This is a genomic window from Pseudomonas sp. 2hn (assembly GCF_019646095.1).
Taxonomy (GTDB): domain Bacteria; phylum Pseudomonadota; class Gammaproteobacteria; order Pseudomonadales; family Pseudomonadaceae; genus Aquipseudomonas; species Aquipseudomonas peradeniyensis.
The window spans coordinates 4,485,049-4,542,719 of the sequence record NZ_CP081016.1 but is presented as its reverse complement, the minus strand read 5'-3'; the positions used below and the strand labels follow the sequence as shown (position 1 = coordinate 4,542,719).

General features: G+C 62.8%; 44 protein-coding genes, 2 tRNA genes, 3 rRNA genes and 1 pseudogene (1 of these 50 running past the window's edge). 32 read left to right on the top strand and 18 right to left on the bottom strand.

Annotated features, from left to right (window positions below; translation table 11 throughout):
- Positions 1–63: 63 nt before the first annotated feature.
- Positions 64–1,427 (top strand): IS3 family transposase gene (locus K2O50_RS20535; RefSeq protein ID WP_220689933.1). Its coding sequence is split into 2 segments (ribosomal slippage): positions 64–549 and positions 552–1,427, totalling 1,362 coding nucleotides; the frame shifts between segments, so codons are not numbered across the junction.
- A 759-nt stretch (positions 1,428–2,186) separates the two neighbouring features.
- A protein-coding gene (locus K2O50_RS20530) for an IS3 family transposase (protein WP_220689933.1) occupies positions 2,187–3,550 on the top strand; the annotation gives its coding sequence in 2 pieces (ribosomal slippage) (positions 2,187–2,672 and positions 2,675–3,550; 1,362 coding nt in all).
- A gap of 126 nt (positions 3,551–3,676) precedes the next feature.
- Here the strand turns inward: K2O50_RS20530 and K2O50_RS20525 are convergent.
- A complete protein-coding gene (locus tag K2O50_RS20525) occupies positions 3,677–4,141 on the bottom strand; it encodes a CopD family protein (RefSeq protein WP_186716121.1) in 465 nt (154 codons plus the stop codon).
- 98 nt (positions 4,142–4,239) lie between these two features.
- On the opposite strand from K2O50_RS20525, the gene dinG reads away from it, so the two are divergent.
- The 5 genes from dinG (at position 4,240) to pdxH (ending at position 11,755) form a co-directional block, all read left to right on the top strand.
- The gene (dinG, locus tag K2O50_RS20520) at positions 4,240–6,384 is read left to right on the top strand and encodes an ATP-dependent DNA helicase DinG (protein WP_050704221.1); all 2,145 of its coding nucleotides are present in this window, start codon (positions 4,240–4,242) and stop codon (positions 6,382–6,384) included.
- Positions 6,385–6,465: 81 nt separating this feature from the next.
- Positions 6,466–8,694, top strand: a complete 2,229-nt coding sequence (locus tag K2O50_RS20515; protein ID WP_050704222.1) for a beta-galactosidase — start codon at positions 6,466–6,468, stop codon at positions 8,692–8,694.
- 171 nt (positions 8,695–8,865) lie between these two features.
- A complete protein-coding gene (locus K2O50_RS20510) occupies positions 8,866–10,011 on the top strand; it encodes a serine hydrolase domain-containing protein (RefSeq protein ID WP_050704223.1) in 1,146 nt (381 codons plus the stop codon).
- Positions 10,012–10,110: 99 nt separating this feature from the next.
- The gene (locus K2O50_RS20505; protein WP_050704224.1) at positions 10,111–11,088 is read left to right on the top strand and encodes an OmpA family protein; all 978 of its coding nucleotides are present in this window, start codon (positions 10,111–10,113) and stop codon (positions 11,086–11,088) included.
- A gap of 19 nt (positions 11,089–11,107) precedes the next feature.
- Positions 11,108–11,755, top strand: coding sequence for a pyridoxamine 5'-phosphate oxidase (gene pdxH, locus K2O50_RS20500; protein WP_050704225.1), 648 nt, complete (start codon positions 11,108–11,110; stop codon positions 11,753–11,755).
- Between the two features lie 111 nt (positions 11,756–11,866).
- Here pdxH and K2O50_RS20495 read toward each other — a convergent pair whose 3' ends face one another.
- Entirely contained in the window at positions 11,867–12,097 is a 231-nt protein-coding gene (locus K2O50_RS20495) for a hypothetical protein (RefSeq protein ID WP_050704226.1), read from the bottom strand.
- 147 nt (positions 12,098–12,244) lie between these two features.
- Between K2O50_RS20495 and K2O50_RS20490 the strand changes: the two genes are divergently transcribed.
- Positions 12,245–12,709 (top strand): glycine zipper 2TM domain-containing protein, encoded by a 465-nt coding sequence (locus K2O50_RS20490; protein ID WP_050704227.1) that lies wholly within the window; start codon positions 12,245–12,247, stop codon positions 12,707–12,709.
- A gap of 72 nt (positions 12,710–12,781) precedes the next feature.
- On the opposite strand, the gene K2O50_RS20485 is transcribed toward K2O50_RS20490, so the two are convergent.
- The 7 genes from K2O50_RS20485 to K2O50_RS20455 form a co-directional block, all read right to left on the bottom strand.
- Positions 12,782–14,389 (bottom strand): NAD(P)/FAD-dependent oxidoreductase, encoded by a 1,608-nt coding sequence (locus K2O50_RS20485; RefSeq protein ID WP_050704228.1) that lies wholly within the window; start codon positions 14,387–14,389, stop codon positions 12,782–12,784.
- A 103-nt stretch (positions 14,390–14,492) separates the two neighbouring features.
- Entirely contained in the window at positions 14,493–15,170 is a 678-nt protein-coding gene (locus tag K2O50_RS20480; protein ID WP_050704229.1) for a COG3650 family protein, read from the bottom strand.
- A 154-nt stretch (positions 15,171–15,324) separates the two neighbouring features.
- Positions 15,325–16,026, bottom strand: a complete 702-nt coding sequence (locus K2O50_RS20475; protein ID WP_011532591.1) for an ABC transporter ATP-binding protein — start codon at positions 16,024–16,026, stop codon at positions 15,325–15,327.
- A complete protein-coding gene (livG, locus tag K2O50_RS20470; RefSeq protein WP_050704230.1) occupies positions 16,027–16,794 on the bottom strand; it encodes a high-affinity branched-chain amino acid ABC transporter ATP-binding protein LivG in 768 nt (255 codons plus the stop codon).
- Positions 16,791–18,047 carry a high-affinity branched-chain amino acid ABC transporter permease LivM gene (locus K2O50_RS20465; protein ID WP_028692120.1) on the bottom strand — a complete coding sequence of 419 codons (1,257 nt, stop codon included), beginning with the start codon at positions 18,045–18,047 and terminating at the stop codon, positions 16,791–16,793. The genes livG and K2O50_RS20465 overlap by 4 nt, the downstream gene beginning before the upstream one ends.
- Entirely contained in the window at positions 18,044–18,967 is a 924-nt protein-coding gene (livH, locus tag K2O50_RS20460; protein WP_028692119.1) for a high-affinity branched-chain amino acid ABC transporter permease LivH, read from the bottom strand. Before livH ends, K2O50_RS20465 begins: the two co-directional genes overlap by 4 nt.
- 236 nt (positions 18,968–19,203) lie before the next feature.
- On the bottom strand, positions 19,204–20,319 hold the full coding sequence (locus tag K2O50_RS20455; protein WP_050704231.1) for a branched-chain amino acid ABC transporter substrate-binding protein: 1,116 nt from the start codon (positions 20,317–20,319) through the stop codon (positions 19,204–19,206).
- A 358-nt stretch (positions 20,320–20,677) separates the two neighbouring features.
- Here K2O50_RS20455 and K2O50_RS20450 point away from each other — a divergent pair, with 358 nt between their 5' ends.
- The gene (locus K2O50_RS20450) at positions 20,678–20,983 is read left to right on the top strand and encodes a DUF2288 domain-containing protein (protein WP_050704232.1); all 306 of its coding nucleotides are present in this window, start codon (positions 20,678–20,680) and stop codon (positions 20,981–20,983) included.
- 245 nt (positions 20,984–21,228) lie between these two features.
- Here K2O50_RS20450 and K2O50_RS20445 read toward each other — a convergent pair whose 3' ends face one another.
- On the bottom strand, positions 21,229–23,412 hold the full coding sequence (locus K2O50_RS20445; RefSeq protein ID WP_050704233.1) for a hypothetical protein: 2,184 nt from the start codon (positions 23,410–23,412) through the stop codon (positions 21,229–21,231).
- Between the two features lie 193 nt (positions 23,413–23,605).
- On the opposite strand from K2O50_RS20445, the gene K2O50_RS20440 reads away from it, so the two are divergent.
- Positions 23,606–24,493, top strand: coding sequence for an NAD(P)-dependent oxidoreductase (locus tag K2O50_RS20440; RefSeq protein WP_050704234.1), 888 nt, complete (start codon positions 23,606–23,608; stop codon positions 24,491–24,493).
- On the opposite strand, the gene K2O50_RS20435 is transcribed toward K2O50_RS20440, so the two are convergent.
- Both K2O50_RS20435 and rapA read right to left on the bottom strand, forming a co-directional pair.
- A complete protein-coding gene (locus tag K2O50_RS20435) occupies positions 24,393–26,657 on the bottom strand; it encodes a bifunctional diguanylate cyclase/phosphodiesterase (protein ID WP_050704235.1) in 2,265 nt (754 codons plus the stop codon). The two genes, K2O50_RS20440 and K2O50_RS20435, sit on opposite strands and share 101 nt — an antisense overlap.
- A 316-nt stretch (positions 26,658–26,973) precedes the next feature.
- Positions 26,974–29,820: an RNA polymerase-associated protein RapA gene (gene rapA / locus K2O50_RS20430; RefSeq protein WP_050704236.1), complete on the bottom strand. Its 2,847-nt coding sequence runs from the start codon at positions 29,818–29,820 to the stop codon at positions 26,974–26,976.
- Between the two features lie 127 nt (positions 29,821–29,947).
- Here rapA and K2O50_RS20425 point away from each other — a divergent pair, with 127 nt between their 5' ends.
- The 4 genes from K2O50_RS20425 (at position 29,948) to ccoM (ending at position 31,555) form a co-directional block, all read left to right on the top strand.
- Positions 29,948–30,643: a M949_RS01915 family surface polysaccharide biosynthesis protein gene (locus K2O50_RS20425; RefSeq protein WP_050704237.1), complete on the top strand. Its 696-nt coding sequence runs from the start codon at positions 29,948–29,950 to the stop codon at positions 30,641–30,643.
- Positions 30,644–30,755: 112 nt separating this feature from the next.
- The gene (locus tag K2O50_RS20420) at positions 30,756–31,082 is read left to right on the top strand and encodes a hypothetical protein (protein WP_050704238.1); all 327 of its coding nucleotides are present in this window, start codon (positions 30,756–30,758) and stop codon (positions 31,080–31,082) included.
- Between the two features lie 59 nt (positions 31,083–31,141).
- Positions 31,142–31,303 carry a hypothetical protein gene (locus tag K2O50_RS20415; RefSeq protein WP_177330824.1) on the top strand — a complete coding sequence of 54 codons (162 nt, stop codon included), beginning with the start codon at positions 31,142–31,144 and terminating at the stop codon, positions 31,301–31,303.
- Positions 31,304–31,438: 135 nt separating this feature from the next.
- A complete protein-coding gene (gene ccoM, locus K2O50_RS26805) occupies positions 31,439–31,555 on the top strand; it encodes a cytochrome c oxidase subunit CcoM (protein WP_023629476.1) in 117 nt (38 codons plus the stop codon).
- A 114-nt stretch (positions 31,556–31,669) separates the two neighbouring features.
- On the opposite strand, the gene K2O50_RS20410 is transcribed toward ccoM, so the two are convergent.
- Positions 31,670–32,398 (bottom strand): SDR family oxidoreductase, encoded by a 729-nt coding sequence (locus K2O50_RS20410; protein ID WP_050704246.1) that lies wholly within the window; start codon positions 32,396–32,398, stop codon positions 31,670–31,672.
- A 101-nt stretch (positions 32,399–32,499) separates the two neighbouring features.
- Between K2O50_RS20410 and K2O50_RS20405 the strand changes: the two genes are divergently transcribed.
- On the top strand, positions 32,500–33,279 hold the full coding sequence (locus tag K2O50_RS20405) for a LysR family transcriptional regulator (protein WP_050704239.1): 780 nt from the start codon (positions 32,500–32,502) through the stop codon (positions 33,277–33,279).
- Positions 33,280–33,449: 170 nt separating this feature from the next.
- On the opposite strand, the gene K2O50_RS20400 is transcribed toward K2O50_RS20405, so the two are convergent.
- Entirely contained in the window at positions 33,450–34,208 is a 759-nt protein-coding gene (locus tag K2O50_RS20400) for an SDR family NAD(P)-dependent oxidoreductase (RefSeq protein WP_050704240.1), read from the bottom strand.
- 115 nt (positions 34,209–34,323) lie between these two features.
- On the opposite strand from K2O50_RS20400, the gene K2O50_RS20395 reads away from it, so the two are divergent.
- Both K2O50_RS20395 and K2O50_RS20390 read left to right on the top strand, forming a co-directional pair.
- Positions 34,324–35,244, top strand: a complete 921-nt coding sequence (locus K2O50_RS20395) for a LysR family transcriptional regulator (RefSeq protein WP_050704241.1) — start codon at positions 34,324–34,326, stop codon at positions 35,242–35,244.
- A gap of 125 nt (positions 35,245–35,369) precedes the next feature.
- Positions 35,370–35,690 (top strand): DUF2025 family protein, encoded by a 321-nt coding sequence (locus K2O50_RS20390; protein ID WP_050704242.1) that lies wholly within the window; start codon positions 35,370–35,372, stop codon positions 35,688–35,690.
- A 20-nt stretch (positions 35,691–35,710) separates the two neighbouring features.
- Here K2O50_RS20390 and K2O50_RS20385 read toward each other — a convergent pair whose 3' ends face one another.
- Together K2O50_RS20385 and K2O50_RS20380 are read right to left on the bottom strand one after the other, a co-directional pair.
- A complete protein-coding gene (locus tag K2O50_RS20385; RefSeq protein ID WP_050704243.1) occupies positions 35,711–38,296 on the bottom strand; it encodes an EAL domain-containing protein in 2,586 nt (861 codons plus the stop codon).
- A 51-nt stretch (positions 38,297–38,347) separates the two neighbouring features.
- Entirely contained in the window at positions 38,348–39,424 is a 1,077-nt protein-coding gene (locus tag K2O50_RS20380; protein WP_177330825.1) for a diguanylate cyclase, read from the bottom strand.
- A gap of 125 nt (positions 39,425–39,549) precedes the next feature.
- Between K2O50_RS20380 and K2O50_RS20375 the strand changes: the two genes are divergently transcribed.
- Complete coding sequence (locus K2O50_RS20375) at positions 39,550–40,644, top strand: MBL fold metallo-hydrolase (protein WP_050704244.1); 1,095 nt, start codon at positions 39,550–39,552, stop codon at positions 40,642–40,644.
- An 81-nt stretch (positions 40,645–40,725) separates the two neighbouring features.
- Here the strand turns inward: K2O50_RS20375 and K2O50_RS20370 are convergent, their stop codons facing one another.
- Together K2O50_RS20370 and K2O50_RS20365 are read right to left on the bottom strand one after the other, a co-directional pair.
- On the bottom strand, positions 40,726–41,514 hold the full coding sequence (locus tag K2O50_RS20370) for a hypothetical protein (RefSeq protein WP_156329582.1): 789 nt from the start codon (positions 41,512–41,514) through the stop codon (positions 40,726–40,728).
- Between the two features lie 245 nt (positions 41,515–41,759).
- On the bottom strand, positions 41,760–42,635 hold the full coding sequence (locus K2O50_RS20365; protein ID WP_050704245.1) for a formate/nitrite transporter family protein: 876 nt from the start codon (positions 42,633–42,635) through the stop codon (positions 41,760–41,762).
- A gap of 459 nt (positions 42,636–43,094) precedes the next feature.
- On the opposite strand from K2O50_RS20365, the gene K2O50_RS20360 reads away from it, so the two are divergent.
- The 14 genes and pseudogenes from K2O50_RS20360 to K2O50_RS20295 all read left to right on the top strand — a co-directional run.
- Positions 43,095–44,631: ribosomal RNA gene (locus tag K2O50_RS20360) — 16S ribosomal RNA — on the top strand.
- Positions 44,632–44,717: 86 nt separating this feature from the next.
- Positions 44,718–44,794, top strand: a tRNA-Ile gene (locus K2O50_RS20355).
- Between the two features lie 24 nt (positions 44,795–44,818).
- Positions 44,819–44,894 (top strand) — tRNA-Ala (locus tag K2O50_RS20350).
- A 245-nt stretch (positions 44,895–45,139) separates the two neighbouring features.
- A 23S ribosomal RNA gene (locus tag K2O50_RS20345) occupies positions 45,140–48,032 on the top strand.
- A 131-nt stretch (positions 48,033–48,163) separates the two neighbouring features.
- Positions 48,164–48,279 (top strand): 5S ribosomal RNA (rrf, locus tag K2O50_RS20340).
- Together the 16S, 23S and 5S rRNA genes with 2 tRNA genes alongside form the textbook arrangement of a ribosomal RNA operon.
- 430 nt (positions 48,280–48,709) lie before the next feature.
- The gene (locus K2O50_RS20335) at positions 48,710–50,353 is read left to right on the top strand and encodes an acetolactate synthase large subunit (protein ID WP_028692242.1); all 1,644 of its coding nucleotides are present in this window, start codon (positions 48,710–48,712) and stop codon (positions 50,351–50,353) included.
- 276 nt (positions 50,354–50,629) lie between these two features.
- Positions 50,630–50,941, top strand: a pseudogene (locus K2O50_RS20330) (amine oxidase); the annotation flags it as partial.
- Between the two features lie 135 nt (positions 50,942–51,076).
- Entirely contained in the window at positions 51,077–51,973 is an 897-nt protein-coding gene (locus K2O50_RS20325) for a nitrilase family protein (protein ID WP_050704249.1), read from the top strand.
- Positions 51,974–52,066: 93 nt separating this feature from the next.
- On the top strand, positions 52,067–53,134 hold the full coding sequence (locus K2O50_RS20320; protein ID WP_256205963.1) for a hypothetical protein: 1,068 nt from the start codon (positions 52,067–52,069) through the stop codon (positions 53,132–53,134).
- Positions 53,131–54,108, top strand: a complete 978-nt coding sequence (locus K2O50_RS20315) for an asparaginase (RefSeq protein WP_050704251.1) — start codon at positions 53,131–53,133, stop codon at positions 54,106–54,108. The genes K2O50_RS20320 and K2O50_RS20315 overlap by 4 nt, the downstream gene beginning before the upstream one ends.
- 84 nt (positions 54,109–54,192) lie before the next feature.
- Positions 54,193–54,747, top strand: a complete 555-nt coding sequence (locus K2O50_RS20310; RefSeq protein WP_050704252.1) for a UPF0149 family protein — start codon at positions 54,193–54,195, stop codon at positions 54,745–54,747.
- A 177-nt stretch (positions 54,748–54,924) separates the two neighbouring features.
- A complete protein-coding gene (locus K2O50_RS20305; protein WP_028692248.1) occupies positions 54,925–55,554 on the top strand; it encodes a glutathione S-transferase family protein in 630 nt (209 codons plus the stop codon).
- An 18-nt stretch (positions 55,555–55,572) separates the two neighbouring features.
- Positions 55,573–57,588, top strand: a complete 2,016-nt coding sequence (locus K2O50_RS20300; RefSeq protein WP_050704253.1) for a pyridoxamine 5'-phosphate oxidase family protein — start codon at positions 55,573–55,575, stop codon at positions 57,586–57,588.
- A 46-nt stretch (positions 57,589–57,634) separates the two neighbouring features.
- Positions 57,635–57,671 carry the 5' end (the start) of a LysR family transcriptional regulator gene (locus K2O50_RS20295; protein WP_050704254.1) on the top strand. Its footprint extends 863 nt past the window's final position, so 37 of the gene's 900 nt are visible here — the first part of the coding sequence; the start codon lies at positions 57,635–57,637; its stop codon lies beyond the right edge, outside the window.

Here is a 57,671-nt window from a genome sequence, read left to right as displayed (position 1 = left end):
TTCCGCCCTTACGTGAACTGACCCCCGAAAGTTGGACACCTGATTCCAACCGGAGGGTGTTCCATGACGAAATACAATCTAGCGCTCAAGCAAGCACTCATCGAAGAGTGCCTTTCTGCACGGAGTGTTCATGAGGTAGCACTGAAGCATAGCCTGAGTCCATCGTTGCTACGCCGTTGGATAAAGGGCTATGAGCAACACGGCGCAGCAGGTCTGACTACCAAGTACAGCCACTACGACGCCCAGTTCAAGTTGAAGGTTTTGCAGTGCATCGAGCAAGACGGACTGTCAGCCCAGCAAGCCTGCATACAGTTCGATATCCGTGGCCCGAGTAGCATCAGGCAGTGGAAAAGGCTGTACGATGAAGGCGGACTAGAAGCACTTCACCCGCATCGTGCCCGAGAATCCCGAATGCCCCGCAAAGCATCAAAACAACCCAGCATAAGTCCGGCTACCCCTGCAGATACCGAGCTGACACCTGAGCAGATGCTCGAAGAGCTGGAATATCTGCGTGCGGAGAATGCCTATCTAAAAAAGCTCGATGCCTTGATCCAAGCGGATCCCCGCACTGCGCAATCAAGAAAGCGCAGGCCGTCCAAGGATTGAGGCATGAGCATCGACTGGCTTTGCTTTTACGCGCGGCAGGGCTGGCGCGCAGCACCTTCTATTACCAAAGCAAAGCGTTGGTGACCGACAAGCATGCGGCCCTCAAAGAGCGCATCAATAGCCTCTATCACAAGCACAAGGGGCGGTACGGCTATCGCCGCATCACCGCAGTACTTGAGCGCCATGGCGAGGTGATCAATCACAAGAAGGTGCAGCGGTTGATGCAGATGATGGATCTAAAATCGCTGGTAAAAGTGAAGAAATATCGCTCCTACCGAGGTTCCGAAGGGCTTGTTGCATCTGATCTGCTCAAGCGTGAATTCAAGGCGGAAGCCCCTAATCAGAAATGGGTAACCGATGTAACAGAGTTCAAGGTGAAAGGGCAGAAGCTGTATCTTTCACCTGTGATGGACCTGTACAACGGCGAAATTCTTGCCTATCAGATCAATCCGCGCCCTGAGTTCAAGATGGTCTCGACGATGTTGGAGCAAGCTTTCGAGCGGCTGAACCCAGATGACAAACCGATATTGCACTCCGATCAAGGTTGGCAATACCGACAGCCTGCTTATCGACATATGCTGGGCGGAAAGGAAATCCAGCAGAGCATGTCGCGTAAGGGCAACTGCCTGGACAATGCCGCGATGGAAAGCTTTTTCGGTACACTCAAGAGCGAGTTTTTCTATCTGGAATCGTTTGACAGTGTTGAGCAACTGGCATCAGGGCTAGAGGACTACATCGCCTACTACAATCAAGAACGTATAAGTCTAAGACTGAATGGCTTGAGCCCGGTACAATTTCGGACTCAAGCGCTGAACCCATAGCGTACCCCGTCCAACTTTCGGGGGTCAGTTCAACGGCGGGTAACTTTTTGAAGGATCAAAAAGTCACCAAAAAATCCTCGCTCCATTCATACGGCCCTCCGCTTCGCTCCGGGTTCCCTCACTCCGGCCTTGCTCCCGGGAGGACCGCGCTGTAGGGCCCATCCTGGGCCCCAGCGCTTGACGGGCATCCATGCCCGTCACCTCCCTCCGCAAGACCTCCGTTCGGCCTCCTGAAGTCGCGAAGTTACGAGCGGCGCCTGGGCTGGCGCAGCTGTCGCTAGTTTAAATCTAATTAATCTCTCGATTGCATCGCGGGGCAAGCCCGCTCCTACACGACAGTCGTCGTTATATATAACCCTGTAGGAGCGGGCTTGCCCCGCGAACGGGTCGGAACAGCCAATATATAACTAACTGTCAACCAACTAACTTTGCATCTCTTGCTCTTGCTCTTGCTCTTGCTCTTGCTCTTGCTTCTAAGCGCGCAATAGTCCGGGCAACACCAATTGCGACTTCAGGAGGCCGAGCGGAGTTCTTGCGGAGGGAGGTGACGGCCATGGATGGCCGTCAAGCGCTGCGCCCCAGGATGGGGCGTTCAGCGCGGTCCTCCCGGGAGCAAACAAAGGCGTGAGGGAATCCCGCCACGAGCGGGACGGATGAACGGAGCGGAACGGTTTTGCCTACTTTTCCCTAGAGAAAAGTAGGTCGCCGTTGAACTGACCCCCGAAAGTTGGACACCTGATTCCAACCGGAGGGTGTTCCATGACGAAATACAATCTAGCGCTCAAGCAAGCACTCATCGAGGAGTGCCTTTCTGCACGGAGTGTTCATGAGGTGGCACTGAAGCATAGCCTGAGTCCGTCGCTGCTACGCCGTTGGATCAAAGGCTATGAGCAACACGGTGCAGCAGGTCTGACTACCAAGTACAGCCACTACGACGCCCAGTTCAAGTTGAAGGTTTTGCAGTGCATCGAGCAAGACGGACTGTCAGCCCAGCAAGCCTGCATACAGTTCGATATCCGTGGCCCGAGTAGCATCAGGCAGTGGAAAAGGCTGTACGATGAAGGCGGACTAGAAGCACTTCACCCGCATCGTGCCCGAGAATCCCGAATGCCCCGCAAAGCATCAAAACAACCCAGCATAAGTCCGGCTACCCCTGCAGATACCGAGCTGACACCTGAGCAGATGCTCGAAGAGCTGGAATATCTGCGTGCGGAGAATGCCTATCTAAAAAAGCTCGATGCCTTGATCCAAGCGGATCCCCGCACTGCGCAATCAAGAAAGCGCAGGCCGTCCAAGGATTGAGGCATGAGCATCGACTGGCTTTGCTTTTACGCGCGGCAGGGCTGGCGCGCAGCACCTTCTATTACCAAAGCAAAGCGTTGGTGACCGACAAGCATGCGGCCCTCAAAGAGCGCATCAATAGCCTCTATCACAAGCACAAGGGGCGGTACGGCTATCGCCGCATCACCGCAGTACTTGAGCGCCATGGCGAGGTGATCAATCACAAGAAGGTGCAGCGGTTGATGCAGATGATGGATCTAAAATCGCTGGTAAAAGTGAAGAAATATCGCTCCTACCGAGGTTCCGAAGGGCTTGTTGCATCTGATCTGCTCAAGCGTGAATTCAAGGCGGAAGCCCCTAATCAGAAATGGGTAACCGATGTAACAGAGTTCAAGGTGAAAGGGCAGAAGCTGTATCTTTCACCTGTGATGGACCTGTACAACGGCGAAATTCTTGCCTATCAGATCAATCCGCGCCCTGAGTTCAAGATGGTCTCGACGATGTTGGAGCAAGCTTTCGAGCGGCTGAACCCAGATGACAAACCGATATTGCACTCCGATCAAGGTTGGCAATACCGACAGCCTGCTTATCGACATATGCTGGGCGGAAAGGAAATCCAGCAGAGCATGTCGCGTAAGGGCAACTGCCTGGACAATGCCGCGATGGAAAGCTTTTTCGGTACACTCAAGAGCGAGTTTTTCTATCTGGAATCGTTTGACAGTGTTGAGCAACTGGCATCAGGGCTAGAGGACTACATCGCCTACTACAATCAAGAACGTATAAGTCTAAGACTGAATGGCTTGAGCCCGGTACAATTTCGGACTCAAGCGCTGAACCCATAGCGTACCCCGTCCAACTTTCGGGGGTCAGTTCACGTAAAGGCGAAAAGGTGACTAAATGTCGACATCACCTACGAATGCGCATACAAAAACCAAAACAATCACCAAGGAACCAGAACCCGAACCCCCTCAAACCCAAACCCGCGAACTGGCCACCCCCACCACCAACACCCCAATCAACAAATTAACCCCCACCAACCGCCGAATCCGCCCCAGCACCCCAGCCCCCGAAGCCCAATCCCCAGCCTCCACCGCCGTCCGCAGTTCAGGCAGCAACAAAGACTGAACCCGCATGAACAACGCAAACATGACAATCCCCCCGCCAATCATCACCTGCACGTAACGAGGCGCGGTCTCGAACCCGGCAAACCGCAGGTGAATCATCCCGACCCCACTGACAGCCAACACCGCCACCGCCAGCCAGACCCATCTGAAGAATCGCTGGAAAACCTCCACCCACAACCGCAGCCGCGCAGGCCCCTCAAGCGCGGCAACCGTTGCCGGTCGCAGCACCAGCCAGGCGAAGAACATCCCCCCGACCCAGACAAGGGCGGCCAGGACATGCAAGGTGTAGGGCAGGGCAAAGGCAAGCATCCGGATCTCCATGCGGCACAAAGGGCAATAGCGGGGTATGATAGCCGGCCCATGCGAAACACTGAAAATATATCCAGCCCTCCGGGCGCCTGCAGACCATGATCAGCAACGAACTCAAAGCTACCATCCAGGGCGCCTACTCGCGTTTCCTCGAAGCCAAAAGCCTCAAGCCACGCTACGGTCAGCGCCTGATGATCGCCGAAGTGGCCAAGGTGCTCGGCGACATCGCCTGCGACGACGACGGCCGCCGTGCCGGCGAGCCCGCGGTGGTGGCCGTCGAGGCCGGCACCGGTACCGGCAAGACCGTCGCCTACAGCCTGGCCGCGATCCCCGCGGCCAAGGCCGCCGGCAAGCGCCTGGTGATCGCCACCGCGACCGTGGCCCTGCAGGAGCAGATCGTCTTCAAGGACCTGCCCGACCTGATGCGCAACAGCGGGCTGAACTTCAGCTTCGCCCTGGCCAAGGGCCGCGGCCGCTACCTGTGCCTGTCCAAGCTCGATGTCCTACTGCAGGAAGGCCATGCCCAGTCGGCCACTGCCCAGCTGTTCGAGGAAGAAGGCTTTCGCATCGAGGTCGACGAGCGCAGCCAGAAGCTGTTCAACAGCATGATCGAGAAGCTCGCCGGCAACCGCTGGGACGGCGACCGCGACAGCTGGTCCGAAACCATCGAGGACCAGGACTGGGCCCGCCTGACCACCGACCATGGCCAGTGCACCGGCCGGCATTGCCCGAACTTCCAGCAGTGCGTGTTCTACAAGGCCCGTGAAGGCATGGGCAAGGTCGACGTGATCGTCACCAACCACGACATGGTCCTGGCCGACCTGGCCCTGGGCGGTGGCGCCGTGCTGCCCGACCCGCGCGACACCATGTACGTGTTCGACGAAGGCCACCACCTGCCCGACAAGGCCATCGGCCACTTCGCCCACTATTCGCGCCTGCGCTCCACCGCCGACTGGCTGGAGCAGACCGCCAAGAACCTGACCAAGCTGCTGGCCCAGCATCCGTTGCCGGGCGACCTTGGCAAGTACATCGAGCAGGTCCCGGAGCTGGCGCGGGAAGTCCGCACCCAGCAGCAGTTCATGTTCACCCTCTGCGAGCAGGTGGCGGATTTCCGCGCCGGAGAGGACATGGAAGGCCGTGACCGCCCGCGCTACCGTTTCGAAGGCGGGGTGGTGCCTGAGCAGATCCGCGAAGTCGGCATCGAGCTCAAGAAAGGCTTCGCCCGCCTCAACGACCTGTTCACCCGCCTGGCCGACCTGCTCAAGGAAGGCATGGACGGCGAGAACAACATCGGTATCGCCAGCCACCAGGCCGAGGAGTGGTACCCGCTGTTCGGCAGCCTGGTGACCCGCGCCCAGGGCAACTGGGAGCTGTGGACCGCGTTCACTGCCGAAGACCCGGAAGACAACCCGCCCATGGCCCGCTGGCTGACCCTGGCCGAAAGCGGCGCGCTGTTCGACATCGAGGTCAACGCCAGCCCTATCCTGGCCGCCGAGATGCTGCGCAAGAGCCTGTGGAACGTCGCTTATGGTGCCCTGGTGACCTCGGCGACGCTTACCGCCCTGGGCAAGTTCGACCGCTTCCGCATGCGTTCGGGCCTGCCCCGCGACGCAGTGCAGTGCGTGGTGCCCAGCCCGTTCGTGCATGGCGACGCTGGCCTGCTGCGGGTGCCCGACCTCGGCGCCGACCCGCGGGACGCCACGGCGCACACCGCGGCGATCATTCGCGAGTTGCCGGGTATCGTCGAGGACGCGCGTGGCGCACTGGTGCTGTTCTCCTCGCGCAAGCAGATGCAGGACGTGTTCGACGGCCTGGACCGCGACTGGCGCAAGCTGGTGCTGATCCAGGGCAACCTGTCCAAGCAGGAGACCCTGAACAAGCACAAGGCGCGGGTCGATGACGGCCAGCACAGCGTGCTGTTCGGCCTGGCCAGTTTCGCCGAGGGTGTCGACCTGCCGGGCGCCTACTGCGAGCACGTGGTGATCGCCAAGATCCCCTTCGCCGTGCCGGACGATCCGGTCGAGGCCGCGTTGGCCGAATGGATCGAGGCCCGTGGCGGCAACCCGTTCATGGAAATTGCCGTGCCCGATGCCTCGCTGCGCCTGATCCAGGCCTGCGGGCGCCTGCTGCGCACCGAGCAGGACCGTGGCGTCATCACCTTGCTCGACCGCCGTCTGGTCACGCAACGCTACGGCAAGGCTATCCTCAATGCGCTGCCACCTTTCCGACGGGAAATCGGCTGAGCGCCGGAGCAAGACGCACAACCCGTTGTCCATTACTCGATTGCGAGCCCATGACGGGCTCCAAAGGAGAGTCATCGCCCTATGATCCGCCGCACCCTGCCTGTCGTGTTCTCCCTGTTGTTTAGCGCGCCCTTGCTGGCCGGGCAACAGACGTTGTTCAGCTTCGTGCGCCCGGCCTCGGTGGTGAATGTCGTCACCCAGGACGCCAGCCTGCCGCAGTACAACGCGGAACAGACAGCCGAAGGCGAAGTGTTGCGGCGGGTGGTGTTCAACCCAGTGGCGCAGCCGACCCTGCGCCTCGCGCCGCAAGGCGGAGCCTGGGACTGGAGCGCCGGTCAGGCACTGACCCTGCGCCTGCAGAGCGGGATGGACTGGGCGCTGACCGTCGATGTGACGGTGCAAAGCAGCGACGGGCGCACCCTCACCAGCCGCATCGACCTGCCGGCCGGGCCCGCGCAGACCGTGATGATTCCGCTCAAGGCCAGTTCGCCGCTGAGCCAGGGCATGCGCGCCGGGCCACCGATGCCCTGGACCTTCGAGGGGCAACGCCTGCTGCTCACCAGCAGCGAAGGCGCGGTGGACCTGGCGCAGGTCACTTCGATCAGCCTGAGCATTCCCCGCCCCAAGGTGGCCCAGAGCCTGTTGATCGAGAAAGTCGGCCTGCAGGATGACGATCAGGCGCTCAAGGCCGCCTACAGCGAGTTGATCGATGCCTATGGGCAGTCGACTCGGGGCCGCTGGCCGGAGAAGATCGTCGGCGATGAGCAGCTCAAGGCCGCCGACAACCGCGAACAGGCACAGCTCAAGGCCTGGCTGGCCGAGCGCGAAAAACTCAAGCTGGACACCTATGGCGGCCTGCTCGCCGGGCCGGCTTTCGAAGCCAAGGGCTTCTTCCGTACCGAGAAACGCGACGGCCGCTGGTACCTGGTGACGCCGGAGGGGCATCCGTTCTATTCGCTCGGCGTCAATGCCGTTGCCGCCGATGGCGGGCGTACCTATGTCGCTGGCCGCGAAGGCATGTTCAAGGCCCTGCCGGGCGAAGGCGACGCGATGAGCGCCTTCTATGGCGAGGGTAACAACGACGACGGCAATGCCTCGTCCCAAGGCCGGGGATTCAAGCAAGGCCGCTGGTTCGATTTCTATACGGCCAACCTGCAGCGCACCTACGGCAAGCCTTGCCCGCAGGAAGGCGTGGCTTGTCCGACACCGGTCCTGGACGCCCAGCGTTGGCAGGCCCATACCCTGGACCGCTTGCAGGCCTGGGGCTTCAACACCCTCGGCAACTGGAGTGACCCGGCACTCGCTCAAGCCAAGCGCCTGCCGTTCACCTTGCCATTGTCGATTGTCGGTGACTACGCCAGCATCAGTACCGGCATGGACTGGTGGGGCCGCATGCCCGATCCGTTTGACCCGCGCTTCGCCATGGCCACCGAGCGCGCCGTGGCCATCGCCGCCCGGGATCACCGCGACGACCCCTGGCTGATCGGTTATTTCGCCGACAACGAGCTGGCCTGGGCTGCCCCCGGCGACGATCCCAAGGCACGCTACGGCCTGGCCTACGGCACCTTGCGCCTGACCACCGATGTGCCGGCCAAGCGCGCGTTCCTCAAGCAGCTGCGCGACAAGTACCGCAACCAGCAAGGCTTGTCCAAGGCCTGGGGGATCGAGTTGACCGCCTGGGAGCTGATGGAAGACCCAGGCTTCGAGGCGCCCTTGCCCAACCCGGAACACCCGGAAATCGAGCGTGACTACCAGTATTTCCAGCAGGTGTTCGCCGAAACCTATTTCAAGACCATTTCCGATGCCCTGAAATGGCATGCGCCCAACCATCTGCTGCTGGGCGGGCGCTATGCGGTCAGCACGCCCGAGGCGGTAAAGGCCTGCGCCAGGTTCTGCGATGTACTGAGCTTCAACTTCTATACCTTGAAGCCTGAAGACGGCTACGACTTCGCCCGTTTGACCGAGCTGGACAAGCCGGTGCTGGTCTCGGAGTTCCAGTTCGGTTCCCGCGATCGTGGCCCGTTCTGGCCAGGCCCGCTGGAGGTGGCTCGTGAGGAAGACCGCGGCCCGGCCTATGCCAACTTCCTCAAGGCCGCCATGGCCCAGCCGATGATCGTTGGCGCGCACTGGTTCCAGTACCTCGACCAGCCGGCCAGCGGCAGGCTGCTGGACGGCGAGAACGGCCACCTGGGCCTGGTGGCCATTACCGACGTGAGCTACCCAGGCTTCGTCGAGGCGGTGCGCCGGAGCAACCTGCAGAGCCTCACGCAGCTACGCACCGAACTGGACAAGCCCGCTCCCAAAAAATGAGTGCTGTCCCCAGGAGCGCTTTCGTGGGAGCGGGCTTGCCCCGCGATAGCGTCAGACCAGGGAATATAGGCAGGCCCCTGACAACCACCCAGCCATATCCAGTTTGCAAATCGCCCAACTACTGAAACAATGCACCCCTTTGCAAGCCAGGCCGTACAGAGAGGTAGTCGGGTGCAGATCCAGGGTCACTATGAGCTGAAGTTCGAGGCGGTGCGCGATGCCTTCGCCGCGTTGTTCGAGGATCCCCAGGAGCGTGGTGCCGCATTGTGCATCCAGGTCGGCGGCGAGACCGTGGTCGACCTGTGGGCCGGCAGCGCTGACAAGGACGGCCGCGAGGCCTGGCACAGCGACACCATTGCCAACCTGTTCTCCTGCACCAAGACCTTCACCGCCGTCACAGCCCTGCAACTGGTGGGCGAGGGCAAGCTGGCCCTCGATGCGCCGGTGGCACGCTACTGGCCGGAGTTCGCCCAGGCCGGCAAGGAGCAGGTCACCCTGCGCCAGCTGCTCAGCCATCGCGCTGGCCTGCCGGCCATTCGTGAGCTGCTGCCGGCCGAGGCGCTGTACGACTGGCAGGCCATGGTCGATGCCCTGGCCGCCGAAGCGCCCTGGTGGACGCCCGGCAGCGAACACGGTTATGCGGCGATCACCTATGGCTGGCTGATCGGCGAGTTGATCCGTCGCGCCGACGGTCGTGGCCCGGGCGATTCGATCGTGGCCCGCACCGCCCGGCCATTGGGGCTGGATTTCCATGTCGGCCTGGCGGACGACGAATTCCACCGTGTGGCGCATATCGCCCGCGGCAAGGGCAACCCCGGCGATGCCGCGGCCCAGCGCCTGCTGCAGGTCACCATGCGCGAGCCCGAGGCCCTGTCGACCCGGGCCTTCACCAACCCGCCGGCGATTCTCACCAGCACCAACAAGCCCGAATGGCGGCGCATGCAGCAGCCGGCGGCCAATGGCCACGGCAACGCCCGCAGCCTGGCGGGCTTCTATGCCGGCCTGCTCGACGGCAGCCTGCTGGAGTCCGAGCTGCTCGACGAACTGACCCGCGAGCACAGCCTCGGCCAGGACCGCACCCTGTTGACCCAGACCCGCTTCGGCCTGGGCTGCATGCTCGACCAGCCAGAGGTGGCCAACGCCACTTTCGGCCTTGGCGCACGGGCATTCGGTCATCCCGGCGCGGGTGGCTCGGTCGGCTTCGCCGACCCCGAACACGACGTGGCCTTTGGCTTCGTCACCAATACCCTGGGCCCCTACGTGCTGATGGACCCGCGTGCCCAACGCCTGGTGCGGGTCCTTGGCAGTTGCCTTTGATCGGGTAACGCGGGTATTGCCCGGACCCTTTGACTATCCTCAATGCCAACGCCTGACGCGTATGGGCAAAATTTCTTTCTATTTCATGGTGTATCGCTGATGTCTTCACATAAAACCTTAGCACTCGCCCTGTGCCTGGCCATGACCGGCTGCGCCAGCCATTCCCAGGACGCTTCCAAGGACAGTGGCCTGAACTGGTGGCCCTTTGGCTCGGACAAGGTCGCCGACAAGGAAGTGAAGGAGGCCGTCGTCGAAAACGTCGCCAAGGCCGATGCCAAGTCCGAAAGCGCCAGCCGCTGGTGGTGGCCGTTCGGTAGCGACGAGAAAAAGGACAAGGTCGCGGCGGTGCCGAAGATCGACCAGAAGGCCACCCAGGCCTGGCTCGACCAGTACGAGCCGAAGGTCCGCGAAGCGATCAAGGGCAGCAAGTTCGAACTCGAACGCCGTGAAGATGTGCTGGCGGTGACCATTCCGGTAGACAGCTCCTACAACCCGGACCGCCCGAACATGCTGCTGCCGGTCACTCTCGGCCCGATCACCCAGGTGGCCAAGGCCATCGAGACCGACACCAAGACCGCCGTGCTGATCCTCGGCCACGCCGACAGCAGCGGTGCCACCGTCGCCAACCAGAAGCTCAGCCTCGAGCGTGCTGCTTCGGTGTCGGCGATCTTCCGCCTCAGCGGCCTGCAGCGTGACCGCCTGATGCTCAAGGGCATGGGCTCGGTGATGCCGCGCGCCGCCAACGACAGTGCCGAGGGCCGCGCCCTGAACCGCCGCGTCGAGCTGTTGCTGACCCCGCAGAACACCATGGTCGCGTTGCTGGCCAAGTACCAGCAGGCCGCCCCGGCACCGGCCCCGGCGGCGATGGTCGCCACCCAGGACGCCAAGGCCCCGGCCGCCAAGCCAGCCGTCAAGGCCGCTGCCAAGCCGGCTGCGAAAAAACCGGCCGCCAAGGCCAAGGCGCCGGCCAAGGCCAGCACCGCCGCGAAGAAGAAAGCCGCTCCGGCCAAACCTGCCGCGAAGAAGGCCGTCACCGACAAGAAAGTCGCCGCCAACAGCCCTGCGAAGACCAACTGATCGTCAAGGAAACGCAGTCATGACCCAATCCCTGGCCGATATGCGCCGCGACTACACCCGTGATGGCCTGGCCGAAGCCCAGGCCCCGGGGGAGCCGTTCGCGCTGTTCCACCACTGGTTTGCCGATGCGGTGAAGACCGAGCAGCTACCGGTGGAAGCCAACGCCATGACCCTGGCGACTGTCGATGCCGACGGCCGCCCGCATTGCCGGGTGCTGTTGCTCAAGGCCTTAGATGCCCGAGGGTTCACCTTCTTCACCAACTATGAAAGCGCCAAGGGCCAGCACATCGCGGCGAACCCGTTCGCGGCCATGACTTTCTTCTGGCCGGCGCTGGAGCGCCAGGTGCGGATCGAAGGGCGGGTGGAAAAGGTCACGGCCAAGGAGTCGGACGATTACTACCAGGTACGTCCGCTGGGCAGCCGCCTGGGCGCCTGGGCGTCGCCGCAGAGCCAGGTGATTGCCGACCGCGAGGAACTGGAAGGGCTGGTCAAGGCCACCGAGGCGCGCTTTTCCGATACGCAACCGCATTGCCCGGAACACTGGGGTGGCTATCGCCTGGTGCCGGAGCGTGTCGAGTTCTGGCAGGGGCGGGCCAGTCGTCTGCACGACCGGCTGAACTTCCGGTTGGTCGATGGCCAGTGGCTGCGCGAGCGTTTGGCGCCCTGACATCTGGGGCCGCTGCGCGGCCCATCGCGGCACAAGGCCGCTCCTACAGGGATCGCGTAACCCCTGTAGGAGCGGCCTTGTGCCGCGATGGGCTGCAAAGCAGCCCCAGCATTACCGATACCCGGCCGCCTCCCGCTCCAGCCACGCCGCCAACTCCTTGCGCCGCACCTTCTCGACCCGCGCCCGCTCCAGCAACTCGAGCATGAAATCCCGCTTCGCCGGATCCTCCCCGGCCAGCGACAGCGCCAGGTCCCGGTCCATCCAGCGCCGCATGCGCACATACAGCCACCCGTGAAAATACAGGCCGGCGATAGTCACCACGACGACGATGAAGTAATCCATGGCTATCCTTGGTCTCACGTAAAAGCCCGCCACACAGTTGGCATAGGCTGTACCTGGGCTGAATGAAAACAATTTTATAACGTTTGCGCCGTGACACTTGTCAAGGCGCGGAGTCTAATGGACACCTGTCTTATGGAGATTGACCCCATGCGTAAATCCGCTTTGCTGCTGGCCAGCTTCACCACCGTGTCGCTGCTGCTGGGCGGCTGCCAGTCGTCGCTGACCGGCGACAGCTACTCCCGTGATGAGGCTCGCCGCGTGCAGACCGTGCGCATGGGCACCATCGAATCCCTGCGTCCGGTGAAGATCGAAGGCACCAAGACCCCGATCGGTGGTGGTGCTGGCGCCATCGTCGGTGGTGTCGCCGGTAGCGCCATCGGTGGCGGCCGTGGCAGCGTCGTGGCTGCGGTGATCGGTGCCGTGGCCGGTGGCCTGGCAGGTTCCGCCGCCGAAGAGGGCTTGACCCGCACCCAGGGTGTCGAGATCACCGTGCGTGAAGACGACGGCAGCATGCGCGCCTATGTGCAGCAAGTGCAGCAGAACGAGGTTTTCCGCGTGGGCGAGCGTGTGCGCATCATGACCGTCGATGGCACCAGCCGCGTCACTCACTGATCGCCGTACAAAAGAAACCCCGAACGGGCCTGGCCTGTTCGGGGTTTTCTTTTGCCTGTAGCCGCGATCGGATTACAGGCCGAGCATGTCTCGCGCCACCGCTTCGGCGATACGGATGCCATCCACGCCGGCCGAAAGAATGCCGCCAGCGTAGCCCGCGCCTTCGCCCGCCGGGAACAGGCCCTTGAGGTTGAGGCTCTGCAAGCTGGCATCACGGGTGATGCGCAGCGGCGACGAGGTGCGGGTCTCGATGCCGGTCAGCACCGCGTCGTGCAGGTTGTAGCCCTTGATCTGGCGGTCGAAGGCCGGCAGCGCCTCACGGATCGCCTCGATGGCGAAGTCCGGCAGGCTCGGGGCCAGGTCGCCGAGGGTCACGCCCGGCTTGTAGGACGGCTCGACGCTGCCCAGCGCGGTGGACGGGCGGCCTGCGACGAAGTCGCCCACCAGCTGCGCCGGTGCCTGGTAGTTGCTGCCGCCCATCACGTAGGCATGGGCCTCCAGGCGTTCCTGCAGCTCGATGCCAGCCAGTGGGCCGCCCGGGTAGTCGCGCTCGGGGTCGATACCGACGACGATACCGGAGTTGGCGTTGCGCTCATTACGCGAGTATTGGCTCATGCCGTTGGTGACCACGCGGCCCGGTTCGCTGGTGGCGGCGACCACGGTGCCGCCCGGGCACATGCAGAAGCTGTAGACCGAGCGACCGTTCTTGGCGTGGTGCACCAGCTTGTAGTCGGCGGCGCCGAGTTTCGGATGGCCGGCGTACTTGCCCAGGCGCGCCTTGTCGATCAGCGACTGCGGGTGCTCGATACGGAAACCGACCGAGAACGGCTTGGCTTCCATGAACACGCCCTTGGCGTGGAGCATACGGAAGGTATCGCGGGCGCTGTGCCCCAGGGCCAGCACCACATGCCGCGAGTGCAGCTGTTCACCGCTCTGCAGTACCACGCCGGTGAGCTGTTCGCCGTCGATCAGCAGGTCGGTAACCTTCTGCTCGAAGCGTACTTCACCGCCCAGGGTGATGATTTCCTCGCGCATCTTCTCGACCATGCTGGTCAGACGGAAGGTGCCGATGTGCGGCTTGTTGATGTAGAGGATCTCGTCCGGCGCGCCGGCCTTGACGAACTCTTCCAGTACCTTGCGGCCGTGGTGGTTCGGGTCCTTGATCTGGCTGTACAGCTTGCCGTCGGAGAAGGTGCCGGCGCCGCCTTCGCCGAACTGCACGTTGGACTCGGGGTTGAGTACGCTCTTGCGCCACAGGCCCCAGGTGTCCTTGGTGCGCTGACGCACTTCCTTGCCGCGCTCGAGCACGATCGGCTTGAAGCCCATCTGCGCCAACAGCAGCCCGGCGAAGATACCGCAGGGGCCGAAGCCGACCACGATCGGCCGTTGCGTCAGCTCGGCCGGGGCTTGGCCTACGAACTTGTAGCTGACATCCGGGGCCACGCCGATCTTGGCGTCGCCTTCGAAGCGGCGCAGCAGCTCGGCTTCGTTGCTGGTTTCAAGGTCGATGGTGTAGATGAACAGCAGTTCGCTGTTCTTCTTGCGCGCATCGTAGCTGCGCTTGAACAGGGTGAAGCCGAGCAGTTGCTCATCGCTGATGCCCAGGCGCTGGACGATGGCGGCGCGCAATTCGTCGTCGGAGTGGTCCAGGGGCAGCTTCAGTTCGGTGATTCGTAGCATGGCAGGGTCCAGTATCCCGGCCATGGGCGGCCGGCGGCTTTACACAAACCGCCAAGTATAAGCTGTTAGCCGCCCCGACTGGCAGGATAAAAGTGCCTGGCGATCAGAGGTCGCGGGCGCCGCCGTAGTAGGCGCAGCCCTGCAGGGTCTTGCCGTCGATGCGCAGCTCGGCCTTGAGGTGGCGGATGGCACCGGTGGCGCCGTCGACGCAGCGCTGCGGCGCGACCCACAGCTCGACGCGCTGGCCGTTGGCCTCGCTGGACAGACTCAGGCCACCGCCGGGCATTGCCTCTTCCAGGTAGGGCAGCGCCAGCGGATCCTGGCCGATGCGGTTGAGCACCATGCCCTTGCCGCTGGCCTTGATGTCCCAGTCCGGCTCGTGGCCGCCGGCACGCAGGGTCAGCTGCTTGAAGTTCGGATCTTCGCAGCCGGAATACTCGGAGGTTTCGAGGCGGTACAGGCGGGTCACGTCGAGCTGGCCGTCGCTGCCGGCCTGCTTGCTGCCGGTCATGCGCGCGCGGACGTCGGCGAACAGCTTGTCACCGGCGTCGTCGGCCAGGTTGGCGGCTTCCTGCAGGATGCCGGTGGCGGCAACGTCGTTGACGATGAAGCGACGGCTTTCGCTGCAGGGCTTGAACAGCAGATGACCGCCGGCCGCGCTCAGTTCACCTTGCATGCGGGTGGTGCCCAGGTTCGGGTCGACCGGTTTTTCGGCCAGCATCTGGCAGCCGGCGAACAGCGGCAGCAGGGCGGTAAGCAGCAGGGAAGGGGTGAGGCGCATGCGGCGGGCTCCGGGAAACTTTGCAAAAGAGCTGGCCACGTTACGCAGGGTGCGCATGGATCACAAGGGCCTCATCGCGGGGCAAGCCCGCTCCCACGCTGCGATGAGGCCTGTGCAGGCGCAAGAAAAAAGGGCCCGAAGGCCCTTTGATCATTCAACCCCCCAGATACGCGTCGCGCACCTTCGGGTCGGTCAGCAACGCTTCACCGGTACCCTGCATCACCACCTTGCCGTTCTCCAGCACATAAGCCCGATCGGCGATCTTCAGCGCCTGGTTGGCGTTCTGCTCCACCAGGAACACCGTCACGCCATCGCGGCGCAGCTGTTCGATGATGTCGAAGATCTGCTGGATGATGATCGGCGCCAGGCCCAGCGACGGTTCGTCAAGCAGCAGCAGCTTGGGCTTGCTCATCAGCGCCCGGCCGATGGCCAGCATCTGTTGCTCGCCGCCGGACATGGTGCCGCCGCGCTGGATGTAGCGTTCCTTCAGGCGCGGGAACAGCTGCAGGACCTTGTCCAGCTGCTCCTGGTAGTCGCCCTTGTCGGTGAAGAAACCGCCCATGGCCAGGTTCTCCTCGACGGTCAGGCGCGAGAACACGCGGCGGCCTTCCGGCACCACCGCGATGCTCTTGCGCATGATGTGCGAGGACGACTGGCCGACCAGTTCCTCGCCCAGGTACTTGATGCTGCCGCTGCTCGCCTGGGGCGAGCCGCAGAGGGTCATCAGCAGGGTCGACTTGCCGGCGCCGTTGGCACCGATCAGGGTGACGATCTCGCCCTGGTTGATCTCCACGTTGACGCTGTGCAGCGCCTGGATCTTGCCGTAGAAGGTGGAAACGTTCTCGAACTTCAGCATTTACGCCTCCCCCAGGTAGGCCTTGATCACATCAGGGTTGCCGCGAATCTCTTCCGGCGTGCCATTGGCCAGGGGCGTGCCCTGGTTGATCACCACGATGTGGTCGGAAATGCTCATCACCAGTTTCATGTCGTGCTCGATCAGCAGCACGGTCACGTTGTGGGATTCGCGCAGGTAGGCGATGAGGGCCTTGAGGTCCTCGGTCTCCTTGGGGTTGAGGCCCGCGGCCGGTTCGTCGAGCATGATGATCCGCGGTTGGGTCATCATGCAGCGGGCGATTTCCAGGCGCCGCTGTTGGCCGTAGGCGAGGGTGCCGGCGGTACGGTTGGCGAACTCGGTCAGGTTGACCTTCTCCAGCCAGTACTGCGCGCGCTCCATGGCCTGCTTCTCGCTGCGACGGAAGCTCGGGGTCTTGAACAGGCCGGCGAAGAAGTTGGTGTTCAGGTGACGGTGCTGGGCGATCAGCAGGTTTTCCAGCGCGGTCATTTCCTTGAACAGGCGCACGTTCTGGAAGGTCCGCACCACGCCCTTGCGGGCGATCTGATGGCCGGCCAGGCCCTGGATCGGCTGGCCGTCGAGCAGGATGGTGCCGCCGCTGGGCTTGTAGAAGCCGGTGAGGCAGTTGAACACGGTGGTCTTGCCGGCGCCGTTCGGGCCGATCAATGCCACCACCTGTTTTTCCTTGACGGTCAGGCCCACGCCGTTGACCGCCAACAAGCCGCCGAAGCGCATGCTCAGGCCGCTGACTTGCAGAATTTCGCGGCTCATCGAGGCAGCTCCATGTGCGGACGTTGCATGGGCAGCAGGCCCTGCGGACGCCAGATCATCATCAACACCATCAGCGCACCGAACATCAGCATCCGGTATTCGCTGAACTCACGCATCATCTCCGGCAGCAGGATCATCACGATGGCCGCGAGAATCACGCCCAACTGCGAACCCATGCCACCCAGCACGACGATGGCGAGGATGATCGCCGACTCGATGAAGGTGAACGACTCCGGTGTCACCAGCCCCTGGCGGGCGGCGAAGAAGCTGCCGGCGAAACCGGCGAAGCAGGCACCCAGGGTGAACGCCGAGAGCTTGATCACGGTGGGGTTCAGGCCCAGCGCGCGGCAGGCGATCTCGTCTTCACGCAGCGCTTCCCAGGCCCGCCCGATCGGCATGCGCAGCAGGCGGTTGATGACGAACAGCGCCAGCAACGCCAGCAGCAGGGCCACCAGGTAGAGGAAGATCACCTTGTTGATCGAGTTGTATTCCAGCCCGAAGAACTCGTGGAAGGTCTGCATGCCCTCGGCGGCGCGGCGTTCGAAGGTCAGGCCGAAGAACTCCGGCTTGGGGATGTTGCTGATGCCGTTGGGGCCGCCGGTCCAGTCGGTGAGGTTGCGCAGGAACAGGCGGATGATCTCGCCGAAGCCCAGGGTCACGATCGCCAGGTAGTCGCCGCGCAGGCGCAGCACCGGGAAACCGAGCAGGAAGCCGAAGGTGGCGGCCATCAGGCCGGCGATCGGCAGGCACACCCAGAAGCTCCAGCCCAGGTAGTGCGAGAGCATCGCGTAGCTGTAGGCGCCGACGGCGTAGAAGCCGACGTAACCCAGGTCGAGCAGGCCCGCAAGCCCCACCACGATGTTCAGGCCCAGGCCCAGCAACACGTAGATCAGGATCAGCGTGGCGATGTCGACCGCGCCGCGCGAGCCGAAGAATGGCCAGATCAGCGCCGCCACGATCAGCCCCATGATGACCCAGCGCTGGGTCTTCGGCAGGGTGAGGAAGTTGGTCACCGAAGGCGGTACCAGCTTGCGCTCCGAGCGGCGGCCCATCACCGCGCTCCACTGCTTGTCGAACAGTACGCGCAGGAACATCAGCACCGAGCACGCGGCGATGATGCTGATGGTGAACGAGCCCTGGCTGTGCACGATCAGGCTGATGCCGTCGATGCTGAGTTTCAGGCCCAGCACCGGGAAGGCCACGGCCCAGACCAGCAAGGCGCTGAAGAACGCCTGTTTGAGATTTCTGTTCATACTTTTTCAACCTCCGGGCGGCCCAGGATGCCGGTCGGCCGGAACAGCAGGACAAGAACCAAAAGACCGAATGCCACCACGTCCTTGTACTGGTCGCCGAAGATGTCGGCGCCGAACGCTTCGGCCACGCCCAGCACCAGCCCGCCGAGCATGGCGCCCGGGATGCTGCCGATGCCGCCCAGTACCGCCGCGGTGAAGGCCTTCAGGCCCACCAGGAAACCGGCGTTGGGGTTGATCACCCCGTACTGCATGCTCAGCAGCACGGCCGCCACCGCCGCCAGCGCGGCGCCGATGACGAAGGTCAGGGCGATGATGTTGTTGGTGTTGATGCCCAGCAGGTTGGCCATCTTGATGTCCTCGGCGCAGGCGCGGCAGGCGCGGCCCAGGCGGGAACGGGAGATGAACAGGGTCAGGCAGGTCATGGCGACGAGGGTCACCACGAACACCAGGATCTGCATGTACGAGACCAGCACTTCCTCCGCGCCCCCCGGGCCGAACGAGAAGCTGCCGGGGATCAGGTTGGGGATGGACTTGTCCTTGGAGTCCTGCGACAGCAGGACTGTGTTCTGCAGGAAGATCGACATGCCGATGGCGGAGATCAGCGGGATCAGCCGGTTGCTGTTGCGCAGCGGCCGGTAGGCGACCCGTTCGATGCTGTAGCCGTAGGCGCTGGTGACGAAGATCGTGGCGACGAAGGCCACGGTCATCAGGATCGGCAACGAGTGGATGCCCATCATGGCCAGCCCGGCGAGGGCGATGAAGGCCACGTAGGAACCGATCATGTACACCTCGCCGTGGGCGAAGTTGATCATGCCGATGATGCCGTACACCATCGTGTAACCGATGGCGATCAGCGCGTAGGTACTGCCGATGGTCAATCCGTTAACCAGTTGTTGTAGGAAATGGTAGATCTCAGGCATTACAGCGCTCCTAAAAACCTGATTTGCATTTCTCTGGCGGGGGATGACCCCGGCCCATGTTCTCGTGGTCTACGCCACGTGATCTTGTGCGGGCACAACCAGGAAACCGCGGGTGACGGTTTTAAGATTTTCAGGTGAACCGGCTCCCGGATCACGGGAATCAGGTCCATAGAACCTCGTAAAACAAAGCCCACTGCTCGCACAGTGGGCTTCTCGGTCAGCTATTAGTCACGCAGTTACTGAGGGGAGACTTCGGTCTTCGGCTTGCCGAAGTGCCATTCGTAGACCACGAACTTGAAGTCTTTCAGGTCGCCTTTATCGTCGTAGGACAGGTCGCCGGTCGGGGTCTTGAAGGTACCGGCGTGGATGGCGGCAGCCACCTTGTCGGTGTCTTCGGACTTGGCAGCCTTGATGCCTTCGGCGATCAGCTGGACAGCCGAATAGGCCGGGAACACGAACGGACCGCTCGGGTCCTTGCCGTCGGCCTTGATGGCGTCGACGATGGCCTTGTTCGCAGGGTCGGCGTCGAACGACTTCGGCAGGGTGACCAGCAGGCCTTCGGAGGCGCCCTGGGCGATCTGCGAGATGGAGTCGTTACCCACGCCTTCCGGCCCCATGAACTTGGCTTTCAGCCCCTTCTCTTGCGCCTGGCGCAGGATCAGGCCCAGCTCCGGGTGGTAGCCGCCGTAGTAGACGAAGTCGACGTTGTTCTGCTTGAGCTTCTGGATGATCGAGGAGAAGTCCTTGTCACCGGCGTTCAGGCCTTCGAAGACGGCGACCTTGGTGCCTTTCTTCTCGAGAGTGGTCTTGACCGCGGTGGCGATGCCTTCGCCGTACTGCTGCTTGTCGTGCAGGACCGCGACGACCTTCGGCTTGACGTGGTCGGCGATGTAGTTGCCGGCGGCCGGGCCCTGGGCGCTGTCCAGGCCGATGGTGCGGAAGACCATCTTGTAGCCACGGCTGGTGATGTCCGGGGAGGTGGCGGCGGGGGTGATCATGATCACGCCTTCGTCTTCGTAGATGTCGGACGCAGGCTGGGTGGAGCTGGAGCACAGGTGGCCGATCACGTACTTGACGCCATCGTTGACCACTTTGTTGGCGACGGCCACGGCCTGTTTAGGGTCGCACGCGTCGTCGTATTCCTTGGCTTCGAGCATCTTGCCATCGACGCCGCCCTTGGCGTTGATGTCCTTGATGGCCTGTTTGGCGCCGACGAACTGCATGTCGCCGTACTGGGTCACCGGCCCGGTCTTGGGACCGGCGATGCCGATCTTGATGGTGTCGGCGGCAAACGAATGGCTGGCGACTCCGGCCAGAACCATCGCGGCAAACAGCTTGGAAATCTTGATCATAGTGCTCCACTCATTCTGTTGTAATTCTTATAGTCCTGAGGCCAGGGCTACAGACCGGGCGGGATCTACGGCCTGGCTACGCCATGCCGTGAGCCCACCTTCCCCCGGAACATGTCCCGGAACTGTACCGGTACAGTGTAGAGCGCCGTCCGAGCGCTTGAAAAGCGGGCGAAAAGCGTCTGTTTCGAGGGGTGTCGCCTGGTCGACATAAAGATACAGAAAAGCGCCATCACTTTGCCTGTATCTGCGGCTCGCCCCCACAAGTTCGGGCCTGATCGACCAAATTACGTATTTGAAACCAGGTTTTTCTGCAAAAATGCCGGCCTTTTTGTTGGACGATCTTTGCGCAGGTAAACCCATGACTGATCAAGTAAGCACCCTCTATGCCAAATTGCTCGGCGAGACCGCCGTCATCGAGTGGAAAGCCCTGGAGCGTTTCTGGGCCAAGGGTGACCTGATTTGGGTCGACCCCAGCCTCGACCTCATCACCGTTGCCGAGGCGATGGCCGAGAATCGCAGCGAGATCTTTGCCAAGTGGCGTAGTGATGGCACTGTCGGGCCGGTTTCCGCCGAGCAGGCGCTCGACCTGCAAACCCGCGATCCAGAGATCTGGGCGGTGGTGGTTTCGCCGTTCATCGTGATCCAGGCGAAGAAAGCGGAATAAGCACGCGCTTTTTTAGTGCGCAAAAACGCGCAGATGCCCCACGCTGGTGCGCGTTGACGCTCACGTAAGGTGGAAGTTGGTAACAGTGGCGGGGTGATTTGGCGGGCCGGTAACAGTTTACGGCATGCGTAACTGGGGCTGCTGCGCAGCCCATTCGCGGCACAAGGCCGCTCCTACAGGAGGGCGCGATTTCCTGTAGGAGCGGCCTTGTGCCGCGAAAGGGCCACTAAGTGGCCCCTGCTCTATCAGTAATCCACGCGCCCGGTATGGCTGTTCAGCGAAATCACCCGGGTCTTGCCGATGCGATGGCGGAAGATCTCGCGCAGGTACTTCACCGCCTTCTTCACGCACTCGCGCGACAGGCGGATATCGTTGATCGAGACGAACCTGCTCTTGTCGTTGATCAGCTCGCGGTATTTCTTCTCGTACATCGGCTTGATCGCGTACCAGTTGGTGTCGAGGATCTTCGCCGGGTTCTCGAACTCGTTGAGCAGGTCGTCGATGCTGTCTTCATCGAAGTGCTCGCTGGTGATGAACTCCAGGATCGCGTTGTCCATGGTGTCGTCGAAGCGGTACGGGTTGCGCGCGAAGCAACGCTTGATGAACGCCACGATCAGCGTCAGGAAGTCGTCCGACAGGCACGGGCTCTTGGCGATCAGGGTGGTCAGCGAGAGGTTGGCCGAGGCGCCGATCACCAGCGCGTAGCGCTTGAGCGTGGTGTTGGGGAACAGGCTGTTGAGGTGGGTCTTGAGCCGGTTCAGGTCCATGTACGACAGCTTGTAGTCCTTGGGCAAGGATACGATCGACACCACCGACGAGCAGTTCTTGAAGAAGTGCAGGTCGTGCAAGGCCGCGGCGTCGTAGCCCGAGGCCTGGTACTGCTCCAGCGCGGCGCGGTAGCGGCGCGACTCGATCGGCAGCAGGCTGATGCCCTCGATGGCCTGGGTCTGCTTGTTGAAGTGCGGCAGGTCGATGGAGCGGAAGAACAGGTCGTCGATGTCCAGGCGCGGCTGCTCGCGCTCGAACACCTTGAACTTGTCCGACCCCGCCGGCGGCACTTCCGGCACCACCGATTCGGCGTAGGCAATGGCCACGGGGCCGGCCAGGCTCATGAACAGGTCGTTGGCGTCCAGGCGGATGGTCTCGCCGATGTCGATGCCGGCGCGACGGAAGTAGTTCTGGTCGTAGTCGGTGGTCACCGCCTGGGCGGTGAGGATGTTGAAGATCTGCTGGGAGATGTACTGGTTGGCGTGCTTCTCCATGGCGTTGACGTCGATGTTCTGGATCGTGCCGTCATCGCTTTCTTCGGCGTAGCGCATGATGTCGTTGGAAATCAGCATCATCGCGTTCCACGGGCGGATGCGGCCCATGACGCTGGCTTCGCTGCTGTCTTCGTTGTCGAAGTTGTACGAGAAGTCCCATTCCTCCGACAGGTATTTGCACAGCAGGCGGCCGGCGTTGATGTGCAGCGCCTCGGACATCTCGCTGCGGTGGTCGGAGGCGTTGGGCAGCACGCAGATGCCGCTGGTGAAGATCGGTTCGAAGACGAACGAGTGCCCGCTCTTGCCGTCGTTCTCGTCGGCCGGCTTGGTGTCGAAGGTCTTGTTCATGTACGAATACTGCTGGGCCAGGCCGAACTCCGAGGCCATCCCCGAGCCGGTGCCGCCACCGGCGCTGAAGATGTAGAAGTACAGGCGCGACTGGTTGGCCTTGATGCCGCAGGAGTCGATCAGGTACGAGTGGATCAGCTTCCAGTCGGCGCTGGAGAAGCGCTGGGTGTCCTTGTTGAGGATGATCTTGGCCAGGTACTGGCCAAGGATCGGCGCGTTACCGGCGCCCCCGGCATGCACCTCGGACAGGTCCATGATCTTCATCTTGCTGTAGTCGCGCAGGAAGCCGCCGCGCTCGCCCTTGCGCGAGAAACGGATGCGCCCGGCGATGTCCTTGTCCAGGTCACCCAGCATCACCAGCGGCTCGACCAGGAACACCGGCTTGGCGGCCTTGTTCTGCACCAGGCGCAGGTTCTGGCGGATCCAGCGCGCCGGGCTGTAGCCGGCCTCGCCCTTGAAGCGGTCCTCGTTGTTGTACTCGTTGAGGAAGAAGGTGCGGGCGTTGTACACCAGCTCCGCCACGTCCAGGGCGATGTTCGAGCCGCAGCGGCCCAGGCCGATCAGGCACACCGACGGGAACTGCTGCTCCAGGCGCAGCTGGTCCTCGTCCTCGACGTGCAGGTTCGGCGGGAACACCAGGTCGCGCAGGCCGTCGAGGTTGTCGAGGATGCGCTGGATGTCCTGCTCGGTGAAGTACAGGTACTGCTGCGCCGGCATGCTGCGGGCGGCGGGTAGGTCTCGAGCACTGCCAGCGGTCAGCGAGGTGGGGCTGAGGGTCGGCTCGGGAGCCGCATTGGCAGAAGTGTTCGTAGAGGTCATAGTGCGCCATTTGCCTGGTGTGGTTGGCTTCCCGGTGATGCATGTCATCTAGCCATCACGGAGAAATTTCGCGACTTTATCAGTGCGTCTTTTTCTTATGCGATAGGGGGTTTCCTTAGTCGGACTAAGGTTTTTCCCTTCGCACCCGCATTGCATCGTCCGTTTGTCACGCTTCTTTAATCTGGAGTCGCTCATGAGTACTGCATTGCCTTCGCTGGGGTTTGCCGGAATCGGCCTGATGGGCCTGCCGATGTGCCGTCGGCTGCTGGCCGCCGGGTATCCGCTGACTGTGTGGAACCGCAGCCCGGACAAGTGCGCCGAGCTGGTCGCCGCTGGTGCGCGACTGGCCGCCAGCCCCGCCGAGCTGTGCCAGGCGACGGACATGGTGCTGCTTTGCCTGGCCGACACGGCGGTGGTGCGCGAGGTGGTGTTCGGCGAGCAGGGCGTCGCCCAGGGCGGGCGCAGCGGTCAGTTGCTGGTGGACTTCTCCAGCCTTGAGCCGACCGCCACCCGGGAGATGGCCGCCGAGCTGGCCGCCCTGTGCGGCATGGCCTGGCTCGATGCGCCGGTGTCCGGTGGCACGCCGGGGGCCGAGGCCGGCACCCTGGCGATCATGGTCGGTGGCGAGGCGGATGATCTCGAGCGGGCGCGGCCGGTGCTGCTGACCCTGGGCCAGCGGGTCACGCACATGGGCGCGGTGGGCGCCGGCCAGGTGACCAAGGCGTGCAACCAGATGATCGTGGCCTGCAATGCATTGGTAATCGCCGAGGTAGTGGCGCTGGCCGAGCAGTCAGGGGTCGATGCGCGGCTGATCGCCGAGGCGCTGGCGGGTGGGTTTGCCGACTCCAGGCCGCTGCAGATCCTTGCCCCGCAAATGGCCGAGAGCCGCTTCGAGCCGGTCAAGTGGCACGTGCGCACCTTGCTCAAGGACCTCGACACCGCGGTGAAATTCTCCCGCGAGCAGGGCTCGGCGACGCCGCTCAGTGGCCTCGCCGCGCAGTTGATGCGCCTGCACGGTAGCCAGGGTTATCTGCAAAAAGATCCGGCGACCCTGGTAGCGCTGTATCGCAACAAGGACTGAGTTCGCCCGGCTGGCGGTCGAGCCGTTCGAGGATCGGCCGCAGCTCGGACAGCGGCACCGGCCGGCTGAGCAGGTAGCCCTGCAGGTAGTCGCAGCCGTGGCTGGCGAGGAACTCGTGCTGCTCGACGGTCTCGACGCCCTCGGTGACCACCTTCAGGTGCAGGGTGTGGGCCATGATGATGATCGCCTGGACGATCTCCCGGTCCTTCTGGCTGCCCGGCACGTCCTGGATGAACGAGCGGTCGATCTTCAGCACGTCCAGCGGCAGCCGTTTGAGGTAGGCCAATGACGAATAGCCGGTGCCGAAATCGTCGATCGACAGCGCCACGCCCTGGGCGCGGATGCGCTTGAGCAGGCTGATGGTGTGATGAATGTCGCCCATCAGCGCGTTTTCGGTGACCTCCAGTTCCAACTGGCGCGGCGCCAGGCCGGCCTGGAACAGCGCCATCTCCACCTCGGTGGCCAGCTCTTCGCGGCCGAGGGTGAGCGCCGAGCAGTTCACCGTGACCTTCAGTTCGCCATAGCCATGGCGATTGAGCTGGGCCAGGTCCTCGCAGGCACGGCGCAGTACCCACAGGTCCAGTTCGGCGATCAGGCCGTTGGCCTCGGCGATGCAAATGAAGCGGTCAGGGCTGAGCAGGCCGTGTTGCGGGTGCTGCCAGCGCACCAAGGCCTCGAGCTTGGCCACCTGGCCGCTGCGCAGGTCGAAGATCGGCTGGTAGTGCACGCACAGGCCGCGTTCCTCGAACAGCGCCACACGTAGTTCCTCCTCCAGTTGCAGCTCCAGGGTGGCGCGGGTCTTCAGGCCATTGTTGAAGAAGTTCAGGCTATTGCGCCCGCAACCCTTGGACTGGTACAGCGCCAGGTCGGCGTTCTTCAGCAGTTCCTCGGTGCTCTGGCCGTCGTCGGGGAAGATGCTGATGCCGATGCTGGTGGTCATCACCATGCGCCGGCCCGCCAGGTCGATCGGCTCCTTCATCCGCTGCATGATGCGCTGGGCCAGGTGGCGGGCCTCGTCGCGGCTGTTGAGGCTGGTGACGATGCAGAACTCGTCGCCACCGAAGCGCGCCACCAGGTCCTGGCCGCGGGTGGCGGCCTTGATATGGCCGGCGATGACCTTGAGCAGCTCGTCGCCGGCAGCATGCCCGAGGCTGTCGTTGATGCGTTTGAAATGGTCGATGTCGAGGAACATCACTGCCAGCATGCCCTCATGGGCGGCCTGTTCGGCCAGGCGCTCGGCGAACACCTGGTTGAAGCCGCGGCGGTTGACCAGATTGGTCAGGGCATCGTAGTGGGCGGCCTGCTGCAGCGAGGCCCGGGCCTGGTCGAGCTGGCTGAGCAGCACATTGACCCGGCGCAGGTCGTGCTCCTTGCTCTGCAGCTTCTTGTCGGCCAGCGCCGCGCTGATGCTGCCGCCGCTGATCAGCAGGGTGATGACGGCGATGGTCAGCGCCAGTTGCAGGCTGTTGTCGGCCGAGGGCAGGCGCAGGGCGGTTTCGCCGGGAATCACCAGGGTCATGGCGGCCATGCCGGTGAAGTGGGTCAGCACGATGCCGCTGGCCATCAGCAGGCTGGCGCCGTACTTGAGCAGCAGGTGCAGGGTGCCGCTGCCCTTGTTGAAGTAACGGGCCATCAGCAGCGCGACCAGGCTGGCGAGCACGGCAATGGCGACGGAGGCGAACAGCAGGCCGGTCTGGTAGTACTGCTGGGCGCTGGTCTGCAGGGCGGCCATGCCGGTGTAGTGCATGACACTGATGCCCAGGCCGATGAACAGTGCGGTCTGCAGGTAGTGACGCAGGCGCATTTCACTGCGGTTGAGGCTGTTCATCGCCAGCCAGGCGGCGAGCAGGGCCACCAGCAGCGACAAACCGGTCAGCGGCGCGTCGAAGTGGATCTCCAGCGGTGCCTGGAACGCCAGCATGCTGATGAAGTGCATGGCCCAGATCCCGCCAGCCAGGCAGCAGGCGCCGAGCACTCGCCATTGCCGACGGGCGAAGCGGTCTTCGCAGTGGCTCTGGCGTTCGCTCATGTCCAGGGTGGCGAAACAGGCGGCGCTGGCCACGATGAAGGCGAGCAGCACCAGGAAGGGGTTGTGTCGGCAGTCGAGGATGATCTGTCCGGTCGCCGGCAGCTCGGCGAACAATTGCAGTCCCAGCCACTCCATTGCAGGCCTCTTCATCGAGTCTTCACTCGTCCCCAAAAAGCACGGATGGAGACTGTTCCTGCAGGAGTATAGAAACGGGTGCTTAAGCCTTCCTGATTAATGGCACTTTGATTTCTACCATTTGGATATGAGGGCAATAGCTGGATGGTCTAAATGGATATCGCTGAACCGCACAAACCCTGTAGGAGCGGCCTTGTGCCGCGAAAGGGCCGCGCAGCGGCCCCGGCGATCTTTGCATGAACGCTGAAATCCTGGGGCTGCTTTGCAGCCCTTTCGCGGCACAAGGCCGCTCCTACAGAGGAAGCGTGAGTCCTGATCAACCCGCGACAAGCACCCGGATCGCCTCAAGGCGCAGCGCCGCTTTGTCCAGCGCCGCCAGCCCTTCTTCACGCTGCTTGCGCAGGGCATCGATCTCGCTGTCACGCACGCTCGGGTTCACGGCCTTCAGCGCGGTCAGGCGCGCCAGTTCCTCGTCGGCCTCGGCGGTGAGCCGCTGCCGGGCCTGGGCCACGCGTTCGTCGTGGGTCGGCAGGACCTTGGCCTCGCCGGCGGCGATGCGCTTGGCCAGCACGTCGCGCTGGGCCTGGACGAACTTGTTGGCGCTGGCCTTGGGCACGCTTTCGAGCTGGTCGTTGAGGGTTTCGAACGCCACCCGCGGGCCCAGGTCGTTGCCATTGGTGTCGAGCAGGCAGCGCAGCGCGGCCGGCGGCAGGTAGCGGCCCAACTGCAGGCTGCGCGGGGCGACCACCTCGCTGACGTAGAGCAGCTCGAGCAGCACGGTGCCGGGCTTGAGCGCCTTGTTCTTGATCAGCGCCACCGCTGTGTTGCCCATCGAGCCGGACAGCACCAGGTCCATGCCGCCCTGGACCATCGGGTGCTCCCAGGTGAGGAACTGCATGTCCTCGCGCGACAGCGCCTGGCCACGGTCGTAGGTGATGGTCACGCCTTCGTCGTCGCCCAGCGGGAAGCTGGCGTCGAGCATCTTCTCGCTCGGCTTGAGGATCAGGGCATTTTCCGAATGGTCCTCGCTGTCGATGCCGAAGGCGTCGAACAGGGTTTCCATGTAGATCGGCAGGGCAAACTGGTCGTCCTGTTCGAGAATGGCCTCGACCAGCGCCTGGCCTTCGCCGGCACCGCCGGAGTTGAGCTCCAGCAGCCGGTCGCGGCCGGTGTGCAGCTCGGCTTCCAGGCGCTCGCGCTCGGCGCGGGCCTCGGCCACCAGCTTGTTCCAGCTCTTCTCGTCACTGTCGGCCAGCAGCGGCAGCAGGCGCGGGCCGAACTGGTGCTGCAGGGCGTTGCCGGTCGGGCAGGTGTTGAGGAAGGCGTTGAGGCCTTCGTGGTACCACTGGAACAGGCGCTCCTGCGGGCTGTCCTGCAGGTACGGGATGTGCAGCTGGATCGTGTGCTTCTGGCCGATCCGGTCGAGGCGGCCGATGCGCTGCTCGAGCAGGTCGGGGTGGGCCGGCAGGTCGAACATCACCAGGTGATGGGCGAACTGGAAGTTGCGGCCCTCACTGCCGATCTCGGAGCAGATCAGCACCTGGGCGCCGAATTCCTCGTCGGCGAAGTAGGCGGCGGCGCGGTCGCGTTCGAGGATGCTCATGCCTTCATGGAACACCGTGGCCGGGATGCCGGAGCGCACGCGCAGGGCGTCCTCCAGGTCCATGGCGGTCTCGGCGTGGGCGCAGATCACCAGGACCTTGGTGCGCTTGAGCATCTTCAGGGTGTCGATCAGCCAGTCGACCCGTGGGTCGAAACGCCACCAGCGCTCGTCGTCGCCGGTCTCGCCCTGGGCCTGGAAGGCCACTTCCGGGTACAACTCGGCGCGCTCGCCCGAGGGCAGCTCGGCGTAGGCGTCGGGGTTGGCCAGCGGGTAGGGGTGCAGCTGGCGCTCGGGGAAGCCCTGGATCGCCGCGCGGGTGTTACGGAACAGCACGCGGCCGGTGCCATGGCGGTCGAGCAGCTCGCGGATCAGGCGGGCGCTGGCCTGGCTGTCGCCATCGCTGACCGCGGCCAGCAGGGCTTCGCCTTCGGCACCGAGGAAGCCTTGGATAGTCGCGTGGGCCTTGGCCGACAGACGGCCTTCGTCGAGCAGTTCCTGCACCGCTTCAGCGACCGGGCGATAGTTTTCGCTCTCGGCACGGAACGCGGCCAGGTCGTGGAACCGGTTGGGGTCGAGCAGGCGCAGGCGGGCGAAGTGGCTGTCCTGGCCAAGCTGTTCCGGGGTGGCGGTGAGCAGCAGCACGCCCGGGATGACCTGGGCCAGTTGCTCGACCAGCGCATACTCGGCGCTGGCCTGGTCCTCGTGCCAGACCAGGTGATGGGCCTCGTCGACCACCATCAGGTCCCAGCCGGCGGCGAACAGCGCGTCCTGGGCCTTCTCGTCCTCGACCAGCCATTCCAGGGCGACCAGCGCCAGCTGGGCATCCTCGAACGGGTTGCTGGCGTCGCTCTCGATGAAGCGCTCGGCGTCGAACAGCGCCACCTGCAGGTTGAAGCGCCGGCGCATTTCCACCAGCCACTGGTGCTGGAGGTTCTCGGGCACCAGGATCAGCACGCGGTTGGCGCGCCCGGACAGCAGCTGGCGGTGGATCACCAGGCCCGCCTCGATGGTCTTGCCCAGACCCACTTCGTCGGCCAGCAGGACCCGTGGGGCGATGCGGTCGGCCACTTCACGGGCGATGTGCAGCTGGTGGGCGATAGGCTGTGCGCGCACGCCGCCCAGGCCCCACAAGGAGGAGAGCATCTGCTTGCTGGTGTGCTGCAGGGTGTTGTAACGCAGCGAGAACCACGACAGCGGGTCGATCTGCCCGGCGAACAGGCGGTCGCTGGCCAGGCGGAACTGGATGAAGTTCGACAACTGCGTCTCGGGCAGGGTTCGCGGCTGGTTCTGGCCGTCGATGCCGTGGTAGACCATCAGGCCGTCGATGTCCTCGACCTCCTGCACGGTCAGCTTCCAGCCTTCGAAGTGGGTGATCAGGTCGCCGGGAGAGAAGCGCACGCGGGTCAGCGGCGCATTGCGTAGCGAGTACTGGCGGGTGTCGCCCGTGGCCGGGTAGAGCACGGTCAACAGGCGGCCATCCTGCGCCAGGATGGTCCCAAGACCGAGCTCGGCTTCGCTGTCGCTGATCCAGCGTTGCCCCGGTTGATACTGCTGCGCCATACTGCCAAAACTCCCGCGATGAAAAAGCCGACTATGTTAACGGATCGGCTTCGCCAGACCAATGAATGTGAAGAGTCTAGCGCTTTCATCGACGAACACCGTCCCGTCACGAGGGCCACGCGCCAACATGGTTGCCAAGCACCGCTGGTTGAACGTCACCCTGGGCCTGGGCAGCCTCGCGCTGTTGGCTGCCTGTGAACAGAAGAGCTTCGAAGTCCTGCCGCCGATTCCGGTCGAGCAATTGGAGGTGCTCGGTGTGCAGACGCCGATCAAGAGCGTGCACTTCCATGACCTCGAGGGTGAAGGCCTGCTGGTGCTTAGCCGGGTCGACGGTCAGGCCACCGACCCCGACACCGAAGAGGAAGTCGACAAGGTGGTGCTCAAGGCCACCTTGTATGGCCGCGCCGCCGGCGGTGATGCTTTCAAGGCGCGCTGGCAGATCGAGCAGGAGACCACCTGCGCCGGGCTGGACCTGGACGTCGACTTCTATACCGATGTCAGCGATGTCGGTGACCTGAACAAGGACGGTGTCGCCGAAGTGACCGTGGCCAGCCACGCCTTCTGCGGCGGCGGCATCGATCCCCACGACATTGCCATCGAGATGCGCGAGGGGCAGGCGATCTACACCATCACCGGTCAGTCACTGATCAGCCCGCCCGGTGAAGACGCGTTCGGCGGCGAGCGCGAGGACAGCGCCTCGCTCAAGAGCGCCCCGCAGGACGTGCGCGAGCACATGGACGCGGTCTGGCAGCAGGTCTACAAGCGGCCCTGGAGCGAGTCGAGCGCCGCGCCCGACGACGACCCGGACGACGAGGCCGAGTAAGCCCGCGCTATACTTCAGCCCGGTGCGGCGCTGTGACACGCCGCACACCTTCGACCGCGGGCATTCAAGGCGGCGCACCACCAGCCGATAACAAGGCTACAGGAGACCCACCATGCTGCCGCCGATCATCCCGCTCAGTGCCGCCCCCGTGACCTCGCAACAGGATCCGGTCAAGCCGCCGCCGACCATCCCGCCGGTAGTACCCGCGCAGCCGACCTCCAGCGACGGCACCATCGATCTCAAGCACCACCGCGACCCCGAGGAGCAGACCCTGCTGCTGCGCGAGGAGCAGCGCCGCCAGCAGCAACGGCGCAAGCAGACCGAAGGGGAGCGCTATGAAGCCGTGCCCGGCGAGGAGCTCAACGCCGACAACACCGTGCCGGTAGCGCCTATGGGCGAGCGCACGCGCCAGGGGCTGTTGGTGGATATCGAAGTCTGACTAGTCAGCACCGTCGCTTGCCTTCATCATGAAGGCCTCTGCTGTCCGTCGAGCCCGCCATGAGCCAAGACAACCTGATCGACTTCGGCGCCGAACGCGCCAAACGCATCCATGACCTCAACGACAAGCGCCTGAACGACATGCGCCAGGCCTTCGAGCAGGCCATGCCGCTGACCCAGGCCAAGAAGAAAAAGCCCAAGGGCAAACCCAAGAAGCGCTGAAACTTGATGCAGGTCAACCCTGCACCCGCCTCGCGCGCCCGGCCCCGGGCGCCATTGACTCCGGTCAATTTTCCCCCTCCCGGCATTGGTTACCTTGCACCCATCGGATGACGGCACATCAAGGGAGGGGCCGACATGTTCTTCGACAACGTGGTTATCGCCGGTGTGGTAACGGTCGGGTTGATGTTGGCGTTCTTCGCCGGTCTGGGCATTTTCATCTGGAAGGACTCGAAAAAGCGCAATCAGCGCTGATCCTTCCCGATTCACGAGCACGCAAGGCATTTAGGGCGACTTCGGTCGCCCATTTTTTTTTGCCTGGATTTTCATCGCGGGGTGGGGCTTGTCGACGAGCGGGGCGCATCCCTCTCAGGGCTGCTGGGCGGTCGCCGCCAGCACGATCTCGCGAATGCACACCTGCTGCGGCTGCTGGTAGGCCCAGACGATCGCCCCGGCCACATCCTCGGCGCTCAGTACCACGCCGCCCATGTCATTGGCCTTCCACGCCTCGTAGTCGCGCTTGATGCCCTCGTCGGTGGTGTGTCCGAGCAACTCGGTCTCCACCGCGCCCGGCGCGATGGTCACCACCCGCACATTGTGCGGCGCCAGCTCCTCGCGCAGGTTCTCCGACAGCCCGTGCACGGCGAACTTGCTGCCCACATAGGCCACATGGTTGGGGAAGGTCTTGCGCCCGGCCACGGAGCTGACGTTGATCAGCGTGCCATGGCGCCGCTCGATCATCCCGCCGAGCAGCGCATGCACGCCGTTTAGCAGGCCCTTGACGTTGATGTCGAACATGCGCTCCCACTGCTCCGGGTCCTGTTCGTGCATCTGCCCCAGCAGCATCACGCCTGCATTGTTCACCAGGGCATCGGCCGGGCCGTACAGCGCTTCGGCCTCGGCCACGGCGGCCACCAGCGCCGCCCGGTCGCGGATATCCACGGCGCGGCACAGGCAATCGGGGAGTGCCAGCGCCTCGAGGCGTTCCAGGCGTCGGGCGATCAGCAGCAGCGGATGCCCCGCAGCGCTGAAGCGCTGGGCGGTGGCGGCGCCGATACCGGAGCTGGCGCCAGTGACGATGATCAGGGGTTTGTTCATGGTTGCCTCCCAGGCATAATCGCTTTCGATGGCCAAGATTCTAGATAGCGCTAGCGGCCATGAAAAACGGCTTTTTTCGTTGGCTGGCATCGGTTCTATCTATGGATATCCGTCATCTCAAGGCATTCATCGCGGTCTTCGAAGCGCGCAACATCACTGTCGCCGCCCAGCGGCTGTGCGTGGCCCAGCCGACCTTGTCGGTGACCATTCGCCAGTTAGAGGAAGACCTGGGCGTCGAACTGTTCCTGCGTCAGGCCCGCGGCGTCGAAGTCAGCGAACAGGCACGCGAGCTGTATCCCCAGGCCTGCCGCATGGTGGCCGAGGCCGAGGCCCTGCGCCTGCGGTTTCGCCAGGGACAGGAGCGGGTGCCGTTGGCGCTGGGCATCGAGGCCGACATCGCGCCGGCCCAGGTCGAGGCCTGCGTGCGCCTGGCCAGCCAGGCGGTGGTGGGTCTGCAGTTGACCCTGCTGGAAGGCTGCGACGGCGACGCTCGCCTGGCCGACGAGGCCCAGCGTTGCGAGGATGAACTGTTCCTGCCGCTGTGGGAGGAAGCGTTCGTGCGGGTGATGGCCACCGGCAGCCAGCCGGACGGTCGCTGGATCACCTGCCCGCAGCATCCCTCGCACCAGCGCTTGATGGGCTTGTATGACGGGGGCGAGCAGGTCGGCCAGGCCGGTTCGTTGCAACGGGTCCTGGCCATGGTCGCCGCCGGGCAGGGCGCGGCCTGGTTGCCGCAGTCGCTGGTCGAGCGTTGCCCGGGTGTCTACTGGCAGCCGGGCAGTGGCCTGACGCTGCGCCGTCGGGTCGGGTTGTGCATGTCCCATGAGGCCTTGGCACTGCCCGCCGTGGCGGCGCTGCATCAGGCCCTGAGCCGCGCTTGAAGGGTGGTAGGCGTTTCTCCGTGTAGGAGCGGCCTTGTGCCGCGAAAGGGCTGCGGAGCAGCCCCGGGATTTCGGCGTTGATGCAAAGATTGCCGGGGCTGCTGCGCAGCCCTTTCGCGGCACAAGGCCGCTCCTACACAGGAACTGCGCATCGACTGGGCAACGCGTGCCTAGAGAAACATCCCCCCAGACACCTCCAGCCGCTGCCCGGTGATCCAGCCATTACCATCCTCCAGCAACAGGGCGATGGCCGCTCCGATATCGTCGGGCAGGCCGACGCGTCCCAGCGCCGTGTTGCCGGCGATATAGTCATTGACCTGCTGGTTGTCGCGCACCACGCCACCGCCGAAGTCGGTCTCGATGGCGCCCGGCGCGAGAATGTTCACGCGGATGCCGCGCGCGCCCAGCTCCTTGGCCTGGTAGCGGGTCAGCACCTCCATGGCGCCTTTCATGGCCGCATAGGCGGCGTAGCCGGGCAGGGCGAAGCGGGTCAGGCCGGTGGAGATGTTGACGATGCGCCCGCCGTCGGCCAGCAGCGGCAGCAGGTGCTGGGTGAGGAAGAACGGCCCCTTGAGCTGGATGTTCAGCAACTGGTCGAACTGCGCCTCGCTGGTCTCGCTGAAGGGCACGTTCAGGCCGATGCCGGCGTTGTTCACCAGGAAGTCCAGCTGACGACGGCCGAACTGTTGTTCGAGGGTGTCGCCCAGGCGCTCGGCGAAGGCGGCGAAGCTGGCGCTGTCGCTGACATCCAGTTGCAGCATGGCGGCGCGCACGCCGGCCTGCTCCAGCGAGGTGGCCACGGCGTGGGCCTCGTCGGCCTTGCTGTGGTAGGTGCCGATGATGTCGATGCCGCGAGCGGCCAGGTGTTCGGCGGTGTTCTTGCCCAGGCCGCGGCTGGCGCCGGTGATCAGTGCGATCTTGCGAGTCATGTCGGTTACCTCGGTGGGGTGGTTGTTGAATGACAGGTTATTGATCGGTTGATGGCTGTTAAATCCACGGATTCCGGAAATACTGTTCGTATTGAATGGACAATCGGAGCCCGTGATGAACAAGCTGGAGCTGTTGCGCACCTTTGTCAGGGTCAGCGAACTGAGCAGTTTCACCCTGGCCGGCGAAAGCCTGGGCCTGCCGCGCTCGACCGTCTCCGAGCAGGTGCGTGCGCTGGAGCGGTTGCTCGGCACGCGCCTGTTCAACCGCACCACGCGACGGGTGCAGACCACCCAGGACGGCGCCTTGCTCTACGAACGCAGCAAGGACCTGCTGTCGGGCATGGACGAGATCGAAAGCCTGTTCAGCGCCGACGATGCCGAGCTGGCCGGGCGCCTGCGCATCGACCTGCCGACCATGATGGCGCGGCGGCTGATCGTGCCGGCGCTGCCAGGGTTTCTCGAGCGTTTCCCGCGTCTGGAAGTGGAACTCAGCTGCACCGACCGCCAGGTCGACCTGCTGCGCGAAGGCTTCGACTGCGTGATGCGCATCGGCGCGCTCAGCGACCTGGACGTGGTCGCCCGCCCGGTGGGGCGCCTGAGCATGCGCAACTGTGCCAGCCCCGCCTATCTCGAGCGTCACGGCGTGCCACGGAACCTGCAGGATCTGGCCGGCCATCGGTTGGTCCACTACGTGCGCAACCTCGGTGCCCGCAGCGCCGGGTTCGAATACGAGCAGGAGGGCGAGCTGCGCTTCCAGGCCATGGCCGGCGTGGTCACGGTGAACAATGCCGAAGCCTACTCCGCCGCCTGCCTGGCCGGGCTCGGGCTGATCCAGGTGCCGGCGGTGGGTGTCGATGAACACCTGCGCAATGGTGAACTGGTATCGCTGCTCGAGCCCTGGCAGGCGCGGGCCATGCCGGTGTCGCTGCTGTATGCGCGGCAGCGCCATGTGCCGCGCCGGGTCCAGGCGTTCATGAACTGGCTGGCGGCGCTGCTGGCGTCGCAGGTCGACCCGGTGGCGGCGCCAACCGGCTGAAACGGGAAGGGGCGAGAAAGCGTGGCGAAGGTTCCGGCAGTTGCGTTAGGCTGGCACCTGCGCGTCGCCCGCCAGAGGTGACCGTTCCCTGCGTGCGTCACTTCCGAATTTTGCGAGGTTACGCCATGGCCATCACTTCCCAGGACATCTGCAACGCCGCCGACCAGCTCAAGGGCTTTGTCGGCTTCCACGGCAAGCGCGGCATTCATATCGTGCGGTTTTCCGAAGATTCGTTCGGCATGGACGTCGCCGACGACAGCATCATCCCCTGCAACGAGTTCGTCTGGCGCCCCGAGGCCGACACGCGCATGGCATTGTGCCGGGAGCGCCTGGCCTTGTTGCTGGAGCAGCACGTGGACGACCGGCTGAACATCGGCGAGCCGCTGCGTATCTACCTAAAGCGCACCGACCTGCCGGAGATCGTGGCCGAGCGCAGCCTGCGCTGAAGGCATGCATCACGAGGGGCTCAGGACACATCCTGCTGGCGCACCTCCCGGCCCGCCAGCAGCGCCTCGAACCCCGCCCGGTCCACCGGCTTGCTCAGGTAGTAGCCCTGGACCTCATGGCATTGCTCCCTGTCCAGCGCCTGCAACTGCTGCTCGGTCTCCACCCCCTCGGCGGTGACCGTCAGCCCCATGGCCTTGCCCAGGTTGATGATGGCCTGGACCACTGCCCGGTCGTTGCCGCTCTGGCTGCTGAGCCCGGCAATGAAACGCTTGTCGATCTTGATGCTGTCGAAGGGGTAGGTACGCAGGTAACCCAGCGACGAGTAACCGGTGCCGAAATCGTCCATGTTCAGGCGCACGCCCAGCTCCTTGAGTGCGAGCATGGTGCCCAGGGCGCCTTCGATGTCGTTGAGCATCACGTTCTCGGTGATCTCCAGTTCCAGGCGCTGGGCCGGGAAGCCGGTGTCCAGCAGCACCTGGCGCACATCGGCGACCACATCGCTGCGGGAAAACTGTGCCGGCGACAGGTTGACCGAGACCAGCAGTTCGTCGGGCCAGTCGCGGGCATTGCGGCAGGCTTCGGCCAGCACCCAGCGGCCGAGGGGCACGATCAGGTCGCTCTGTTCGGCCAGGGGAATGAAGGTGTCCGGCCCGAGCAGGCCTTCTTCGGGATGCTGCCAGCGCAACAAGGCCTCCACCGAGACGATGCTCAAGTCGTCCAGGCGGTAGCGCGGCTGGTAGTGCAGCACGAACTCATGCTGCTTGATGGCCCGGCGCAGGTCGTTTTCCAGTTGCCGGCGGTACTGGATCTGCTGGTTCATCTCCGGCGAGAAGTAACGCCAGGTGTTCTTGCCGTCGGCCTTGGCCTGGTACAGGGCAATGTCGGCGCAGCGGATCAGCTCCCCGGCATCGTAGCCCTGGACCCGGGTCTGGGCGATGCCGATGCTGGCGCCGATGTGCAACTGATGTTCCTCGTAGGCGATGGGTTGCTGCAGCAGGTCGAGCAGGCGGGCGCAGAAGCGGTCGATTTCGCTGCGGTTGTCCAGGCCATGCAGCACCAGGACGAACTCGTCGCCGCCCAGGCGGGCCACCAGGTCGTTGTCGCGGGTGGTGTCGCGCAGGCGGCCGGCCACCTCCTGCAGCACCGCGTCGCCGGCCGGGTGACCGAGGGAGTCATTGATCGGCTTGAAGCTGTCCAGATCGAGCAGCAGCAAGGTCAGCGGCGGTGAATCGCTGCCGCGCAACAGCGCCTGCTCGAGATGGCGCGACAGCTTGTTGCGGTTGGCCAGGCCAGTCAGGGCATCGTGCATCGACAGGTGCTGGATGCGGGCGTGGGCGGCGACCTCGTCGGTGATGTCGCTGGCGGTGCCGCGAAAGCCGGCGAGCTTGCCCTCGTAGACGATCGAGCGCGCCGAAACGCGGCAGTAGCGGTTCTGCCCGCTGGCGTCATCGTAGTTGCAGCGCAGGTTGGCCAGTTGCTGCGGGTTTTCGTCGGCCTGGCTGTCGAGCCACGGCAGCAGGGGCGTGGTGTCGCAGGCCAGCAGCTGGTTGAGCGGCTGGCCTATCCAGTCCTCGAGCCGGTAGCCGGTGACGCTGACGAAGCGCTGCGACAGGTAGGTCAGGCGGTGCTGGCGGTCGGTTTCCCAGATCCAGTCCGACGCGGCCTCGGCCACTGCGCGAAAGCGCTGCTCGCTGGCCTCCAGGGCGCGGTTGCTCTGCTGCAGGCGCAGCAGGCTGTCATCGATGGCGCGGGAACTGCGCAGGGCATGGCGGAACAGGTAGAGCAGCACCAGGCCGAGTACCAGCAGCACCGCCAGCAGCGGCGGCAGGAAGGCGTGAAGCAGCTGGCGACCCGGCAATGGCGTGTTCCAGGCCAGGTGATAGCCGGTTTCGCCCAAGGCGATATGCGGTTGTCCGGCCTGGGCGGCGCCGTTCTTCTCCAGGCGCATGCCGGTCAGGCCCGCGCCCTTGCCCAGCACGGCGAGCTTGGCTTCGGTCAGTTGGTCGACGAACACCATCACCGGCGCCTGGCGCACATCCGCCTCGGTCACCTCTTTATCCGGGCGCACCGCCGCCGCGCTGAGCACCGCCGGCCAGCCGTTGAAGCGCACGAAGTGGGTCACCTGCTCGCGGGCCGGGGCCGCCTTGCGCGCCGCGTCGATGATCGGCGCCAGGGGGCTGTCGATATGGGCACTGGCCGGCGAGTCGGTGGGTTTGCCCTTGAACAGGGCGTAGGTAGTGCGGCCATCCTCGACCACGAACACGCCTTCATAGCCGCTGGCGCTGTACAGCGACTCGCCGACGTTCTTCTCTTCGTACGCCCACTGCCAGTCGACCTTGCCGACCAGATGTTCGTAGGCGACGTCCCAGACGGCGTAGCTGGAGAGGAACTGGCGCGAGGCCACCAGCCGCTGCTCCAGCGCCTGGGTAGCCTGGAAGGTACTCTGCTCCTGCGCCTGGCGGTCCAGCGTGGTGGCGATGTTGAACAGCGCCACCAGGGTGAACACGCAGGCGAGCCCGAACAGCGCGCAGAAGCCGCCGACCAGGCGGCGCACCTGCAGGCGCGAGGTGGGGCTGGAGGATGAAAGGTCGACGTTCCTGTCCATGTACGGGCGACTCCTTCAACTGCTGTCTGCGCCCGGGGCCCGGGCGAAGGTTCAGTCAGGATAGGCCAGCTTGAGCAGGGCGGCCTCGCCGCGGGCGAAATTGACCTGATCGCGCCCCTGGTGCTTGGCGGCGTACAGGGCCTTGTCGGCCTGTTCCAGCCAATGCTCGGGCGAGGCGAGGGTGGTGCGAAAGTCCGCCAGGCCGATGCTCAGGCTGATGCGCAGGTCCGGCAGCTGCGGGTTGCGGTAGGCGCCGACGCGTTCGCGCAGGCGCTCCATGGCCTGGCAGGCCTGGGCCTCCTGCGCGCCGGGGAGGATCACGCAGAACTCGTCGCCGCCGTAGCGCCCGGCCAGGTCGTCCTCGCGCAGGCTGCGCCGCAGTTCCTGGCTGAGCTGGCGCAGCACGCAGTCGCCGACCACATGGCCGTAGGTGTCGTTGATGGTCTTGAAGTGGTCGATGTCGATCAGGGCGATGACCGCCGGCAGCTGTTGTTGCTGGCAGATCTGGAACTTGAGCAGCAGCAGGTCCTTCCACGAGCCATGGTTGAGCAGGCCGGTGAGGCTGTCGGTGCGGCTCAGGGCGCTGAGCCGGCGCTTGTGCTCGGCCAGCTTGATCGCCAGTTGGTAGCACACCCAGCCCAGGGCCAAGGGGTAGAGAGTGAGCATCGGCAGGCAGGCGAGCACCTGCAACTGCGTGGCCTGGGGCTGCAGGCCGGTGCCGAGCAGGGCGCTGGCCAGCAGCATGCCGCCCAACTGGGCCAACAGCCCGCGCAGCAGTACCCGTTTGCCACCGGCGGCGACGTTGTTCATGGTCATCATCGACAGGATGGTCACCGTGGGCAGCGGGTTGAAATGCATCGCTGCGGTCCAGAACCCGCCCATCAGCGAATCCAGCAGGATGTTGCGCTGTTCGGCCTGGTAGGGCGTGGCAGAGCGCCGGGCCCATTGATAGGCCACATGGGGCCAGAGCAGGCCATTGAATAGCAACAGGGCCCAGGCCCACTGCGGCGGGTTCAGCGGGGCGATGGCCGCCATCACGCTGAACAGGCCGATCCCCAGGCCGATGATGCGCGGCAGGTAGATGCGCTTGACGAAAGAGAGCCCCTTGCCGCTGCGGTTGTCGATCATGGTTGTCGTTCTTCTGTGGGGCGCCGTTTATCGCATAAGTCGTGTGAATATTGTTGAACAATCGTTCATCGGCGAAAAATGACCTTACAAGCCATTTCACGGTTGATCCGACCCTGTGGAGTAATATGAAGGCCTTCTTCATTTGCGGAGTGCTGTTGCTCATGGTCCCCATGGCTACCCCCGCCGGCGAGCCGGCACCGCACCGGGACGGACGCTTTCACAACCAGGTCGAGCTGCCCCGGGATGGCGTGCTCAAGAAACTGCGCATCGGCGTCAAGTACCTGCTGCTGCGCAAGCCGCCGCAAACCCGGCCAGACGCGGCGCTGAGCCTGCAGCCGATGACCCGCCAGCAGGTGGCCGACGCGCCGGATCACAGCCTGTGGCGCCTCGGCCACTCCACCGTACTGCTCAAGCTGCGCGGGCGCTTCTTTATTACCGACCCGGTGTTCGCCGAACGCGCCTCACCGGTACAGTGGGCCGGGCCGCTGCGCTTCCATGCGCCACCGCTGACGCTCGACGACCTGCCGCCGCTGACCGCGGTGATCCTGTCCCATGACCATTACGACCACCTCGACGAGCAGGCAATTCGCCGGTTGGCGCCGCGCACCGAGCACTTTCTTGCGCCGCTGGGGGTAGGCGACCTGCTCATCGAGTGGGGTGTGCCGCCGGCCAAGGTGCGGCAGCTGGACTGGTGGCAGGAGACCGAGGTCGAAGGCGTGCGCTTCGCCGCCACGCCGGCGCAGCACTTCTCTGGGCGTGGGTTGTTCGACAGCAATCGCAGGCTGTGGGCGTCCTGGGTGATGATCGACGAAGGGCTGCGGCTGTTCTTCAGTGGCGATACCGGTTACTTCGCCGGATTTCGCGAGATCGGCGAGCGCTACGGGCCCTTCGACCTGACCTTGATGGAGACCGGCGCCTACAACGTTGCCTGGCCCAATGTGCACATGCAGCCGGAGCAGACCCTGCAGGCGCACCTGGACCTGAAGGGCCGTTGGCTGCTGCCGATCCACAATGGCACCTTCGACCTGTCGATTCACAGCTGGCAGGAGCCCTTCGAACGTATCCTGGCACTGGCCAGTGCCGCCCAGGTGGAGCTGAGCACGCCGCAGATGGGCGAGCGGGTCAGCCTCGACTCACCGCATCCGGGGCAGAACTGGTGGCGACCGCGGCCATTGCCGCAGCGGGGCAGGGCGTCCGAGCGGGCGGTTGCCGCGCGTTAGTCTTGTTATAAAAGGCGTCTGCGCGACGATCATGCTGCGTTGAGAGCAAGGCCATAAGTCTTCCCGCAGTTTCGACGGTATTTATGAGTGTGGCACAATAAGCTTGAATTCACTCGTGCATGAAGCCTTAGAATCAGTGGCGGTTGCTACCTGATATTCAAGTACCAGCTTCTTGTCTGGATGCTTCTTCAGCCTTGTCCTGTCCAGCCAGAATGAAAAGCCTCCGTTGTCGACGGCATCCTGATCCGCTTGCGTCCCTAGAACGAAATTGTCCATGCGATTTTCACCTAGATAGATGCTTGCAAATAGCAGGCAGTTGTCTTCAAGTGTCATGCCTTTATAGGGGACGTCTACACGTACCCCCCTAATGTCACCCTTGTCGGGATCGAGCGTGCTTCCGGAGGCGTCGGGTACGATAGGGCCGGCAAGGAAGCTGCTAGAGTTATGAGCGAGTATGACCTCGAAGTGTTGCTGTTTAGACTCATAGAGCACTTCATCATTTTTTTCATTCAGGACAAAGAATCGAGTCTTAATAAATTTGTATGACGTGATGTGGCTAGCTGACATCTCTTGGCTAGTCAGGTTTGCAGTGGGGTCGATTGGTTTGACGAATATTTGTTCTCTGTAGTGCGTGTTGGTTAAGTATCCACGCCACTCAAATTTAATCCTCCCCCCGATCCCCGGTTGAGGGAAGACAATTAACCTGCTGGGGCTTAGTGATACTTGATTCTTGCCTATTTTTTTCTGGTGAGAAGGGTATACATGCAGATTTAAAGCTTCTTTTGTTTGCGGAGTCGTAGTCATTTTTCGTGCCTCATGGTCAATGTTAAAAACGATGAGCGAGCGCGAACTGTCCGTTGAGCCTTCCACGCGACTCTTCTGGACGGAACATGTGAAGTGTTTTACACCGGGTACGAGTTTCAAGGAACTAGCAAAAATGATAGGTGATGCTCCCTGGTGTCCTGTCTCGAAAATAAGCTCTTCACTTTTGATGGCGTCTAGGGGGCCCTGACTACGTTGCCAATCCTCGCCATAGCCCTGTTATGACTCGTCGCGGCGCTTGGGACGGACACCCAGTCACTCGCCAAAAAAGAACGTTTTTTCCAGACAGGACACTAGTCCTTGGCCTGTTTATCGTCCTTCAATAGTTTCGAGGGCGACTTGCCGCTGTCGCTGCGTACCTGGGCATGGCTGATCAAGGCGAAGATGAAACTGCCGCCAATGATGTTGCCGGCCAGGGTGGGTAGGGCGAAGTCGAGCCAGAAGGCGCTCCAGCTCTGCTCGCCAGCCCAGACCAGATAAGACACCTCGACCGAGCCCACTACTATATGAGTGAAGTCGCCCAGGGCCATGAGGTAGGTGATCATCAGGATGATCCAGATCTTGGCGTGCTCCATGGACGGGATCATCCAGACCATGGTGGCGATCATCCAGCCCGAGACGATGCCCTTGGCGAACATCTGGCCGATGCCGTTCTCCATCACCTTGCGGCCCACATCCAGGAAGGCGACATCGGTCTTGCTGTCGAAGATCGGCAGCTCGAGCATCACCCAGGCCACCAGCAAGGTGCCGGCCAGGTTGCCGAGCAGGACGATGGTCCACAGGCGCAGCAGGCGGCCCAGGTTGGTGAGGGTGGGGGTGGTCATCAGCGGCAGCACGGCGGTCAGGGTGTTTTCGGTGAACAGTTGCTGGCGGGCGAGGATTACTGCCAGGAAGCCTGCGCTGTAGCCCAGGCTGGCGATCACCTGGGCGCTATCGCCTTCGGGCAGGCGGGCATAGAACAGCCCCATGGCCATCAACGACAGGCCCATGGTCAGGCCCGCCGCCAGCGCCGACCACCACAAGGCGGCAAGGGTGCGCTCCAGTTCCTGGTCACCCTGGGCGCGGATGATCTCGTGCAGCACCGCCGCCCGGGGCGGCTGGTTGTGGCTGACTTCCTGCTCTTCGTCCGGCGACAGCCCCGGGGTCTTCTCGCTCTGTGCATCACTCATGGCCAGCCGCTCCGCTTGCGTGTTTCTCTACAGAGCGGCAATCGCGTCGAATAGTTGCCGAGCGGCCGCCGGATGGCGATCGAAAGTTTTTTCCGATCAAGGTGTTGACTCTGAAATCAAACCGCGTATTATTCGCCTCCTCGCAGCGTTGAACGCCACGAGGCAAGCGGTAAGTTGTTGAGGTTGAAGGTGTTTTGCAAAAAGCAGCTTCGAAAAAAACTTCAAAACAACGCTTGACAGAAAATGAGGAAAGCGTATAATGCGCGCCTCGGTTGAGACGAAAAGCTCTTAGCCAAACGCTCTTTAACAAATTGAATCAAGCAATTCGTGTGGGTGCTTGTGAGTACGGACTGATAGTCGCCAAGATTATCAGCATCACAAGTGGCCATGCGAGAAATCACATAGTCATTTGAGATTGCTGAGCCAAGTTTAGGGTTTCTTAAAAACCCAAGCAGTATTGAACTGAAGAGTTTGATCATGGCTCAGATTGAACGCTGGCGGCAGGCCTAACACATGCAAGTCGAGCGGATGACGGGAGCTTGCTCCTTGATTCAGCGGCGGACGGGTGAGTAATGCCTAGGAATCTGCCTGGTAGTGGGGGACAACGTTTCGAAAGGAACGCTAATACCGCATACGTCCTACGGGAGAAAGCAGGGGACCTTCGGGCCTTGCGCTATCAGATGAGCCTAGGTCGGATTAGCTAGTAGGTGAGGTAATGGCTCACCTAGGCGACGATCCGTAACTGGTCTGAGAGGATGATCAGTCACACTGGAACTGAGACACGGTCCAGACTCCTACGGGAGGCAGCAGTGGGGAATATTGGACAATGGGCGAAAGCCTGATCCAGCCATGCCGCGTGTGTGAAGAAGGTCTTCGGATTGTAAAGCACTTTAAGTTGGGAGGAAGGGCAGTAAGCTAATACCTTGCTGTTTTGACGTTACCGACAGAATAAGCACCGGCTAACTCTGTGCCAGCAGCCGCGGTAATACAGAGGGTGCAAGCGTTAATCGGAATTACTGGGCGTAAAGCGCGCGTAGGTGGTTCGTTAAGTTGGATGTGAAAGCCCCGGGCTCAACCTGGGAACTGCATCCAAAACTGGCGAGCTAGAGTATGGTAGAGGGTGGTGGAATTTCCTGTGTAGCGGTGAAATGCGTAGATATAGGAAGGAACACCAGTGGCGAAGGCGACCACCTGGACTGATACTGACACTGAGGTGCGAAAGCGTGGGGAGCAAACAGGATTAGATACCCTGGTAGTCCACGCCGTAAACGATGTCAACTAGCCGTTGGAATCCTTGAGATTTTAGTGGCGCAGCTAACGCATTAAGTTGACCGCCTGGGGAGTACGGCCGCAAGGTTAAAACTCAAATGAATTGACGGGGGCCCGCACAAGCGGTGGAGCATGTGGTTTAATTCGAAGCAACGCGAAGAACCTTACCAGGCCTTGACATGCAGAGAACTTTCCAGAGATGGATTGGTGCCTTCGGGAACTCTGACACAGGTGCTGCATGGCTGTCGTCAGCTCGTGTCGTGAGATGTTGGGTTAAGTCCCGTAACGAGCGCAACCCTTGTCCTTAGTTACCAGCACGTTATGGTGGGCACTCTAAGGAGACTGCCGGTGACAAACCGGAGGAAGGTGGGGATGACGTCAAGTCATCATGGCCCTTACGGCCTGGGCTACACACGTGCTACAATGGTCGGTACAGAGGGTTGCCAAGCCGCGAGGTGGAGCTAATCTCACAAAACCGATCGTAGTCCGGATCGCAGTCTGCAACTCGACTGCGTGAAGTCGGAATCGCTAGTAATCGCAAATCAGAATGTTGCGGTGAATACGTTCCCGGGCCTTGTACACACCGCCCGTCACACCATGGGAGTGGGTTGCACCAGAAGTAGCTAGTCTAACCTTCGGGAGGACGGTTACCACGGTGTGATTCATGACTGGGGTGAAGTCGTAACAAGGTAGCCGTAGGGGAACCTGCGGCTGGATCACCTCCTTAATCGAAGACATCAGCCTGCTGATGAGCTCCCACACGAATTGCTTGATTCATTGTGTAAAGACGATGCTGTAACGCGACCCTGTTATAGGTCTGTAGCTCAGTTGGTTAGAGCGCACCCCTGATAAGGGTGAGGTCGGCAGTTCAAATCTGCCCAGACCTACCAATTACTTGGTGCGGCCTAGTAAATGGGGCCATAGCTCAGCTGGGAGAGCGCCTGCCTTGCACGCAGGAGGTCAGCGGTTCGATCCCGCTTGGCTCCACCACTCTTTCAGGTTTCGCAGCACTGCTCAGAACTTAGAAATGAACATTCCGGTGTGAATGTTGATTTCTGACTTTTGTCAGATCGTTCTTTAAAAATTCGGATATGTGATAGATAGACTGAATACCAGTTTCACTGCTGGTTATTCAGGCTAAGGTAAAATTTGTGAGTTCTGCTCAGCAATGAGCGAAATGCGAATTTTCGGCGAATGTCGTCTTCACAGTATAACCAGATTGCTTGGGGTTATATGGTCAAGTGAAGAAGCGCATACGGTGGATGCCTTGGCAGTCAGAGGCGATGAAAGACGTGGTAGCCTGCGATAAGCTTTGGGGAGTCGGCAAACAGACTGTGATCCAGAGATCTCTGAATGGGGGAACCCAGCCAGCATAAGCTGGTTATCTTGTACTGAATACATAGGTGCAAGAGGCGAACCAGGGGAACTGAAACATCTAAGTACCCTGAGGAAAAGAAATCAACCGAGATTCCCTTAGTAGTGGCGAGCGAACGGGGACCAGCCCTTAAGCTGGTTTGAGATTAGTGGAACGCTCTGGAAAGTGCGGCCATAGTGGGTGATAGCCCCGTACACGAAAATCTCTTGCCAGTGAAATCGAGTAGGACGGAGCACGAGAAACTTTGTCTGAACATGGGGGGACCATCCTCCAAGGCTAAATACTACTGACTGACCGATAGTGAACCAGTACCGTGAGGGAAAGGCGAAAAGAACCCCGGAGAGGGGAGTGAAATAGAACCTGAAACCGTATGCGTACAAGCAGTGGGAGCCTACTTCGTTAGGTGACTGCGTACCTTTTGTATAATGGGTCAGCGACTTATATTCAGTGGCGAGCTTAACCGAATAGGGGAGGCGTAGCGAAAGCGAGTCTTAATAGGGCGCTTTAGTCGCTGGGTATAGACCCGAAACCGGGCGATCTATCCATGGGCAGGTTGAAGGTTAGGTAACACTGACTGGAGGACCGAACCGACTACCGTTGAAAAGTTAGCGGATGACCTGTGGATCGGAGTGAAAGGCTAATCAAGCTCGGAGATAGCTGGTTCTCCTCGAAAGCTATTTAGGTAGCGCCTCATGTATCACTGTAGGGGGTAGAGCACTGTTTCGGCTAGGGGGTCATCCCGACTTACCAAACCGATGCAAACTCCGAATACCTACAAGTGCCGAGCATGGGAGACACACGGCGGGTGCTAACGTCCGTCGTGAAAAGGGAAACAACCCAGACCGTCAGCTAAGGTCCCAAAGTCATGGTTAAGTGGGAAACGATGTGGGAAGGCTTAGACAGCTAGGAGGTTGGCTTAGAAGCAGCCACCCTTTAAAGAAAGCGTAATAGCTCACTAGTCGAGTCGGCCTGCGCGGAAGATGTAACGGGGCTCAAACCATGCACCGAAGCTACGGGTATCACCTTTGGTGATGCGGTAGAGGAGCGTTCTGTAAGCCTGTGAAGGTGAGTTGAGAAGCTTGCTGGAGGTATCAGAAGTGCGAATGCTGACATGAGTAACGACAATGCGAGTGAAAAACTCGCACGCCGAAAGACCAAGGTTTCCTGCGCAACGTTAATCGACGCAGGGTTAGTCGGTCCCTAAGGCGAGGCTGAAAAGCGTAGTCGATGGAAAACAGGTTAATATTCCTGTACTTCCAGTTATTGCGATGGAGGGACGGAGAAGGCTAGGCCAGCTTGGCGTTGGTTGTCCAAGTTTAAGGTGGTAGGCTGAGATCTTAGGCAAATCCGGGATCTCAAGGCCGAGAGCTGATGACGAGTGCTCATTAGAGCGCGAAGTGGTTGATGCCATGCTTCCAAGAAAAGCTCCTAAGCTTCAGATAACTGGGAACCGTACCCCAAACCGACACAGGTGGTTAGGTAGAGAATACCAAGGCGCTTGAGAGAACTCGGGTGAAGGAACTAGGCAAAATGGCACCGTAACTTCGGGAGAAGGTGCGCCGGTGAGGGTGAAGCACTTGCTGCGTAAGCCCACGCCGGTCGAAGATACCAGGCCGCTGCGACTGTTTATTAAAAACACAGCACTCTGCAAACACGAAAGTGGACGTATAGGGTGTGACGCCTGCCCGGTGCCGGAAGGTTAATTGATGGGGTTAGCGCAAGCGAAGCTCTTGATCGAAGCCCCGGTAAACGGCGGCCGTAACTATAACGGTCCTAAGGTAGCGAAATTCCTTGTCGGGTAAGTTCCGACCTGCACGAATGGCGTAACGATGGCGGCGCTGTCTCCACCCGAGACTCAGTGAAATTGAAATCGCTGTGAAGATGCAGTGTATCCGCGGCTAGACGGAAAGACCCCGTGAACCTTTACTATAGCTTTGCACTGGACTTTGAGCTTGCTTGTGTAGGATAGGTGGGAGGCTTTGAAGTGGGGACGCCAGTTCTCATGGAGCCATCCTTGAAATACCACCCTGGCAACCTTGAGGTTCTAACTCAGGTCCGTTATCCGGATCGAGGACAGTGTATGGTGGGTAGTTTGACTGGGGCGGTCTCCTCCCAAAGAGTAACGGAGGAGTACGAAGGTGCGCTCAGACCGGTCGGAAATCGGTCGTAGAGTATAAAGGCAAAAGCGCGCTTGACTGCGAGACACACACGTCGAGCAGGTACGAAAGTAGGTCTTAGTGATCCGGTGGTTCTGTATGGAAGGGCCATCGCTCAACGGATAAAAGGTACTCCGGGGATAACAGGCTGATACCGCCCAAGAGTTCATATCGACGGCGGTGTTTGGCACCTCGATGTCGGCTCATCACATCCTGGGGCTGAAGCCGGTCCCAAGGGTATGGCTGTTCGCCATTTAAAGTGGTACGCGAGCTGGGTTTAGAACGTCGTGAGACAGTTCGGTCCCTATCTGCCGTGGACGTTTGAGATTTGAGAGGGGCTGCTCCTAGTACGAGAGGACCGGAGTGGACGAACCTCTGGTGTTCCGGTTGTCACGCCAGTGGCATTGCCGGGTAGCTATGTTCGGAAGAGATAACCGCTGAAAGCATCTAAGCGGGAAACTTGCCTCAAGATGAGATCTCACTGGAGCCTTGAGCTCCCTGAAGGGCCGTCGAAGACTACGACGTTGATAGGTTGGGTGTGTAAGCGCTGTGAGGCGTTGAGCTAACCAATACTAATTGCCCGTGAGGCTTGACCATATAACACCCAAGCAATTTGCAAAGCGCAGATTGCGGTGGTGAGGACGAAAGAACCGAAAGTTCGCAGCTTCACAAATTCACATATCCGAATTCGCTGGAGTATCCATCTGGATGTTCTGGCAACAGAATTTCTTGACGACCATAGAGCATTGGAACCACCTGATCCCATCCCGAACTCAGCAGTGAAACGATGCATCGCCGATGGTAGTGTGGGGTTTCCCCATGTGAGAGTAGGTCATCGTCAAGATTCATTTCGCAAAACCCCTATCTGCGCGAGCAGGTAGGGGTTTTGTCTTTTCCGCGTTCCGAAAAGCAACGTCACCTCTGCTGTGGAATACACAACGTGGGAGCGGGCTTGCCCCGCGATTAGGCCAGCCCAGGCAACATCACCGCCTGATCCGGCCTAATCGCGGGGCAAGCCCGCTCCCACGTCGTGTGTTCCTACAGGGGATCCGTTTGCTGACGATCACGCAAATATCCTTTGCTCGTCGGCTACCTCACATCGCCTCGTCACAGGTGCGACAATATTGCCGTCACAATTACGTGACTTCCCCGTACCTACCCTGCGTCAAGGCTTAGGTTCGGGGCAATCCTGGCACCCGGACCGAGCGATGCCAGCGTACCGTGCTGCGCATTTCTGGACTTTCACCGTCCTATTACTTGAGGTTAGAAGCAAGATGGCCAAGGCCGCCGATGTCGTTGTGCAATGCCTGGAAAACGAAGGTGTCGAGTATGTGTTCGGCATTCCCGGTGAGGAAAACCTCGACCTGCTCGAGTCCCTGCGCAAGTCGAAGATCAAGCTGGTACTGACCCGCCACGAGCAATCCGCGGGCTTCATGGCCGCCACCTACGGCCGCCTGACCGGCAAGACCGGCGTCAGCCTGTCGACCCTCGGCCCTGGCGCGACCAACCTGGTGACCGCCAGCGCCTACGCCTACCTGGGCGGCATGCCGATGATGATGATCACCGGCCAGAAGCCGATCAAGAAGTCCAAGCAAGGCCGTTTCCAGATCATCGACGTGTGCGGCATGATGGACCCCATCACCAAGTACACCCACCAGTTCGCCTCGGCCGACAACATCCCTGCGCGCATGCGTGAGGCCTTCCGCCTGGCCGAAGAAGAGAAGCCGGGCGCCGTGCACCTGGAGCTGCCGGAAGACATCGCCGCCGAGCAGACCGACGCCCTGCCGATCCCGCGCAGCCTGCACCGTCGCCCGCTGGCCGAGCACGTGGCCATCGAAGCCGCCGTGCAGAAACTGCAGAACGCCCGCAACCCGATCCTGGTGATCGGCGCCGGCGCCAACCGCAAGATGACCGCCAAGGTCCTCAAGCAGCTGATCGACAAGACCGGTATCCCGTTCATCACCACCCAGATGGGTAAAGGTGTGGTAGACGAGCGCCACCCACGCTTCCTGGGCAACGCCGCGCTGTCCTCCGGTGACTTCGTGCACCGCGCCGTCGAAGCCGCCGACCTGATCGTCAACATCGGCCACGACGTGATCGAGAAGCCACCGTTCTTCATGGTCCGTGGCGGCACCGAAGTCATTCACGTCAGCTTCCGCTCGGCTGAAGTCGATGCCGTGTACTTCCCGCAGGTGGAAGTGATCGGCGACATCGCCAACGCCGTGTGGCAGATCAGCGAAGCGCTGACCGACACCAGCCACTGGGACTTCACCCGCCTGATGGCCATCCGTGAAGCGAACGAAGCACAGATCGCCGAAGGCGCCGACGACGACCGCTTCCCGGTCTACCCGCAGCGCATGGTCGCCGACATCCGTCGCGCCCTGCCGTCCGAAGGCATCGTCGCCCTGGACAACGGCATCTACAAGATCTGGTTCGCCCGCAACTACAAGGCCCATAAGCCCAACACCGTGCTGCTGGACAACGCCCTGGCGACCATGGGCGCCGGCCTGCCATCGGCCATGGCCTCGCACCTGGTGTATCCGGATCGCCCGGTCATCTCGGTATGCGGCGACGGCGGCTTCATGATGAACAGCCAGGAGCTGGAAACCGCAGTACGTCTGGGCATGCACATCACCGTGGTGATCCTGCGTGACGACGGCTACGGCATGATCCGCTGGAAGCAGGCCAACATGGGCTTCACCGATTTCGGTCTGGACTACGGCAACCCGGACTTCGTCAAGTACGCCGAAGCCTACGGTGCCAACGGCCACCGCGTGGAAAGCGCCGAAGGCTTCCTGCCGCTGCTCGAGCACTGCATCAAGACCCCGGGCGTGCACGTGATCGACTGCCCGGTGGACTACAGCGAGAACGACCGCATCCTCAACAGCGAGCTGCGTGAGCGCGCGCTGGCGGTCTAAACGCTGACGACCCATCGCGGGACAAGCCCGCTCCCACGCCATCCGTTCCCATAGCGCTATTACAGGCCTGTGGGAATGGGGGCGTGGGAGCGGGCTTGCCCCGCGATAGCGTCAGTTCAGGCAACGACACACGCAGCACCACCCTACACATCTACCGTTCCCCACCTCCCTGCTCTCGGCATGCTCAGGCTCTTCACCTACCCTGAGAATCCGAAACCATCACCATCAGATCAACGCAAAATCTCCTGCGCCCATGTCGTTGAGCCACCCTTTGCCATCGATCTTGGAAACACCCGCATACAAAGATGGATGACAGACAGGAATGCACTTGGCTGTGCGAAATTGTACCGGGCAGGCGCCTATTACGACGCGGTAAGCCTGATGAACTACAACCGTGACCGGAGTGCCCATTCAGGGCTCTACCTCGCCGGGGAGTCTTTCTCTGTCGATGCCGGCTGGACCGAGCCGTGTCTGCGCACTGCCATCGACACCGTGATCAACCTCTGCAACAACACCGGCGCATGTTTCAAGGGGGGCTTCAGCCTCGAGCACTATCCGCATTATCAGGTGCCTCGACAGGCGCTTTGAAACAACTTTGTAGGAGTGCTCCTCCACGTCTTTTCGCAATCTCCCTCAGTTCCAGAGGATCCTGCTGACTGTCGCCCCACCTGCCATGCCCGTTCTACTGGCGGCCTTCCACAACAACCAGAACAGGAAGCCGCCATGCAGGAACACACCACTCCCGTCAGCCCCGTACGCATTGCCGTCATCCAGTACGACCCGCAGGTCGGCCTGGACCACTGCGATGGCAACCTGAGCCGTGGCCTGGCCCTGGCCCGCCGCGCCGCACGTGAAGGGGCGAACCTGATCGTGCTGCCGGAGCTGGCCAACACCGGCTACACCTTCAACTCCCGCGCCGAGGCCTATGCCCACGCCGAGACGCTGGAGGATGGACGATGCCTGCAGGCCTGGGCGGAGTTCGCCCGTGAGCAGCAGGTGTATCTGGCCGCAGGCTTCGCCGAGCGGGACGGCCTCAAGCTCTACGACAGCGCCGTGCTGTTCGGCCCGCAGGGGCTGCTCGGGCATTACCGCAAGGCGCACCTGTGGAACCAGGAAAAGCTCTGGTTCACCCCCGGAGACCTGGGCTTCCCGGTGTTCGAAACGCCCATCGGCCGCATCGGCCTGCTGATCTGCTGGGACATCTGGTTCCCGGAGGTGCCACGGCTCATGGCCGCGCAGGGCGCCGACATCATCTGCAGCCTGAACAACTGGGTCTGGACGCCGCCGCCGCTGTTCGACGAGGCCGGACGCTGCATGGCCTCGTACCTGACGATGACCGCGGCCCACGTCAACAATGTCTATATCGCCGCCGCCAATCGCATTGGTCGCGAACGGGGCGGGCGCTTCCTCGGTTGTTCGCTGATTGCCGGCACCAACGGCTGGCCCATCGGCGAGGTGGCCAGTGCCGAGGAGGAATGCATCCTCTACGCCGACGTCGACCTCAGTGCCGCCCGCTCGGCGCCGATCTGGAACAGCCTCAACGACCTGCCGCGTGACCGGCGCACCGACCTCTACGACGCCACCCTGGGGTATCGGCTGCATGCGCCGATGCCACGTTGAGGAGGCGTCATGGAACAGCGCCTTTCCTTACCACGACAACGGTCGTCATCGCTGATTCTCCTGGGCCTCGCACTGCTTTGCGTTGCCAGCCTGATGTTGGGTGGATGGCCCGACTATGCGCAGCTCGTCGCAACCCTCGACCAGCCGTTGAGCAGGCTGCGCTGGATTGTCGGCGATATCAGCGAGGTCGCCTTCTACAAGCACGAGTTGCCGGCACTGGGGCTGCTGCTGGGGGCGAGCCTCGCGCATTGGGCCCAGCAGCGCGGGTATCGTTGGCAAGGCTTCGCCATCTGCTACGGCACCGGGCTGTGGCCCTGGCTGATCATCAGCTCGCTGCTCGGTCTGCTGCTCAGCCATGCGTTGTGGGGCTGGACGCTGGAGGGTGGTGCCTGGCAGCCGACCTTCGTCGCCTTCGTCTCGCTGCCGGCGGCCATGGTCCTGCTGTTTGGCGGCTGTTGGCGCGTCGCGATCAATGGCGCGCTGCTCGGTGCCGTGCTAGTCACGCCGGCCAGCCTGCTGCTGGTCAACTACCTGTGCTACCCGCTGCAGTTGCCGGTGGTGATCGGCAATGTCAGTGGCATGGCACTGGCCAGTGTGCTGGCGTTCCTGCTGTGCAAGCGCTTCCCGGCGCTGGTTCGCGATGGCCAGCGTCCAGTGGTCGCCGCGACGGCCAGCCAGCCCGACTATGGCGTGGTCTGGACCCTGCGCCGGGTACTGGCCGATTTCAGCGAAGCGCCGTTCTTTGGCAATGAACTGGCCAGCCTCGGCTTGCTGCTGGGCGTCTTGCTGGCTTATGTACTGGCCCCGGCGGCGCCGGCCTATGGCTCGCAACTGGTGCTGCAGATGGTGGCCGGGCAGGCATTGGCATCGCTGGTTGGTGTGCTGTTCTGGCGGCGGCAATGGCAAGAACGGGGCTGGTATCCGACCTATATTCCCATCGTGTCGATCGTGCCCGCCGCCGTGCTGACACTGGGCGGCAGCTGGCAGGTGATCGTCGCCAGCGCAGTGCTTGGCGCGCTGATCGCGCCACCGCTTGCCGTGGCCATCAGCCAGCGCTTGCCGGGCTACATGCACGGCTATATCGGCAATGTCCTGTCCATGGCCATCAGCACCCTGGGCATCGTGCCCCTGGTCGGCCTGCTTGCGGGAGGTAACCCATGACAGCACCACGCGTTTCGATCGCCAGCCTGGGTGGCACGGTCAGCATGCAGTCCGCGGCGCCGGGGCAGGGTGTGACACCCCGGCTCGATTGCGCCGCGCTATTGGCGTCCCTGCCGCAACTGCAGGCACTGGCGCAGATCAGCACCACCACGTTGAGCCTGGTGCCGAGCGCCTCGCTGGCGTTCAGCGACATGCTGGGTGCGCTGGCCTGGGCAAGCGCCCAAGTGCAAGCGGGGGCCCAGGCCGTGGTCCTCACCCAGGGCACCGATACGCTGGAGGAGACCGCGTATTTCCTCGACCTGCTCTGGCCCCATGACACCCCGCTGATCCTGACCGGCGCCATGCGTTCGGCCAGCCAGCCGGGCGCGGATGGTCCGGCGAACCTGCTGGCGGCGGTGCAGGTTGCAATCGCCGATGGCAGCCGGGGGCGTGGCGTGATGGTGGTGATCAACGACCAGATCCACCTGGCCGCGCGGGTGCGCAAGACTGCCAGCCTGGCGATGGCGGCCTTCGAGTCGCCTGGCGCTGGGGCGATAGGGGCGGTCGTGGAGGGCAGACCACTTTATCGCCAGGCTGCCACGCCACGGCGGGTGTTGCCCCTGCCGGCGCAGGTGGATCACCAGGTCGTCCTGCTGGAGGCCTGTCTCGATGCCGATACGAGGCTGCTGCAAGCGCTCGGAGGCCTGGGCTATTCAGGGCTGGTGGTTGCCGGCTTTGGCGCAGGTCATGTCTCTGAAGCCTGGGCCGAGGCGTTGGGGCGCATCGCCGGCAACATGCCGGTGATTATCGCCACCCGCACTGGCAATGGCCCGACAGCCCTTGGGACCTACGGATTCATCGGCGGTGAGATCGACCTGCAGGACCGGGGCCTGCACATGGCCGGCTGGCTCTGCCCGCGCAAGTGCCGACTCTTGCTGTGGCTGCTGATCGGCAGCGGGCGGCAGGCCGACCTGGCGCACTGGCTGCAGCAATAGCCCGATGCCCGTTCCCGTGATGGGAGCGGGTAGGCGTTGCCTGTGCTAGGGTGCACGCAAATTTCCGCCCTAGGACACCCGCCCATGCTCCCCGCGCTCAGCGAAAAAGAACTCGACCGTCTCGAAGACCTGCTGATCACCTACGGCAACGACTATTCGGTGCTCAACCTCGCCGAACTCAACGGTTTCTTCACCGCTCTGGCCAGCTCCCCTAGGAAGGTCAATCCCGAGCAATGGCTACCCTCCGTCGCCGGCGGCAAGGTGCCGAAGTTCAAGAAGCCCGCCCATGAAGAGGCCTATACCGCGTTGATGCTGCGTTACGCCAGCCAGGTGGCGCAAGCGCTGGCCGACGACCTCGAGCACTTCGAACCGCTGTTCGAGGAGAGCGAAGGCGAGGAAGGCCCGGCGATCATTCTCGAGGAATGGTGCTTCGGCTACATGCGCGGGACCCAGGTGGCCGAGTGGAGCGAGCTGCCGCCGGAGCAGGATCGTCTGCTCAAGGCCATTTCCCTGCATGGGCTGGAAGACAACTTCGAGCTGCTCGATTCGATGAGTTTCGATGAGCTCCAGGCCTGTGTGCCGCTGGTGGTCGAGGCGGCGCGGGGGTTGTATCAGTACCAGAAGCAGCACCGTCATTGAGATCGTAAGTGCGGGCTCGCGGGAGCGGCGATGCGGCGACCCGACTTGCCCCGCGAGTGTGATTATTCCACCTGCCGAAATACTGGATTGCTCCCAGCACTGATTCTGCTGTCGGGCAATCCAGTGCAGCATGTCCTCCAGCAGCGCCACTCCCGGCGCTGATCCGGAGCCCCGCACATGCCAAGCCCGATCAAGCTGTACAACTTCCCCAAGTCCGGCCACGCCCACCGCATCGAGCTGATGCTGTCGCTGCTCGAACTGCCCACCGAGCTGGTCTTCGTCGACCTGGCCAAAGGCGAGCACAAGCAGCCAGAGTTTCTCGCCATCAACCCCTTCGGCCAGGTGCCGGTGATCGATGACAACGGCATCGTCATCGCCGATTCCAACGCCATCCTGGTCTACCTGGCCAAGGCCTACGGCGGTGAGCGCTGGTTGCCTGCGGATCCGGTCGGGGCCGCCCGTGTGCAGCGCTGGTTGTCGGTCGCGGCGGGTCCCCTGGCCTTCGGCCCGGCGGCGGCACGTCTGGTGACGGTGTTCGGTGCCTCGTTCAACACCGATGAAGTCATTGGCCGCGCCCACACCCTGCTCAAGGTGATCGACGCCGAACTGGCCAAGGGCCCGTTCCTGGTCGGTGACCAGGCGACCATCGCCGATATCGCCAACTACTCGTACATCGCCCACGCACCGGAAGGCAACGTGTCGCTGGAGCCTTACCCCAACGTGCGCGCCTGGCTGGCCCGTGTCGAGGCGCTGCCAGGCTTTGTGCCGATGCCGCGTACGGTCATCGGTTTGCAGACCACCCTCTGAGCCCCGAGGAATGCCGCCATGCAATCGCCCTGGCATGCAGGTGAAAAACAGCTGCAGGAGCACGTCGGTGTTGCCGAGCGCATGGAGGCGTTCGGGCAGAAGGTCATTCGTGACTACATGCCCGACCAGCATCGCACGTTCTACCAGCAGTTGCCGTTCATGGTGGCCGGTGCCGTGGACGCCGCAGGCAAACCCTGGGCGACGCTGCTCGAAGGCCCGGAAGGCTTCGTCAGCTCGCCCGATCCACGGCAGCTGCTGATCGGCACCGATCTCGCCAGCGACGATCCGGCCACGCCGGGCCTGGTGGCGGGTGGCGCCATCGGCCTGCTGGGGATCGAACTGCACACGCGGCGGCGCAATCGCCTCAATGGCCTGATCCGCCGGGCCAGCGCCGACCAGCTGGAAGTGGTGGTCGAGCAATCCTTCGGCAACTGCCCGCAGTACATCCAGATGCGCAAGTACACCCGCGTCGACGAGCCGCCGCAGGGGCGACGGGATTCAGCGGCACTGGATGCCGCGACCCGCGCCATCATCGAAAGCGCCGACACCTTCTTTGTCGCCAGCTACGTCGATCAGGACGCTGGCCAGCGCTCGGTGGACGTGTCCCACCGCGGTGGTCGGCCCGGTTTCGTCAGGGTCGAGGGCAATCGCCTGACGATTCCCGACTACGCCGGCAACCTGCATTTCAATACCCTCGGCAATCTGCTGGTCAATCCGGTCGCCGGCCTGCTATTCGTCGACTTCACCACGGGCGATGTGCTGCAGGTTTCCGGGCGTACCGAAGTCATTCTCGACAGCCCGCTGATCAGCGCCTTCGAAGGCGCCGAGCGGATCTGGACCCTGGACATCGAGCAGGTGGTGCTGCGCCGGGCTGCCGTGTCGCTGCGCTGGGCCTTCCAGGCATACGCACCCACCAGCCTGATGACCGGCACCTGGCACGAAGCCGAGCAGCGCCTGCAACAGCGCGAACGGCAGCGTCAATGGCTGACCTGGCGGGTACTGCACATCGAGCAGGAGAGTCGCGATATCCGCTCGTTCCATCTGCAACCCGAGGATGGCGCCGCAGTGGCCTTCGCCCCTGGCCAGCATATTCCCGTGCGTTTGCGCATCGATGGAGAGACGCCGCTGATCCGTACCTACAGCCTGTCCAGCGCGCCGTCCGATGGCTTCCTGCGCATCAGCGTCAAGGCGCAGGGGCCGGCGTCACGCTATCTGCACCAACAGGTGAAGGTCGGCGATCGGCTGGAGGTGCGCCAGCCCATGGGCAGCTTCACCCTGGATCAGCAGAGCGACCGGCCACTTGTACTGATTGGCGCGGGCGTCGGCATTACCCCATTGATCGCCATGCTCCGCGAGCAGCTGGCCAAAGGGCAGGAGCGGCGCATCCATCTGTTCCATGGCGGGCGCACACTGGCCGACCTGCCCTTCCAGCAGGAGCTTGCCGCACTTCAGCAACACGCCAATGGCTTGCTGAGCATCCATCGTGCCCTGAGCCAGCCCGAGCCACAGGCCGTGCTGGAGCATGACTACCAATTCGCCAGCCGTCTGGGCATCGAGCAGATCAAGGCCACGCTGGCATTGGATGACTACGACTTCTACCTCTGCGGCCCGGCCAGCTTCACCCAGGACCTGTACGAAGGCTTGCGCGGCGTGCATGTGCCCGACGCCCGCATCCATGCCGAAGCCTTCGGCCCCTCGACCCTGCGCCGCCACACCGACGACAACCAGCCGACGCTGCAGCAGCCCCCACCCGCCAGCGAGCCGGTGCCGGTGTACTTCGCCAGCTCCGCCAAGGAAGCGCGCTGGGCGCCGGACAGCGGCACGCTGCTGGAACTGGCGGAAAGCCGTGGCTTGTCGCCGGACTTCAGTTGCCGAGGGGGCTCCTGCGGTACCTGCAGGACCAAATTGGTCAGCGGCCAGGTCCACTACCCGAACCCGCCCGCCGAACTGCCCGAGCCCGGCAGCGTGCTGATCTGCTGTGCCATCCCCGCCCAGGCCGAGGACGGCGTGCAGCCCCTGGTACTGGAGCTCTAGCGTGACCACGGCGATAATCGCCCCACGACAACGCGTGGGGCGCGGCATGGACCAGATCCACCTGATGAAAGTGTTCGTGGCCG

Coding starts and splice junctions, on each gene's coding strand:
- K2O50_RS20515 (WP_050704222.1), top strand. CDS start 6,466: ATGATCCGCCGCACCCTGCCTGTCGTGTTCTCCCTGTTGTTTAGCGCG.
- K2O50_RS20445 (WP_050704233.1), bottom strand. CDS start 23,412: ATGACCTCTACGAACACTTCTGCCAATGCGGCTCCCGAGCCGACCCTC.
- K2O50_RS20465 (WP_028692120.1), bottom strand. CDS start 18,047: ATGAACAGAAATCTCAAACAGGCGTTCTTCAGCGCCTTGCTGGTCTGG.
- K2O50_RS20305 (WP_028692248.1), top strand. CDS start 54,925: ATGCCAAGCCCGATCAAGCTGTACAACTTCCCCAAGTCCGGCCACGCC.
- K2O50_RS20485 (WP_050704228.1), bottom strand. CDS start 14,389: ATGCTACGAATCACCGAACTGAAGCTGCCCCTGGACCACTCCGACGAC.
- K2O50_RS20410 (WP_050704246.1), bottom strand. CDS start 32,398: ATGAACAAACCCCTGATCATCGTCACTGGCGCCAGCTCCGGTATCGGC.
- K2O50_RS20455 (WP_050704231.1), bottom strand. CDS start 20,319: ATGATCAAGATTTCCAAGCTGTTTGCCGCGATGGTTCTGGCCGGAGTC.
- pdxH (WP_050704225.1), top strand. CDS start 11,108: ATGACCCAATCCCTGGCCGATATGCGCCGCGACTACACCCGTGATGGC.
- K2O50_RS20400 (WP_050704240.1), bottom strand. CDS start 34,208: ATGACTCGCAAGATCGCACTGATCACCGGCGCCAGCCGCGGCCTGGGC.
- K2O50_RS20495 (WP_050704226.1), bottom strand. CDS start 12,097: ATGGATTACTTCATCGTCGTCGTGGTGACTATCGCCGGCCTGTATTTT.
- K2O50_RS20420 (WP_050704238.1), top strand. CDS start 30,756: ATGCTGCCGCCGATCATCCCGCTCAGTGCCGCCCCCGTGACCTCGCAA.
- dinG (WP_050704221.1), top strand. CDS start 4,240: ATGATCAGCAACGAACTCAAAGCTACCATCCAGGGCGCCTACTCGCGT.
- K2O50_RS20395 (WP_050704241.1), top strand. CDS start 34,324: ATGAACAAGCTGGAGCTGTTGCGCACCTTTGTCAGGGTCAGCGAACTG.
- K2O50_RS20525 (WP_186716121.1), bottom strand. CDS start 4,141: ATGCTTGCCTTTGCCCTGCCCTACACCTTGCATGTCCTGGCCGCCCTT.
- K2O50_RS20425 (WP_050704237.1), top strand. CDS start 29,948: ATGGTTGCCAAGCACCGCTGGTTGAACGTCACCCTGGGCCTGGGCAGC.
- K2O50_RS20390 (WP_050704242.1), top strand. CDS start 35,370: ATGGCCATCACTTCCCAGGACATCTGCAACGCCGCCGACCAGCTCAAG.
- K2O50_RS20405 (WP_050704239.1), top strand. CDS start 32,500: ATGGATATCCGTCATCTCAAGGCATTCATCGCGGTCTTCGAAGCGCGC.
- K2O50_RS20335 (WP_028692242.1), top strand. CDS start 48,710: ATGGCCAAGGCCGCCGATGTCGTTGTGCAATGCCTGGAAAACGAAGGT.
- K2O50_RS20505 (WP_050704224.1), top strand. CDS start 10,111: ATGTCTTCACATAAAACCTTAGCACTCGCCCTGTGCCTGGCCATGACC.
- K2O50_RS20315 (WP_050704251.1), top strand. CDS start 53,131: ATGACAGCACCACGCGTTTCGATCGCCAGCCTGGGTGGCACGGTCAGC.
- K2O50_RS20490 (WP_050704227.1), top strand. CDS start 12,245: ATGCGTAAATCCGCTTTGCTGCTGGCCAGCTTCACCACCGTGTCGCTG.
- livH (WP_028692119.1), bottom strand. CDS start 18,967: ATGCCTGAGATCTACCATTTCCTACAACAACTGGTTAACGGATTGACC.
- K2O50_RS20375 (WP_050704244.1), top strand. CDS start 39,550: ATGAAGGCCTTCTTCATTTGCGGAGTGCTGTTGCTCATGGTCCCCATG.
- livG (WP_050704230.1), bottom strand. CDS start 16,794: ATGAGCCGCGAAATTCTGCAAGTCAGCGGCCTGAGCATGCGCTTCGGC.
- K2O50_RS20320 (WP_256205963.1), top strand. CDS start 52,067: ATGTTGGGTGGATGGCCCGACTATGCGCAGCTCGTCGCAACCCTCGAC.
- K2O50_RS20365 (WP_050704245.1), bottom strand. CDS start 42,635: ATGAGTGATGCACAGAGCGAGAAGACCCCGGGGCTGTCGCCGGACGAA.
- K2O50_RS20415 (WP_177330824.1), top strand. CDS start 31,142: ATGAGCCAAGACAACCTGATCGACTTCGGCGCCGAACGCGCCAAACGC.
- K2O50_RS20440 (WP_050704234.1), top strand. CDS start 23,606: ATGAGTACTGCATTGCCTTCGCTGGGGTTTGCCGGAATCGGCCTGATG.
- K2O50_RS20385 (WP_050704243.1), bottom strand. CDS start 38,296: ATGGACAGGAACGTCGACCTTTCATCCTCCAGCCCCACCTCGCGCCTG.
- ccoM (WP_023629476.1), top strand. CDS start 31,439: ATGTTCTTCGACAACGTGGTTATCGCCGGTGTGGTAACGGTCGGGTTG.
- K2O50_RS20300 (WP_050704253.1), top strand. CDS start 55,573: ATGCAATCGCCCTGGCATGCAGGTGAAAAACAGCTGCAGGAGCACGTC.
- K2O50_RS20480 (WP_050704229.1), bottom strand. CDS start 15,170: ATGCGCCTCACCCCTTCCCTGCTGCTTACCGCCCTGCTGCCGCTGTTC.
- rapA (WP_050704236.1), bottom strand. CDS start 29,820: ATGGCGCAGCAGTATCAACCGGGGCAACGCTGGATCAGCGACAGCGAA.
- K2O50_RS20310 (WP_050704252.1), top strand. CDS start 54,193: ATGCTCCCCGCGCTCAGCGAAAAAGAACTCGACCGTCTCGAAGACCTG.
- K2O50_RS20380 (WP_177330825.1), bottom strand. CDS start 39,424: ATGATCGACAACCGCAGCGGCAAGGGGCTCTCTTTCGTCAAGCGCATC.
- K2O50_RS20450 (WP_050704232.1), top strand. CDS start 20,678: ATGACTGATCAAGTAAGCACCCTCTATGCCAAATTGCTCGGCGAGACC.
- K2O50_RS20435 (WP_050704235.1), bottom strand. CDS start 26,657: ATGGAGTGGCTGGGACTGCAATTGTTCGCCGAGCTGCCGGCGACCGGA.
- K2O50_RS20475 (WP_011532591.1), bottom strand. CDS start 16,026: ATGCTGAAGTTCGAGAACGTTTCCACCTTCTACGGCAAGATCCAGGCG.
- K2O50_RS20325 (WP_050704249.1), top strand. CDS start 51,077: ATGCAGGAACACACCACTCCCGTCAGCCCCGTACGCATTGCCGTCATC.